Annotated in this window: 46 protein-coding genes (1 of these 46 cut by a window edge); 24 read left to right on the forward strand and 22 right to left on the reverse strand. The window is 67.3% G+C overall.

Annotation, left to right across the window (positions count from 1 at the left end):
• Both AC5P8J_RS09865 and AC5P8J_RS09870 read left to right on the forward strand, forming a co-directional pair.
• Window positions 1-1749 carry the 3' portion of a GH92 family glycosyl hydrolase gene (locus tag AC5P8J_RS09865; RefSeq protein WP_206621381.1) on the forward strand. 1596 nt of this gene lie to the left of the window's left edge, so 1749 of the gene's 3345 nt are visible here — the last part of the coding sequence; its start codon lies off the left edge, out of view; its stop codon occupies window positions 1747-1749.
• Entirely contained in the window at window positions 1746-2489 is a 744-nt protein-coding gene (locus AC5P8J_RS09870) for a basic secretory protein-like protein (RefSeq protein ID WP_111098063.1), read from the forward strand. Before AC5P8J_RS09865 ends, AC5P8J_RS09870 begins: the two co-directional genes overlap by 4 nt.
• Before the next feature lie 452 nt (window positions 2490-2941).
• Here AC5P8J_RS09870 and AC5P8J_RS09875 read toward each other — a convergent pair whose 3' ends face one another.
• Both AC5P8J_RS09875 and AC5P8J_RS09880 read right to left on the reverse strand, forming a co-directional pair.
• Window positions 2942-5233 carry an NADP-dependent malic enzyme gene (locus AC5P8J_RS09875; RefSeq protein ID WP_021204353.1) on the reverse strand — a complete coding sequence of 764 codons (2292 nt, stop codon included), beginning with the start codon at window positions 5231-5233 and terminating at the stop codon, window positions 2942-2944.
• Between the two features lie 229 nt (window positions 5234-5462).
• On the reverse strand, window positions 5463-6806 hold the full coding sequence (locus AC5P8J_RS09880; RefSeq protein WP_021204354.1) for a dicarboxylate/amino acid:cation symporter: 1344 nt from the start codon (window positions 6804-6806) through the stop codon (window positions 5463-5465).
• A gap of 328 nt (window positions 6807-7134) precedes the next feature.
• Here AC5P8J_RS09880 and AC5P8J_RS09885 point away from each other — a divergent pair, with 328 nt between their 5' ends.
• Entirely contained in the window at window positions 7135-8304 is a 1170-nt protein-coding gene (locus AC5P8J_RS09885) for an OprO/OprP family phosphate-selective porin (RefSeq protein ID WP_111098062.1), read from the forward strand.
• A 66-nt stretch (window positions 8305-8370) separates the two neighbouring features.
• Entirely contained in the window at window positions 8371-11013 is a 2643-nt protein-coding gene (locus tag AC5P8J_RS09890; RefSeq protein WP_227852077.1) for a hybrid sensor histidine kinase/response regulator, read from the forward strand.
• A 418-nt stretch (window positions 11014-11431) separates the two neighbouring features.
• Here AC5P8J_RS09890 and AC5P8J_RS09895 read toward each other — a convergent pair whose 3' ends face one another.
• The 4 genes from AC5P8J_RS09895 to AC5P8J_RS09910 are packed head-to-tail and all read right to left on the reverse strand — an operon-like array spanning window position 11432 to window position 15236.
• Window positions 11432-12082: a response regulator gene (locus AC5P8J_RS09895; protein WP_005414428.1), complete on the reverse strand. Its 651-nt coding sequence runs from the start codon at window positions 12080-12082 to the stop codon at window positions 11432-11434.
• A 28-nt stretch (window positions 12083-12110) separates the two neighbouring features.
• Window positions 12111-13166 carry an ABC transporter substrate-binding protein gene (locus AC5P8J_RS09900; RefSeq protein WP_111098060.1) on the reverse strand — a complete coding sequence of 352 codons (1056 nt, stop codon included), beginning with the start codon at window positions 13164-13166 and terminating at the stop codon, window positions 12111-12113.
• Window positions 13163-14554 carry a sensor histidine kinase gene (locus AC5P8J_RS09905; protein WP_031270791.1) on the reverse strand — a complete coding sequence of 464 codons (1392 nt, stop codon included), beginning with the start codon at window positions 14552-14554 and terminating at the stop codon, window positions 13163-13165. The genes AC5P8J_RS09900 and AC5P8J_RS09905 overlap by 4 nt, the downstream gene beginning before the upstream one ends.
• A complete protein-coding gene (locus AC5P8J_RS09910) occupies window positions 14547-15236 on the reverse strand; it encodes a response regulator transcription factor (protein ID WP_227854055.1) in 690 nt (229 codons plus the stop codon). Before AC5P8J_RS09910 ends, AC5P8J_RS09905 begins: the two co-directional genes overlap by 8 nt.
• A gap of 232 nt (window positions 15237-15468) precedes the next feature.
• Between AC5P8J_RS09910 and AC5P8J_RS09915 the strand changes: the two genes are divergently transcribed.
• From AC5P8J_RS09915 to AC5P8J_RS09930, 4 genes are all read left to right on the forward strand, one after another.
• Window positions 15469-16608, forward strand: a complete 1140-nt coding sequence (locus AC5P8J_RS09915; protein WP_227854058.1) for an OprO/OprP family phosphate-selective porin — start codon at window positions 15469-15471, stop codon at window positions 16606-16608.
• Between the two features lie 74 nt (window positions 16609-16682).
• On the forward strand, window positions 16683-18011 hold the full coding sequence (locus AC5P8J_RS09920; RefSeq protein ID WP_227854059.1) for a CitMHS family transporter: 1329 nt from the start codon (window positions 16683-16685) through the stop codon (window positions 18009-18011).
• Window positions 18012-18035: 24 nt separating this feature from the next.
• Window positions 18036-18776, forward strand: a complete 741-nt coding sequence (gene phbB, locus AC5P8J_RS09925; RefSeq protein ID WP_005419193.1) for an acetoacetyl-CoA reductase — start codon at window positions 18036-18038, stop codon at window positions 18774-18776.
• A gap of 200 nt (window positions 18777-18976) precedes the next feature.
• On the forward strand, window positions 18977-21274 hold the full coding sequence (locus tag AC5P8J_RS09930) for a TonB-dependent receptor (RefSeq protein ID WP_495216776.1): 2298 nt from the start codon (window positions 18977-18979) through the stop codon (window positions 21272-21274).
• A gap of 438 nt (window positions 21275-21712) precedes the next feature.
• Here AC5P8J_RS09930 and AC5P8J_RS09935 read toward each other — a convergent pair whose 3' ends face one another.
• On the reverse strand, window positions 21713-22966 hold the full coding sequence (locus tag AC5P8J_RS09935) for a flavohemoglobin expression-modulating QEGLA motif protein (RefSeq protein WP_346483727.1): 1254 nt from the start codon (window positions 22964-22966) through the stop codon (window positions 21713-21715).
• 126 nt (window positions 22967-23092) lie between these two features.
• The gene (gene rsgA, locus AC5P8J_RS09940; RefSeq protein ID WP_021203922.1) at window positions 23093-24202 is read right to left on the reverse strand and encodes a ribosome small subunit-dependent GTPase A; all 1110 of its coding nucleotides are present in this window, start codon (window positions 24200-24202) and stop codon (window positions 23093-23095) included.
• 114 nt (window positions 24203-24316) lie between these two features.
• Here rsgA and AC5P8J_RS09945 point away from each other — a divergent pair, with 114 nt between their 5' ends.
• From AC5P8J_RS09945 to AC5P8J_RS09955, 3 genes are read left to right on the forward strand one after another with little or no spacing between them, the layout of a single operon-like run.
• Window positions 24317-25591, forward strand: a complete 1275-nt coding sequence (locus AC5P8J_RS09945) for a pyridoxal phosphate-dependent aminotransferase (RefSeq protein WP_111098056.1) — start codon at window positions 24317-24319, stop codon at window positions 25589-25591.
• Window positions 25592-25594: 3 nt separating this feature from the next.
• A complete protein-coding gene (locus AC5P8J_RS09950) occupies window positions 25595-26212 on the forward strand; it encodes an SGNH/GDSL hydrolase family protein (RefSeq protein WP_019662073.1) in 618 nt (205 codons plus the stop codon).
• Window positions 26213-26216: 4 nt separating this feature from the next.
• The gene (locus tag AC5P8J_RS09955) at window positions 26217-26936 is read left to right on the forward strand and encodes a class I SAM-dependent methyltransferase (protein ID WP_188250325.1); all 720 of its coding nucleotides are present in this window, start codon (window positions 26217-26219) and stop codon (window positions 26934-26936) included.
• 100 nt (window positions 26937-27036) lie between these two features.
• Here AC5P8J_RS09955 and AC5P8J_RS09960 read toward each other — a convergent pair whose 3' ends face one another.
• Window positions 27037-27816 (reverse strand): polysaccharide deacetylase family protein, encoded by a 780-nt coding sequence (locus tag AC5P8J_RS09960; RefSeq protein WP_019662075.1) that lies wholly within the window; start codon window positions 27814-27816, stop codon window positions 27037-27039.
• Window positions 27817-27875: 59 nt separating this feature from the next.
• Here AC5P8J_RS09960 and grxD point away from each other — a divergent pair, with 59 nt between their 5' ends.
• Window positions 27876-28802 (forward strand): Grx4 family monothiol glutaredoxin, encoded by a 927-nt coding sequence (gene grxD / locus AC5P8J_RS09965; protein WP_026347276.1) that lies wholly within the window; start codon window positions 27876-27878, stop codon window positions 28800-28802.
• Between the two features lie 120 nt (window positions 28803-28922).
• Here grxD and AC5P8J_RS09970 read toward each other — a convergent pair whose 3' ends face one another.
• From AC5P8J_RS09970 to AC5P8J_RS09980, 3 genes are all read right to left on the reverse strand, one after another.
• Complete coding sequence (locus AC5P8J_RS09970; RefSeq protein ID WP_019662077.1) at window positions 28923-29462, reverse strand: DUF924 family protein; 540 nt, start codon at window positions 29460-29462, stop codon at window positions 28923-28925.
• Window positions 29463-29505: 43 nt separating this feature from the next.
• On the reverse strand, window positions 29506-30282 hold the full coding sequence (locus AC5P8J_RS09975; protein WP_005414446.1) for an AMP nucleosidase: 777 nt from the start codon (window positions 30280-30282) through the stop codon (window positions 29506-29508).
• Between the two features lie 125 nt (window positions 30283-30407).
• Window positions 30408-34001, reverse strand: a complete 3594-nt coding sequence (locus AC5P8J_RS09980) for an autotransporter domain-containing protein (RefSeq protein WP_227854275.1) — start codon at window positions 33999-34001, stop codon at window positions 30408-30410.
• A 245-nt stretch (window positions 34002-34246) separates the two neighbouring features.
• Between AC5P8J_RS09980 and AC5P8J_RS09985 the strand changes: the two genes are divergently transcribed.
• The 5 genes from AC5P8J_RS09985 to AC5P8J_RS10005 all read left to right on the forward strand — a co-directional run bounded on the left by AC5P8J_RS09985 (window position 34247) and on the right by AC5P8J_RS10005 (window position 39028).
• Window positions 34247-35656 (forward strand): amidohydrolase, encoded by a 1410-nt coding sequence (locus tag AC5P8J_RS09985; protein ID WP_227854276.1) that lies wholly within the window; start codon window positions 34247-34249, stop codon window positions 35654-35656.
• A complete protein-coding gene (locus AC5P8J_RS09990; RefSeq protein ID WP_227854277.1) occupies window positions 35656-36918 on the forward strand; it encodes an amidohydrolase family protein in 1263 nt (420 codons plus the stop codon). Before AC5P8J_RS09985 ends, AC5P8J_RS09990 begins: the two co-directional genes overlap by 1 nt.
• A 25-nt stretch (window positions 36919-36943) precedes the next feature.
• Complete coding sequence (locus AC5P8J_RS09995; RefSeq protein WP_021203929.1) at window positions 36944-37576, forward strand: 2-hydroxychromene-2-carboxylate isomerase; 633 nt, start codon at window positions 36944-36946, stop codon at window positions 37574-37576.
• Between the two features lie 94 nt (window positions 37577-37670).
• Complete coding sequence (locus tag AC5P8J_RS10000) at window positions 37671-38612, forward strand: DegV family protein (protein WP_021203930.1); 942 nt, start codon at window positions 37671-37673, stop codon at window positions 38610-38612.
• A gap of 77 nt (window positions 38613-38689) precedes the next feature.
• Window positions 38690-39028 carry a hypothetical protein gene (locus AC5P8J_RS10005; RefSeq protein WP_111104260.1) on the forward strand — a complete coding sequence of 113 codons (339 nt, stop codon included), beginning with the start codon at window positions 38690-38692 and terminating at the stop codon, window positions 39026-39028.
• 114 nt (window positions 39029-39142) lie between these two features.
• Here the strand turns inward: AC5P8J_RS10005 and AC5P8J_RS10010 are convergent, their stop codons facing one another.
• The 5 genes from AC5P8J_RS10010 to frmR form a co-directional block, all read right to left on the reverse strand.
• Complete coding sequence (locus AC5P8J_RS10010) at window positions 39143-40588, reverse strand: GGDEF domain-containing protein (RefSeq protein WP_227854278.1); 1446 nt, start codon at window positions 40586-40588, stop codon at window positions 39143-39145.
• Between the two features lie 191 nt (window positions 40589-40779).
• On the reverse strand, window positions 40780-41610 hold the full coding sequence (fghA, locus tag AC5P8J_RS10015) for an S-formylglutathione hydrolase (RefSeq protein WP_019662084.1): 831 nt from the start codon (window positions 41608-41610) through the stop codon (window positions 40780-40782).
• Between the two features lie 63 nt (window positions 41611-41673).
• The gene (locus tag AC5P8J_RS10020) at window positions 41674-42033 is read right to left on the reverse strand and encodes a YqcC family protein (protein ID WP_021203933.1); all 360 of its coding nucleotides are present in this window, start codon (window positions 42031-42033) and stop codon (window positions 41674-41676) included.
• A gap of 8 nt (window positions 42034-42041) precedes the next feature.
• Window positions 42042-43151, reverse strand: a complete 1110-nt coding sequence (locus AC5P8J_RS10025; RefSeq protein WP_019662086.1) for an S-(hydroxymethyl)glutathione dehydrogenase/class III alcohol dehydrogenase — start codon at window positions 43149-43151, stop codon at window positions 42042-42044.
• Between the two features lie 59 nt (window positions 43152-43210).
• Complete coding sequence (gene frmR, locus AC5P8J_RS10030; RefSeq protein ID WP_021203934.1) at window positions 43211-43486, reverse strand: formaldehyde-responsive transcriptional repressor FrmR; 276 nt, start codon at window positions 43484-43486, stop codon at window positions 43211-43213.
• Window positions 43487-43673: 187 nt separating this feature from the next.
• Here frmR and AC5P8J_RS10035 point away from each other — a divergent pair, with 187 nt between their 5' ends.
• Window positions 43674-44093 (forward strand): Imm70 family immunity protein, encoded by a 420-nt coding sequence (locus AC5P8J_RS10035; RefSeq protein ID WP_021203935.1) that lies wholly within the window; start codon window positions 43674-43676, stop codon window positions 44091-44093.
• Between the two features lie 10 nt (window positions 44094-44103).
• Here the strand turns inward: AC5P8J_RS10035 and AC5P8J_RS10040 are convergent, their stop codons facing one another.
• The gene (locus AC5P8J_RS10040; protein WP_061479599.1) at window positions 44104-45009 is read right to left on the reverse strand and encodes a LysR family transcriptional regulator; all 906 of its coding nucleotides are present in this window, start codon (window positions 45007-45009) and stop codon (window positions 44104-44106) included.
• 130 nt (window positions 45010-45139) lie between these two features.
• Between AC5P8J_RS10040 and AC5P8J_RS10045 the strand changes: the two genes are divergently transcribed.
• A complete protein-coding gene (locus tag AC5P8J_RS10045; RefSeq protein ID WP_031270535.1) occupies window positions 45140-46243 on the forward strand; it encodes an alkene reductase in 1104 nt (367 codons plus the stop codon).
• Between the two features lie 50 nt (window positions 46244-46293).
• Here the strand turns inward: AC5P8J_RS10045 and AC5P8J_RS10050 are convergent, their stop codons facing one another.
• Window positions 46294-46971 (reverse strand): SMI1/KNR4 family protein, encoded by a 678-nt coding sequence (locus AC5P8J_RS10050; RefSeq protein ID WP_021203938.1) that lies wholly within the window; start codon window positions 46969-46971, stop codon window positions 46294-46296.
• A gap of 114 nt (window positions 46972-47085) precedes the next feature.
• On the opposite strand from AC5P8J_RS10050, the gene AC5P8J_RS10055 reads away from it, so the two are divergent.
• Window positions 47086-47502 (forward strand): VOC family protein, encoded by a 417-nt coding sequence (locus tag AC5P8J_RS10055; protein ID WP_026347277.1) that lies wholly within the window; start codon window positions 47086-47088, stop codon window positions 47500-47502.
• 12 nt (window positions 47503-47514) lie between these two features.
• Here AC5P8J_RS10055 and AC5P8J_RS10060 read toward each other — a convergent pair whose 3' ends face one another.
• Entirely contained in the window at window positions 47515-48210 is a 696-nt protein-coding gene (locus AC5P8J_RS10060) for a DAPG hydrolase family protein (protein WP_227854279.1), read from the reverse strand.
• Window positions 48211-48286: 76 nt separating this feature from the next.
• Here AC5P8J_RS10060 and AC5P8J_RS10065 point away from each other — a divergent pair, with 76 nt between their 5' ends.
• Window positions 48287-48949, forward strand: coding sequence for a TetR/AcrR family transcriptional regulator (locus AC5P8J_RS10065; protein ID WP_227854280.1), 663 nt, complete (start codon window positions 48287-48289; stop codon window positions 48947-48949).
• A gap of 77 nt (window positions 48950-49026) precedes the next feature.
• On the opposite strand, the gene AC5P8J_RS10070 is transcribed toward AC5P8J_RS10065, so the two are convergent.
• Window positions 49027-49911, reverse strand: a complete 885-nt coding sequence (locus AC5P8J_RS10070; RefSeq protein WP_021203941.1) for a LysR family transcriptional regulator — start codon at window positions 49909-49911, stop codon at window positions 49027-49029.
• Between the two features lie 107 nt (window positions 49912-50018).
• On the opposite strand from AC5P8J_RS10070, the gene AC5P8J_RS10075 reads away from it, so the two are divergent.
• Window positions 50019-51077, forward strand: coding sequence for an NAD(P)-dependent alcohol dehydrogenase (locus tag AC5P8J_RS10075; protein WP_227852070.1), 1059 nt, complete (start codon window positions 50019-50021; stop codon window positions 51075-51077).
• A 103-nt stretch (window positions 51078-51180) separates the two neighbouring features.
• On the opposite strand, the gene AC5P8J_RS10080 is transcribed toward AC5P8J_RS10075, so the two are convergent.
• Complete coding sequence (locus AC5P8J_RS10080) at window positions 51181-52545, reverse strand: glutamate--cysteine ligase (protein ID WP_019662096.1); 1365 nt, start codon at window positions 52543-52545, stop codon at window positions 51181-51183.
• Window positions 52546-52697: 152 nt separating this feature from the next.
• Here AC5P8J_RS10080 and AC5P8J_RS10085 point away from each other — a divergent pair, with 152 nt between their 5' ends.
• Complete coding sequence (locus AC5P8J_RS10085) at window positions 52698-53402, forward strand: VIT1/CCC1 transporter family protein (RefSeq protein ID WP_021203944.1); 705 nt, start codon at window positions 52698-52700, stop codon at window positions 53400-53402.
• Window positions 53399-54223, forward strand: coding sequence for a helix-turn-helix transcriptional regulator (locus AC5P8J_RS10090; protein WP_134735873.1), 825 nt, complete (start codon window positions 53399-53401; stop codon window positions 54221-54223). Before AC5P8J_RS10085 ends, AC5P8J_RS10090 begins: the two co-directional genes overlap by 4 nt.
• Window positions 54224-54887 lie beyond the last annotated feature (664 nt).

The raw sequence follows: 54887 nt of genomic DNA on the forward strand, positions 1-54887 counted from the left end.
GGCAGCGCGACCCGCAGCTATGCGGCCGTGCGCGACGGCAAGGTCTTCGTCAACAACGGCTTCTGGGATACCTTCCGCACCACCTGGCCGGCCTATGCGCTGTTTACGCCCGACGATGCCGGCCAGCTGGTGCAAGGCTTCATCGAGCAGTACCGCGCCGGCGGCTGGATCGCGCGCTGGTCGTCGCCGGGCTACGCCGACCTGATGGTCGGCACCAGCTCGGACGTGGCCTTCGCCGATGCCTGGCTGAAGGGCATCGGCGGCTTCGATCCGGCCGAGGCCTACGCCGCCGCGCTGAAGAACGCGACCGTGGTCCCGCCCGACCGTCATGTCGGCCGCAAGGGCATGGACCGTTCGACCTTCCGTGGCTACGCCAGCGCGGACGTGCACGAAGGCATGTCATGGACGATGGAAGGCGCGCTCAATGACTTCGGCATCGCCAACATGGCCGATGCACTGGCCAAGCGCGCCACCACGCCGGCTGCACGCGAGCGCTACAGCACCGAGGCCGAGTACTTCCGCTATCGCGCCGCCAGCTACGCGACCATGTTCGACCCGGCCGCCGGCTTCTTCCAGGGCCGCAAGGCCGATGGCCGCTGGCGCGTGGACGCCAAGGATTACGACCCGCGCGTATGGGGCCACGACTACACCGAATCCAATGGCTGGACCTTCGCCTTCACCGCCGCCCACGATGGCGAAGGCCTGGCCGCGCTGTACGGTGGCCGCGACAAGCTGGCGGCGAAGCTGGATGCCTTCTTCGCCACGCCGGAAACCGCCGACCCGGCACTGGCCGGCTCCTATGGCGGCACCATCCACGAGATGACCGAAGCGCGCGACGTGCGCATGGGCATGTACGCGCACAGCAACCAGCCGGCGCACCACATCCCGTGGATGTACCTGTACGCCGGGCAGCCGTGGAAGACCCAGCAGCATGTGCGCGAGATCCTGTCGCGGCTGTATGTGGGCAGTGAGATCGGCCAGGGCTATCCCGGTGACGAGGACAACGGCGAGACCTCGGCGTGGTACGTGCTGGCATCGCTGGGCCTGTACCCGCTGCGCATGGGCGCACCGGAGTACGTGATCGGCTCGCCGGCCTTCGAACATGCGCGCGTGGAACTGCAGGGTGGTGCCGTGCTGACCGTGAACGCGGCCAACAACTCGCGTGAGAACGTCTACGTGCAGTCGCTGACGATCAACGGCAAACCGTGGACGAAGACCTGGGTGCCGCACGAGCTGATCGCCAAGGGCGCGACCCTCGACTTCGTGATGGGCCCCCGTCCCTCGCGCTGGGGCAGTGGCGTGGATGATGTGCCGCGCTCGTTGACCGCACGCGGCCAGCGCCCGCAGCTGCTGCACGACCTGCTCGGCAGCGGCGCGAAGGCGACGTTGGCCGATGGCCGCGCCCTGCCCGCGCTGGTCGATGACGATGCCGGCACGACGGTGGGCCTGGGCGGCGGTGCAACCATCGCGCTGGCCGGCCTGGCTGAGGGCACCCCGACGATGTACACGCTGACCAGCGGTGACAGCCGTATCCAGGGCGGTGAGTGGACACTGGAGGCGCGCAACGGCAGCGGCAGCTGGGCCGTGCTCGACCAGCGCAGCGGCGAAGACTTCGAATCCGCCCGCCAGACCCGTCCATTCCGCATTGCAAAACCCGGTCGCTACAGCGAATACCGCCTGCGCCTGGCGGCACCGGCACGGCTGCCGCTGGCGGAGATCGAACTGCTGGCGGCCGGCACCGTACAATGAGCGGCATGCGCTTCCGTTTTCTGCCCTTGGCCCTTGTTGCCCTGTCCTTCTCCAGTTTCGGCCAGACCCAGGCGTTCGATACGCAGCTGACCCGCGACGGCGTGACGCTGAACTACCAGGACGCCCGTGGCGCCCTGGCCGCGCCGCAGCGCAAGCGGGTGATCGATACGTTCTTCTTCGCCTACCTGCGCGAACGTGCGGACTTCCACCCGGCCGCGCCGGCGATGGTGCGCATCGTGATCGACCCGGCCTACACCGGCATCGCCTTCGTCGGTGACAAGGACCAGGCCGCAACGATCACCATCAACCCGGGTTGGCTTGCGCAGCACCCCAACGACATCGACCTGGTCACCCATGAGGCCATGCACATCGTGCAGGGCTATCCGGGCTATGGCGACGCACGGGTGCCGGGTTGGCTGGTGGAGGGCATCGCCGACTACGCACGCGACCGCTACGGCATGGACAATGCCGCTGCGGGCTGGGCACTGCCGGGCAAGGTCGAGACGGGGCAGAACTTCGACAGCGGCTACCGGGTCACCGGTGCGTTCCTGAAATGGGCCGACGCCGAACATCCGGGCCTGGTGCTGGCACTGGACAAGGCCCTGCGCGACGGCCGCTATGCACCGGTGCTGTGGCAGAAGCACACCGGCAAGGCACTGCCTGCGCTGTGGACGCAGTATGCCAAGCCGCGTTCGGATGCACCGCCGCCGGCACCAGCGCGCCGCGGCAAGCGGCGCTGAGCCCCAACGCACTTTACGTTCGCCGGGCATTGCCCGGCGCTACCGCATCGCGGCCTCAGCGCGACTGCACGAAGCCGGCGTACAGCGCGAACAACTGCTGGAAGTACCGCCGCGTCACTCGATTGCGCATGACACCCTCGTCCATGGAAAGTTGGTCGGGCCCAGGGTGGGGAGGCCGGTCCGGTCCCTTCCCACGGCCAGGCCGCGTGGGCGTATTGGGCCGCAGCGGCGTTGCAGGGAAATGACCGGGGTGCGTAGCGCGTGTGGCAGCGGTGGGACCGGCATCGGGACCGGTAGAGTCGACTGTTAGTCGACTATCGCGCGATCGCGCGGGATTTTCGGTGGTTGTAGGAAAGGCAGTCGACTAACAGTCGACTCTACCCGTTTCCGCTGGGCGGAAACGAAACGCGCCCCGAAGGGCGCGTTTCTGCAGATCGCAGCGGAACGAAGGCTTACGCCTTCTTTTCCGCTTCGATCTGCTTGCGGATCTGCGCATCGACCGCCGCAATCGCGGTCATGTTCAGGATCCGGCGCGAGGTCGCGCTGGTGGTCAGGATGTGCACCGGCTTGTTCACGCCCATCAGGATCGGACCGATCGCCACGCCGTCGGTGAACACGCGCACCAGGTTGTAGGCGATGTTGGCCGCTTCCAGGTTCGGCAGCACGAACAGGTTGGCTCGGCCCTGCAGGGTCGAGCCCGGCAGCAGCTTCTGGCGCAGCGCTTCATCCCATGCGGTGTCGCCCTGCATTTCGCCATCCACGTTCAGGCGCGGGTTGCGCTTGAGCAGCAGCTCGCGCACCTGGCGCATCTTCAGTGCATCCTTCGAATCGTGGCTGCCGAAGTTGGAGTGCGAAAGCAGCGCCACCTTCGGCTCGATGCCGAACAGCTTCATGCGGTAGGCCGCCTGCAGGGTTGCTTCGCACAGCTGCTCGGCGGTCGGGTCTTCCTGCACGTGGGTATCGACGAAGAAGAACACGCCCTGCTGGTTGATCACGCCGGTCATCGCCGAGGTCGAGGTGACCTTCGGCTCCAGCGGCAGCACGCTGCGCACGTAGCCCAGCTTCTTGTGGAAGCGGCCGACGATGCCGGTCAGCATCGCATCGGCTTCGCCACGGGCCACCATCACCGCTGCGATCAGGGTCGGGCGCGAACGCATCAGGTTCTTCGCCGCGGCCACGGTCACGCCACGGCGGCCGGTCAGGCCGTGGTAGTACTGCCAGTATTCGTTGAAGCGCGGGTCGTCGTTGATGTTGGTGACTTCAACGTTCTCGCCGATCTTCAGGCGCAGGCCGAGGCGCTCGATGCGCGACTCGATCACTTCCGGGCGGCCGATCAGGATCGGATGCGCCAGGCCGTCATCGACCACGTTCTGCACCGCCTGCAGCACCACTTCCTCTTCGCCCTCGGCGTACACCACGCGCTGCTTGTCGCTGCGCGCGCGGTCGTACACCGGCTTCATCATCAGGCTGGTGCGGTAGACGAACTGGGCCAGCTTGTCGCGGTAGGCGCCCATGTCCTCGATCGGGCGCGAAGCCACGCCCGAGTCCATCGCGGCCTGGGCCACGGCCGCCGACAGCTCCACCAGCAGGCGGCGGTCAAACGGACGCGGGATCAGGTATTCACGGCCGAAGCTCGGGGTCTCGCCGCCATAGGCCGAGCCCATGTCGGTGGCCGCGCGGCGCGCCAGCGCGGCGATGGCACGCACGCAGGCGATCTTCATTTCCTCGTTGATCGCAGTCGCGCCCACGTCCAACGCACCACGGAACAGGTACGGGAAGCACAGCACGTTGTTGACCTGGTTCGGGTAGTCCGAGCGGCCGGTGCCGATGATCGCGTCCGGACGGGCGGCGCGCGCCACCTCCGGCATGATTTCCGGAGTCGGGTTGGCCAGCGCGAAGATCACCGGATCCGGGGCCATGGTCTTGACCATCTCGGCGGTCAGGATGCCCGGTGCCGACAGCCCCAGGAAGATGTCCGCGCCGTCGACGATCTCGGCCAGGGTGCGCTTGTCGGTATCGCGCGCATAGCGCTGCTTTTCCGGGTCCAGGTCGGTACGGCCGGTGTGGATCACACCCTCGCGGTCGAAGGCCAGGATGTTTTCCGGCTTCAGGCCCAGCTGCACCAGCATGTTCACGCAGGAAATGCCGGCGGCGCCCATGCCCGTGGTCGCCAGCTTCACGTCCTCGATCTTCTTGCCGGTGATCGCCATGGCGTTGAGCACCGCTGCGCCGACGATGATCGCCGTACCGTGCTGGTCGTCATGGAACACCGGGATCTTCATGCGCTCGCGCAGCTTGCGCTCGACCACGAAGCACTCCGGCGCCTTGATGTCTTCCAGGTTGATGCCGCCGAAGGTCGGCTCCAGCGAGGCGATGATGTCGACCAGCTTGTCCGGGTCGGTTTCATCCACTTCGATGTCGAACACATCGATGCCGGCGAACTTCTGGAACAGCACGCCCTTGCCTTCCATCACCGGCTTGCCGGCCAGCGCGCCGATGTTGCCCAGGCCCAGCACCGCGGTGCCGTTGGAGATCACCGCCACCAGGTTGCCGCGGGCGGTCAGCTCGCTGGCCTGCTGCGGGTCGGCCTTGATCGCTTCACAGGCATACGCCACGCCCGGCGAATACGCCAGCGACAGGTCGCGCTGCGTCAGCATGGGCTTGGTAGCGGAAACCTTGATCTTTCCCGGGGGGGACATCCGGTGGTAATCGAGGGCGGCCTGTTTGAAATCTTCGTTGGACATCGATGTGGGTTACATGAATGGGCAGAAGGGACAGGGGATCATACCCCCGTTGGAGCGTCTGGACCTGTCGCTATCCTGTCGCAGCCATGCTGCGACCGCACAATTCCGTGCCGTATGCGGCGGGGCCCCAGACCAGCATCGGCGTTGCCCATGACAGTCATGGGACGCCTTGAAACGCCGCGGGGCCGTACCACTGTCGTGGCCGGCCCCGCGGTACCACACACCTGGATCAGCCCTTGGCCGGCAGCGCCTCGGGCAGCGCATCGACCGGCGGCGGCAGTTCGCTCTCGCGGCCGTCCAGCGCCAGCTGCAGGCGGTTGCGGTCCAGCGCACCTTCCCAGCGCGAGACCACCACGGTGGCCACCGCATTGCCGATGAAATTGGTCAGCGAGCGGCATTCGCTCATGAAGCGGTCCACGCCCAGGATCAGCGCCATGCCGGCCACCGGCACCTCCGGCACCACGGCCAGGGTGGCGGCCAGGGTGATGAAACCGGCGCCGGTGACACCGGCCGCGCCCTTGGAGCTGAGCATCGCGACCAGCAGCAGGGCGATCTGGTGTCCCAGGGTCAGTTCGGTGTTGGTGGCCTGGGCGATGAACAGTGCCGCCAGGGTCATGTAGATGTTGGTGCCGTCCAGGTTGAACGAGTAGCCGGTCGGGACCACCAGGCCCACCACCGACTTGCTGCAGCCGGCGCGTTCCATCTTCTCCATCAGCGACGGCAGCGCCGACTCCGACGAAGAGGTGCCCAGCACCAGCAGCAGCTCGGCCTTCAGGTAGCGCGCCAGCTTGAACACCGAGAAGCCACACAGTCGGCAGACCAGGCCCAGGATCACCGCCACGAACAGGAAGGCGGTGAGGTAGAACGAGCCCACCAGCCAGGCCAGGTTGATCAGTGAGCCGACGCCATACTTGCCGATGGTGAAGGCGATCGCGCCGAAGGCACCGATCGGGGCGGCCTTCATCAGGATGTGCACCAGCTTGAACACCGGGGCGACCAGCGCCTCCAGGAAGTTCACGATCGGCCTGCCTTTCTCGCCCACCGAGGCCAGCGCGATGCCGAACAGCACCGCGATGAACAACACCTGCAGGATGTTGCCATCGACGAAGGCGCTCACCAGCGTCTTCGGGATGATGTCCATCAGGAAGCCGACCAGGGTCAGGTCATGCGACTTTTCGACGTAGCTGTGCACCGCGGTCTGGTCCAGCTCGGCCGGGTTGATGTTCATGCCGGCGCCGGGCTGCACCACGTGCGCCACGATCATGCCGACGATCAGCGCCAGCGTGGAGAAGAACAGGAAGTACGCCATCGCCTTGGCAAACACCCGGCCCACCGTGCGCAGGTGGGTCATGCCGGCGATGCCGGTGACGATGGTCAGGAAGATCACCGGTGCGATGATCATCTTCACCAGGTTGATGAAGGCATCGCCCAGCGGCTTCATCTTTTCGCCCACCAACGGTTCGTAGTGGCCGAGGATGGCGCCGAGGACGATCGCCACGATCACCTGGAAGTACAGCTGGCGATAGATCGGCAACGGCTTTGCAGGCGCCGGGGCTGCGGTCGGGATGTGCATGGCGGACTCCGGAAGGGGCGTTTTCAGGCACGTACGGCCCCGGGACTGCACGGGAACCGCTACCGTGGAAACTGATCGCCCTGTGCTGCACGCGCAGGAGGTGCGACCAATGGACGCCTTTGTACGCGCTGGGCACGTCGGCGCAGATAACCTATTGGTACTAGCCCCCCGGTTCAGGTGGCGCAGGTGCCTACACTGGCGCCACACCGCCCAGACACGGGAAGGCCGGTGGCCCGGGCTGAACGGCCGGGCGCGTCCTTGCGAAAGTTTCGGCCCCTGCGGCCGTTGTTGTCCTGTCCACACGCAATCCGAGAGAGCCGCACCCAACATGCGCCCGAATCCCACCTTGCTGGCCCTGTCGCTGGCCGCCCTTCCCGCCTTCGCCTCGGCCGCCGATTTCGACAACTGGCCGACCAAGTACGCCTTCGGCGACGGCACCGAACTGGCCGCTACCGCCAACATCGCCTACGACTACAACGATTTCTCCTCGGGCAGTGGCCTGGAGGATGACGACGCGGTGCGTCGCAAGGAGTTCGGTGCGACGCTGAAGAAGAAGGGCGTTTACGACGCGATGGTCTACTACGACTTCCAGTCCGATACCTGGCTGGACGTGTTCGTGCGCTTTGAAAGCAAGGCCTTCTTCGGCCGCGACATCGGCCGCTTCCGCTTCGGCTACATGAAGACCCCGGTCGGCCTGGACGCGAACACCTCTTCGCGCGCCGGCAGCTTCCTGGAAACCGCGCTGCCCGTGCAGGCCTTCTACGCCGGCCGCCGCACCGGCGTGGAATGGGTGCTGGAGCGCCCGCAGTACCTGCTGCAGGCCGGCGCCTATGGCGGCAAGGACCTGCAGGGTGACAACCCCGGCACCACCCAGGCCGTGCGTGCGGTGTGGACCCCGGTGAAGGCGCCGGGTGACGTGATTCACCTGGGCCTGGCCTATTCGCAGGAGAATCCGCGCGGCTACAGCGATGGCCGTGACGTGCACCACGAGGCCAGCGCGCGCTTGCGTGCACGCCCGGAAGCCGGCCTGACCGACATCCGCTATGTCGATTCCGGCGCGCTGGTCACCGCCGACCAGATCCGCCGCACCGGCCTGGAAGGCATCTGGATCCGCGGTCCGTTCTCGCTGCAGGCCGAAGCCCTGCGTGCCACGGTCACCCGCCATGACGGCAAGCCCGACTACACCGGCAGCGGCCAGTACGCGATGGCCAGCTGGGTGCTGACCGGCGAGTCGCGCCCGTACAACGCAGGTGCCGTGGCCAACATCAAGCCGGCGCACGACTACGGCGCGGTGGAACTGGTGGCCCGTTACAGCCGCTTGGACCTCGACGATGGCAGCATCCTTGGTGGCCGCCAGCACGACCTGACCCTGGGCGCGAACTGGTACCTGACCAGCCACTTCAAGTTCCAGGCCAACTATGTGAAGGTCGACGCCAGCCGTCGCGGTGTGCACAGCACGCCGGAGATCTTCGAACTGCGCGCGCAGATGCACTTCTGACCCCTTCCACGTCAGACCCCGGCGGGCGTGCACGTCACGCCCGCCGGCCCTGCGTAGACTGCCGCCATGTACCGGCTCAGCCGCCACCGGATGCTGTTGCTGACCCTCCTGGTGATGGTCGGTGGCACCGTGCTGTGTGCGGTCGCCGCCGGCCACTACGCCTGGCGGCGCGCCCTCGGCGAGGAAAGCAGCCAGGTGCAACGCCAGCTGCAGCTGTACGGCCAGGGCCTGCAGCAGCGCATCGACCGCTTCGGCACGTTGCCGCAGGTACTGGCGCTGGATCCGGATCTGCTGCACGCCCTGCGTGTGCCGCCCTCGCCCACCGAACAGCAGCGGCTGAACCTCAAGCTGCAACGCGCCAATGAAGTCACCCGTGCCTCGACCCTGACCCTGGTCGGCCACGACGGCGTGGCAGTGGCGGCCAGCAACTGGGACCAGCCGACCAGCAACGTCGGCGAGAACTACAGCTACCGCCCCTACTACCGGCAGGCACTGGCGCAGGGCCGCGGCCGCTTCTACGGCATCGGCATGACCACCGGCGTACCCGGCTACTACCTGTCGCAGGCCATCGAGGAAGGTGGCAAGCGGCTCGGCGTGGTGGTGATCAAGGTCGAGCTGTCGGCGCTGGAACAGGAATGGTTGAGCAGCCCGGACGTGGTGCTGGCCAGCGACGACCATGACGTGGTGTTCCTGGCCAACCGTGACAGCTGGCGCTACCGCCTGCTGCGCCCGCTGGGCGCCGATGAGCGCCGCGAAATGCTGGACGCCCGCCAATACGCCGACCGCGCGTTGCAGCCATTGCGCGCGCGTACTGAAGACGTGCTTGCCGATGGTGGCCGCATGGTGCGCCTGCTCGATCCCGTACTGCCGCAGCCGATGCTGTGGCAAAGCCTGCCGCTGCCCGCCGAAGGCTGGAACCTGCATCTGCTGCACGACGCCGGCGCCGCCACCGCCGCCGGCCGCGCGGCCGCACTCACCGGCGGTGCCGCGTGGCTGGCGCTGGGCTTCCTGGTGCTGTTCGTGCAGCAGCGCCGACGCCTGGCCAAGCATCGCCTGCGCAGCCGCCGCGAACTGGAAACCCTGCTCAAGCAGCATGCACAGGAACTGCGCACCGCACAGGATGGCCTGCTGCAGGCGGCCACCGACGCCGACAGCGGACTCAGCCGCAGCCTCGAACACCTGCCGCAGGGCGTGGTGGTGATCGACCGCGAACTGCGCCTGGTCGCGTGGAATTCGCGCTATCTGGAACTGTTCCGGTTCCCGGCAGACCTGGTCCGCGTGGGCCGGCCGATCGAGGAGTTGTTCCGCTTCAACGCACGCCGTGGCCTGCTCGGTCCGGGCCCCGTCGATGAAGCAATCGAGCGTCGCCTGAACCACCTGCGCAGCGGCCGCCCGCACATGCGCGAGAGCGAGAAGGACGACGGCACGGTGCTGGAGATCCGTGGCAATCCGCTGCCTGACGGCGGCTTCGTCACCAGCTATGCCGACATCACCAGCTACAAGAACGCCGCGCGCGAACTGCGCTCCCTGGCCGATGCGCTGGAACACCGCATCGCCGAACGCACCCGCGACCTGGACGAAGCACGCCGCGAAGCCGAGCAGGCCAACCGCTACAAGACCCGTTTCGTTGCCTCGGCCGTGCACGACCTGCTGCAGCCCCTCAACGCGGCGCGCATGTTCGTCTCGGTGCTGCGCGGCAAGCTGAGTGACCCGGCGCAGCAACAGACCAGCGACCACATCGATGCTGCATTGGCCGCGCAGGATGCGATCCTCAACAGCCTGCTGGATATCGCGCGCCTGGAATCGGGCAGCCTGCCCACGCGCGTACAGGCGTTCCGGCTCGGGCCTTTGCTGCAGACGCTGGCACGCGAGTTCGGCATCGCCGCGCAGTCACGTGGGCTGGTGGTCGACTGGGTCGATACCGCTGCGGTGGTGGTCAGCGATGAAGCGCTGCTGCGCCGCATCCTGCAGAACTTCCTGTCCAACGCACTGCGCTACAGCGAACGTGGCCGCGTGCTGCTCGGCTGCCGTCGCCGCGAAGGCCTGCTGTGGATCGAAGTTCACGACCAGGGCCCCGGCATTCCCGATGCGCTGCAGGGCGAGATCTTCGAGGAGTTCCGCCGCCTGCACGACGGCCAGCAGCGCGGCGCCGGCCTTGGCCTGGCGATCGTCGACCGCATCGGTCGGCTGCTCGGCCACCCGATCCGCCTGCGCTCGCAGCTGGGCCGGGGCAGCGTGTTCGCGGTGGGCGTGCCGTTCGGCGAAGCCAGCGCGATTCCCGCTACTGCTCCTGTGCCGGTGCTGATGCAGGAACCGGCCGCGGACAACCCGCTTCGCGGTCGCCGGGTGTGGGTGATCGACGACGATCCGCACGTCTGCGCCGCCAGCCGCGCGCTGCTGGAGCGCTGGGGCTGCGAGGTGGCGCTGGCCGACGGCCCGCAGGCGGCGCTGCAGCTGGCGGCAACAGGCGCGGTGCCAGAGCTGGTGCTGCTGGATGTGCGCATGGGTGACCACCATGGCCCGGTGCTGTACGAGACATTGGCAAAGCTGTGGCAGGCCCGTCCGCCGGTGGTGCTGGTCACCGCCGAGCGCGATGCGGGATTGCGTGAGATGGCTGCCGAACGCGGTTGGGGAATGATGGCCAAGCCGGTGAAGCCGCCGGCGCTGCGGGCGCTGATGAGTCAGTTGCTGATCCGGCATCGCGGATAGTTTCCAGCCAACAGCGCAGCCCCTCGTGGGTGGTCGCGCAAAGCAGTTCATCGGTGGGGCCGGGTAGATGGGCTGCACAGGGGGCGCTGCAAGTACGTCCCTGTGCAGCCCATCTACCCGGCCACTGACACGTTCCGTGCGCGTCCACCCTCGGAGAAGAAAAAAGATCAAAAGCGGGTCGCGCGCTGCGCTTGCTCGTGTAGAGCCGAGCCCATGCTCGGCTGCTTTCCGGCCGGTCCGCGAAGCCGAGCGTGGGCTCGGCTCTACAAAAGGCGGCCTGACAGCCTGCTTTTGCTTTTGATCTTTTTTCTTCTCCGTGGGTGGCAGGCCACCGAAATCTGTCAGAGGCCGGTCGCAGCTTCTGCTTTCAGCGACCAACCCAAACCCACCCACGAGGGGCTGCGCCGTTGGCCGGAAACTACAACCCGATGCCGGCGTCGCCCTCAGGCTCCAGCGCCTTCACCAGTACCGCTGCCTGTGTGCGGCTGTGGCATTCGAGCTTCTTCAGGATCGCAGTGACATGTACCTTCACCGTGTTCTCGGCCAACCCCAGCGTGTAGGCGATCTGCTTGTTGAGCAGGCCATCGGCCAGGCACAGCAGCACACGGAACTGCTGCGGGGTCAGCTGGGCCAGGCGGCTGGCCAGCAGTGCGTCGGCCTCGGAGCGTTCGGCGGCCATCGCCGGGAACCACAGGCCACCATCGAGCACCGCCTGCACCGCCTCGCCGATGGTCTCGGCCGGAGCAGACTTTGGAATGAAACCCGCCGCGCCGAACTGCTGGGCACGACGGATCACCCGCGGATGGTCGTTGGAGGAGAGGATCACCACCGGAATGTCCGGATGCGAGCCGCGCACGTGCAGCAGCGCGGAGAAACCGTGCGCGCCGGGCATGGTCAGGTCCAGCAGCACCAGGTCCACATCCGGGTGGGCATCCAGCGCTTCGGCCAATGCCTCGGCGCTGGCGACTTCGCGCACCTGCGCCAGCGGCAGGCTCTGCCGCAACGACTGCACCACCGCCGAACGCAGCAGCGGGTGGTCATCGGCGATCAGGATGGTGTATTCGCTCATGCCGCCATTGTACGGGCAGGTCGCCGCCTCAGCGCCCGGCCGGCTCGACGCTGCTGCGCCAGGCATCGAGGAACTGGCGACGCTTGAGCGCGTCCAGGTACACCAGCAGGCCCGGGCCGAGCTGGATCGGGCGGCGGCTGCGGCCCGGCGCATCATCGCCGCGCGCGTTGCCGGTCACGATCGGCATCAGCCGTGCCTCGCGCGACAGCACCTGCTGGCCGCGTGGCGACAGCAGGTAGTCGAGGAAGCGCCGGGCTTCTTCCGGGTGTGGGCCGGTACGCGGGATCACTGCGGTACGCAGCACCACCAGCGTGTAGTCCTCGGGCTCCACAATGCCGAGCGGGGCACCCGCATCGACGCGCGCCTGCGCGTAGGAGCCGAGCACGTTGTAGACCAGCGACAGCTGTCCGCTGGCCACCTTGTCCAGCAGCACGCCGGTGCGCTCCTCGCGCACCACGTCGTTGTCACCCAGCGCGCCCAGCAACGCACCGGCGATGCTGCCACGCTGCGCATCTTGGGTAGACAGCAGGTAGCCGACGCTGCTGCGCTCGATGTCATAGGTGCCGACCCTGCCGCGCAGCGGTGCTCCCTCGGCGCGCAGCCGGTCCAGCAGCTGCCGACGCGTGTGCGGCACCTTCGCGGCCGGCAGCATGCGGGTGTTGTAGACCATCACCACCGGCTCGTAGCTGATACCGAACGCCTCGTTGCGCCACTGTGCCCAGGCCGGCAGTGCGGCGGTCTGCGCCGAACGGTGTGGCAGCGCGTGGCCATCGTTGACCAGCTTGGTCTGCAGATCCATGCCGCTGGAGATCAGCAGGTCCGGCGATGCCGGTCCGGCGCGGTCGTGCAGGTAACGCGCGTACAGGTCCTGGGTGATGATGTCCTCGTACACCACCTCGGTGCCGGGATGCAGGCGCTGGTAATCGGCGATCACCACCGCGAACACTTCGATGTCGGTGGTGCCGTGAATGCGCAGCTGCGCAGTGGCCTTTGCCTGGGCCGGGAAACGGCGTACGTCGCCGGGCGCGGCCAGTACCGGCAGGGCCAGCAGCAAGGCAACGGCAGCAGCGAACAGGCGGATCATGGACTGCTCCGTGGCAGGCGGATGGTGGCGACCAGCCCGCCCTGCGGGCGGTTGCTCAGGTCAATGCGGCCGCCATGGCTGTCGACCACGCGCTTGACGATGGCCAGGCCCAGCCCGGCACCACCTGAGGGCGCGCCTTCGCCACGTGCGAAACGCTCGAATACGCGCTCGGCATCGGCCGGGGCGATGCCTGCGCCGTGGTCGGCGATGGTCAGCACGGCCTGCTCGCCTTCCACGGTAAGGGCAATCTGCAGGTCGCCGTCACCGCCGTACTTCAGTGCGTTGTCGACCAGGTTCTTGATCGCCTCGCGCAGCAGCAGCGCATCGCCGTGCACCAGTGCCGGTTCGGCGGTCATCGCCAACTGCACGCGCGGCGCCGGACCGGCCTGCGGCAGCGCTTCATGCAGGGCCTGGTGCACGGTCTCGGCCAGGTCCACCGCTGCAAAGCGCTGCAGATGCGAACGATGGATCACGCTGGCATCGCTGAGCAGCTGGTTCAGCAACCGGCTCATGTGGGTGGCATTGCGCTCGATCGCCTGCAGGCTGCGCCGCATGTCTTCGGGGTCGTCGTCGTCCAGCGCAAGCTGTGCCTGCGCGCGCAGGGCAGCCAACGGCGTGCGCATCTGGTGCGCGGCCTCGGCCATGAATGCGCGCAGTGTCTCGTTGCTGCTGGACAGGCGTTCCATGAAGCGGTTCAACGCCGCCACCATCTGGTCCATCTCGCGCGGCACGCGCGCGTCGAGGGGCTTCAGGTCGGACGGTTCGCGGCGCGACAGCTCGCGTTCCACCCGCACCAGTGGGCGGAACGCGCGGTGCACGCCAAACGCCACCAGCGCCAGCAGCAGGCCGGACAGCACGCCGATCGCCAGCAGTGCGCGATTGACCATGTCCTGCGCGACGGCTTCGCGCGCACGCCGGGTCTGGCCCACCTGCACCTGCACCTCGCCCTGCGCCGAGGCCGCGGCGAAACTGCGGCCGACCACCACGAAGCGCACGGTCTCGCCGCTGTACGCCGCATCAAACAGTTGCGGCTGCGTGCCCGGACGGCGCGGCGGCGACGGCAGATCGCCATAACCTGTGATCAGGTTGCCGCGGCTGTCGGCCACCCGATAGAACACGCGGTCTTCCGGGGCCATCGCCAGCAGGTCCAGCGCCGCATAGGGAAGATCGACCTGCCACTGGCCGTCGACCAGCGCCACCGAATCGGCGATGGACAGCGCCGAAGACACCAGCAGGTGATCGTAGGAACGGTTTGCCGCACGCTGGCCATAGTCGCGCGCGGCGAACAGCAGCGCCACCGCGAATACCGCCAGCAGCGCGCCGAGGTAGAGCAGCAGCGTGCGCCGCAGCGAACCCGGTGCGGCGTTCGCAGCGCGTGCGTCAGCCATCGGCGTCGGCGCTGCCATCGCTGGCTTCCAGCAGGTAGCCGACACCGCGCACCGTGGTGATGCGCAGCGGTGCGCCGGCCAGCTTTTTCCGCAGGCGGCCAACATACAACTCGATGGCGTTCGGGCCCGCTTCGTCATCGAAACCAAACAGGCCGTTGCCGATCTCGTCCTTGCCGACCACCTGGCCAAGACGGCCGACCAGGATCTCCAGCAGGCGGTACTCGCGATTGGGCAGTTCGATCGGTTCGCCGTCGAGGCTGACCCGGTGCGCAGCGTTGTCGAACTGGAAGCCGCCAATCTGCACCACTTCGCTGGCCTGGCCACGCGCACGCCGCAGCAGCACACGGCAGCGCGCTTCGAACTCGCGGAAATCGAACGGCTTGCCCAGGTAGTCGTCGGCGCCCACATCCAGCGCCTGCACGCGATCCTCGATGCCATCACGCGCGGTCAGCATCAGTACCGGCGTGCTGTCACCGCGCTCGCGCATGCCGGCCAGCACGCTCAGGCCATCGAGCTTGGGCAGGCCGATGTCCAGCACCACCAGGTCGAAGCTCTGGTAGCGCAGCACGCTGGCGGCGGCCAGGCCATCGGCCTGCCAGTCCACGGCGTGCCCACTGCGGCGCATGCGGCGGATGATCGCATCGGCCAGATCCGGGTTGTCTTCGACCAGCAGCAGGCGCATGGGCACGATGGTGGGAGGGGAAGCGAATGCTACCGCATGACGCCGGGGCCGCCCGCCGGGCCATGCCTGGCGACCATTTACGCTGCACCGCACAAACCGCTGACAGGACGATGACAGCTACGGCGACCCAGACTGCGGCCGCGCACCGTCCGGTGCCCACGATTGCCGCGCGCCTGGCGCGCACCTGGGAGGGTTTGTGGAATTCACGTTTGCCTGGCGGCGTCCTGCCGCCATGATGGCGCTGGCTGTCCTGTCGGCGCCGGCCTTCGCTGCCGAAGACGACCGTCCGGTCACCGCCACCCTGGGTGGCCGCCTGCACCTGGACTTCGCCACCTTCGATAATGACAACCGGGGCACCCCGAACAAGGACGACACCGAAATCCGCCGTGCGTGGGTTGACGTGTCCGGCAAGTTCTTCGTGGTCGACTACAAGCTGGAAGCCGATTTCTCCGGCGACCGCGTCGAGGCCAAGGACGTGTACCTGGCGCGCAGCTTCGGCAAGGCCGGCAAGCTCACCGTCGGCCAGTTCAAGCAGTACTTCTCGCTGGATGACCGTACCAGCTCCAACTACGGCAGCTTCCTGGAGCGCGGCAACGCCGGCACCACGCTGGCGCCGCTGTACCGCCTGGGTGCGTCCTGGCAGGCCAACCCCGGTGACTTCACCTGGGCGGCCAGCCTCTACAGCCTGGAGAGCATCGACGCCTGGCAGGTGAAGGGCCGTGCGGCGGGTGGCCGCGTCACCTGGGCACCCTCGCCCAGCGACGGCGACGTGCTGCACCTGGGCCTGTCGCTGGCCCGCGAGGCCTACGACAATCCCGGCGCCAACGGCGTGCCCGGCCTGCGTATCCGCCCGCGCCCGGCCGGCCATCTGTCCGACAACAGCCGCCTGACCTTGGTCGACTTCTCCGCCGGCCGCGATACCGACGTCAACAAGTGGTCGCTGGAATACGCGCAGGTGCGCGGCCCGCTGTCGTGGCAGGGCGAGTTCAGTGGCGCCACCTTCGACGACGGCGCCCAGCGTGGCGATGTAATGGCGGCCTACGGCATGCTCAGCTGGTTCGTCACCGGCGAAAGCCGTGCCTACGATCGCAAGACCGGCCGCTTCGCGCGGGTGAAGGACATCCGCCACAAGGCCGGGGCCTTCGAAGTGGCGCTGCGCTACGACCAGATGTGGGGCGCGCAGCATCTCGACGGTGCGCCGGACCTGCGTCGCGGCAGCACCGAAGCCTGGACGCTGGGTGGCAACTGGTACCTGCGCGACAACCTGCGCTTCATGCTCAACGTGATCGAAAGCCGCAACCGCGACCGCTTGGCCGGGGTGACGGTGGACCGCACGCGCGCGGTCACCGGCCGCCTGCAGTACGACTTCTAGGCCCGACATTCCGGGCATTCCGCCCGGGCCCCTTCCACTCCCCACGTCCTGTTTTCGCAAGGAGTCCGCAGATGATGCTGAGCATCCTCGGCTTTGGCATGGTCATTACGTTCATGTACTTGATCATGAGCAAGCGCCTGTCGCCGCTCGTCGCCCTGATCACCATCCCCATCCTGTTCGCGCTGATCGGTGGCTTCGGTGCCGGCATCGACGAGATGATGCTGGAGGGCATCAAGAAGATCGCACCCACCGGCGTGATGCTGATGTTCGCCATCCTCTACTTCGGGGTGATGATCGACGCCGGCCTGTTCGATCCGCTGGTGCGGGTGATCCTGCGCTTCGTCAAGGGCGACCCGATGAAGATCGTGCTTGGCACCGCGGTGCTGGCGATGCTGATCTCGCTCGATGGCGATGGCTCGACCACCTACATGATCACCGTCTCGGCGATGCTGCCGCTGTACCAGCGGTTGGGCATGAACGCGCTGAACATGACCTGCGTGACCATCCTTGCCGGCGGCGTGATGAACCTGACCCCGTGGGGCGGCCCGACCGCACGCGCGGCCACCGCGCTGCACGTGGACCCGGCCGACGTGTTCGTGCCGCTGATCCCGTCGATGGTGATCGCCTGTGCCGGCGTGCTGCTGCTGGCCTGGTACCTGGGCCTGAAGGAACGCCGTCGCCTGGGTGTTGTGACCCTGCCCAAGGGCGGCAGCTGGATGGACAACAGCGTGTCCGACGACAGCAACGCGCTGCCGACCGTGGAAGATGCCGAAGACATCAAGCGGCCGAAGCTGCTGTGGGTGAACCTGGCACTGACCGTGGCGCTGATGACCGCGCTGATCATTGGCGTGCTGCCGATGCCGGTGCTGTTCATGGTCGGCTTCGCCATCGCCCTGGTGATCAACTATCCGAACCTGGCCGAGCAGCGCCGCCGCGTGGTCAACCACGCCGGCAACGTGCTGTCGGTGGTGTCACTGATCTTCGCCGCAGGCATTTTCACCGGCATCCTCAACAACACCGGCATGGTGGAGGCGATGTCGCACAGCTTCCTGGCCGTGATTCCGGAATCGTGGGGCCCGCACCTGGCGGTGATCACGGCGGTGGCGTCGATGCCGTTCACCTTCTTCATGTCCAACGACGCGTTCTACTTCGGCGTGCTGCCAATCCTGTCCGAGGCCGCCGGCAATTACGGCATCACCCCGGTGGAAATGGCGCGCGCCTCGCTGGCCGGCCAGCCGGTGCACCTGCTCAGCCCGCTGGTGCCGTCCACCTACCTGCTGGTGGGCCTGGCCAAGGTCGAATTCGCCGACCACCAGAAGTTCACCCTGAAGTGGGCCATCGCCATCTCGATGCTGCTGATGATCGGCAGCCTGCTGTTCGGCCTGTATCCCCTTGCCGCCTGACCCTTTGCCAAGGAGCCTTCTGCAATGACGCTTCGAATCGCTTACGTCACCAGTGGAATGGGCAGTGTCGGCACTGCCATCTGCCAGAGCCTGGCCCGCAGCGGCCACACCGTGGTTGCCGGCTGCGCGCCGAACTCGCCGCGCAAGGCCAACTGGCTGCGCGAGCAGCGCGAACAGGGCTTCGACTTCATCGCCTCCGAAGGCAACGCGACCGACTGGGCCTCGACCAGCGCGGCGTTCGCCAAGGTCCGCGCCGAAGTCGGTGAGGTCGATGTACTGGTCAACAACTCCGGCGGCAGCCGCGACCTGCTGTTCCGCCAGATGACGGTGGAGGACTGGAACGCGGTGATCGCCTCCAACCTCAACGCGCTGTTCAACCTCACCAAGCAGGTGGTCGACGGCATGGCCACGCGCGGCTGGGGCCGCATCATCAACATCGGCTCGGTCAGCGCCCACAAGGGCCAGATCGGCCAGGTCAACTACGCCACCGCCAAGGCCGCGATGCATGGCTTCAGCCGTGCGCTGGCCGCCGAAGTGGCTTCGCGCGGCGTCACCGTCAACACGCTGTCGCCGGGCTACATCGCCAGCCAGGCGATCAGCAGCTTCCCGCCGGATGTACTGGACCGGCTGGCAGCCTCGGTGCCGGTACGCCGCCTGGGTCGCCCCGAAGAAGTGGCCGGCCTGTGCGCGTGGCTGGCCTCGGATGAAGCCTCGTACGTGACCGGCGCCGACTATCCGGTCAACGGTGGCCTGTACATGGGGTGAGCCCTCCCCACGGAGTGCGCGGGGCCGGTGAACCTTCGTTCGCGAGTGGGATCCGGCCCCTTTTCTATCGGGTAGCAGGACACGCACGGGGGCCTGCGTCGTTCGTTGGTTTTTCGTAAAGAAGGTTTCATGTTCCGTTCGCATAGTGGCCATGCACCGCGCACGCGTGCCGGTGACCCCCCCCCATGCAACGGACCACCATGCAGACCCGACACCTGACGATCGCCGTGGCGATCGCGCTCTCCGCCGCCGCCAGCGCCCATGCCGCCACCGCTGCCGACACCGGCGCCAGCACCGACGCCGCACTGAGCGCGCAGACGCTGGATACCGTCTCCGTGATCGGCCAGGGCGAGACCCGCCAGGTGCAGCGCATCACCGCGGTCGACAAGCAGGTGCTGCCTCCAGGCACCAGTGGCCAGAAGATCCTCGACCGCCTGCCGGGCGTGTCGGTGCAGTCCAACGATGCCTTCGGCGCGAACGAAGAATCGCAGACCATCAGCCTGCGCGGCTTCGACAAGAGCCGCCTCGGCTATACGCTGGACGGCATCCCGCTGGGCGACAACAGCTACGGCAACTACAACGGCCTGAGCATCGCCCGCGCGATCATCGCCGAGAATCTGGCCGGTGCCGAGTTGTCGCAGGGCATCGGTTCGCTGGGCGTGGCCTCGACCAGCAACCTGGGCGGCACCATCCAGTACTTCTCGATGGACCCGTCCACCGAGTTCGGTGGCCGCGCCAGCGTCACCGTCGGCGACAACAGCCAGCGCCGTGGCTACCTGCGCGTGGATACCGGTGACATCAACGGCTTCTCGGCCTATGTGTCCGGCGTGCACCAGGACCAGGACATGTGGGCCGCGCCCTACCAGAACCAGACCACCCGCCAGTTCAACGCCAAGGCAGTGTGGAATGTCGGCGACCACCGCTTCGGTGCGTTCGTGGCCACCTCGCGCGCCAGCCAGGCCAACTACGCCTACCTGTCCAAGGACATGCTGGCGCGTGGCCTGGGCTGGGATTGGAACATCTACGCGCCGGACTGGGATCGCGCCGTGGCCGCTGCGTACTGCGCGCCGGGCACCTACAACAAGGCACGCTGCAAGTTCAGCGGCGGCGTCAACAGCATCGACGATGCCTACTACCAGAGCCGCGCATTGCGCGACGACAACCTCTATTCGGTCGATGCCGACCTTCGCCTGGGCGAGCAGGGCCGCCTGAAGCTGCTGGCCTACCACCACGACAACCGTGGCCAGGGCCACTGGTGGGCACCGGGCCAGCCATCCTACCCGGGCACCGACAGGATGCTGCCGATCTCGATCCGCAGCACCAACTACACGATCAACCGCGATGGCCTGACCGCCGCATTGTCGTGGACGGTGGGCATCCACGAACTGGAAGCCGGCCTGTGGTACGAGCAGAACGACCATAACGTGTCGCGCAACTTCTACTACATCAGTGGCCCGTTCCTGGACGACCTGTACCTGAAGAACCCCGACCGCCTGCTGTTCAACCAGGACTTCGACATCCGCACGCGCCAGTTCTACGTGCAGGACCGCATGCGCTTCCTGGACCAACGGCTGACCGTAGACGTGGGCATCAAGAGCCCCAACACCCGCATGCGCGCCACCGCCCAGCCGGGCGTGGAAACCCGCATCGCCTCGGGCACGCTGACCACCAAGGAATCGGTGCTGCCGCAGGTGGGCCTGGGCTTCAAGCTCAACGCCAACAACGAGCTGTTCGCCTCCTACGCCGAGAACATCGCCGCCTTCGTCGGCGGTGGCAGCGGCGGCCCGCTGCAGGTGTCGCCGGAATCGTTCGCGGCCAGCGCCGGGCTGGAGCCGGAGAAGTCCAAGAGCCTGGAAGCCGGCTTCCGTACCTTCGGCGAGAAGTACCAGGCCTCGATCGCGGCCTACAACGTGAAGTTCGACAACCGCCTGCTGTCGCTGAACCCGTGTTCCAGCATCGAAGTCGGCACGCGTCCGGAGTGCGTAACGCGCTTCATCAATGTCGGTTCGGTGAAGAGCCACGGCGCGGAACTGACCTTCATCCTCAAGCCGATCGACGGCCTGCAGTGGTACAACGCGCTGTCCTGGAACAAGACCACCTACGAGGATGACTACACCTCGGGCGGTGCGATCGTACCGGTGGCCGGCAAGATCACGGTGGATACGCCGCAGCGCATGGCCTCCAGCGAGATCAGCTGGAACCGCGACGGCTTCTTCGCCAGCCTGCGTGCGAAGTACACCGGCAAGCGCTACTACACCTACACCAACGACCAGTCGGTGCCGGGCGTGACCACCTTCGACGCTGGTGCAGGCTACGACTTCGGCCCGGGCCTGGGCCTGCGCAACGTGCGGGTGTCGTTGAACGCGACCAACCTGACCAACAAGCGCTATGCCGGCCAGCTGAGTTCGTTCGCGCCGACCGATCCGAAGGGCACGCGGTATGCGATCCATGCGAGCGCGCCGCGGCAGCTGTTCATGACGGTGGCGGCGGAGTTCTAAGTCGAAAGCGTTGCTCCGCGGCGTCTTGATTATCATCGCGGGGCAGGGCCGGATGGGCCGGCGCAGGACACGCCGTAAACCCATCCATGGGGGCTCGATGGCGCCATCCATGGCGTCAACGGTCCTGCGCCGGCCCATCCGACCCTGCTCGACGGTTTCCCGCGCCACGGTGCGGAAGGCAAAGAAGAGCAAAAGCAAAGAGCCGGGCATTGCCCGGCTCTTTGCTTTTCAAGCGCAATCCCTTCGGCGCGGTGATGTGCTGCCGCCCGCGCGGGAAACTGTCTGGCGGCGGTGGCGCACCCTGGCCAGGACCGTGAGGCGCATGGATGCGCCGATCGAGCCCCCATGGATGGGTTTACGGCGTGTCCTGGCCAGGGTGCCCCACCGCCGCCCAGCGATATCCATCGAGGCGCCAGCGCATCATCCCGCCAACGCATTTCATTCCGGCGCCAGCTGGTCCATCCGTATCCGGTTGGCGAACAGCGAGAACGCCAGCATGCCAGCCAGGCCGTTCGCCCGGCTCACCCAGTGCGGCAGCCAGCGCGGCGGCTTCAGCACACCCGCTTCGAACAGTGGCGCGAACGCAATCGCATCGGTCAGGCTCATCTTGCCGGCAAACAACCAGCGGCAGACCTGCAGGCGGTCCTCGGCCAGCATGTGCCGGAAGAAGGTATGCACCGACACCAGCCCGCGCAGGTACACCGTGTCCTTGGTGAACGCCAGGCCACCATTGGGCGGCACGCCACGGAACACGCGCTGTGCCGAGGCGAAACTCTCCTCCGGGTTCTGCCCGGCATCGCAGAAATAGCGGAACACTTCGATGAAGTCGGCGCCTTCGCGTGCCATCGCGATCGCTTCGGTGCGCAGGCTGATCCGCTTCAGGCGCTCGATGTCGATGCTGCCGGTGATCTGTTCGGCGAAGGTAGCCAGCCCTTCCTGGGTGGCCGTCACCCGCGGCGAGGACAACGCCAGGCTGGGCAATACCGGCTGGCCGCGACCGTTCAATGCGGTGAGCGAATGCACCAGCGCTTCATGGTGGAACAGCTGCGCGCGGTCGTAAGCGCTGAAGCGCGCGCTGGTACGCAGGCGGATGCGGGTCGGTCCGGCAGCGGCCTTGGACACCAGCTCCGGATCCAGCTGAACCTGGATGATGCGCGATTCGAAGAACGCATCCAGATCGTTCTGCAGCTGCAGCTGCAGGGCAATGGCCGAGACCGGTACCTGCTCTTCCGGCGCCAGCAGTTCGTGATCGAGTTCGGTAGCGATCTGGATGAAGTGGCGCGCTGCGTCGCGCGTGCTCGGACCATTGCCCGGCAGCGGCTGCTCGGGTGCGCCGAACAGCTGCACCGAACAGGTATCGACTGCCGCAGTGCCCAGCCCCTCCAACAGCTGCGCGGCCAGATCCCAGCTCTGCGCCGACTGCTGCACATAGTGGCCCAGCGGGTGGCTGTCATCGCAGTCGCCGGCGATCGCGGCCAGCGCACGGCGCTCCTCGCTGAAGTCGAGCCGGGGGTAATCCACTTTCGGCAGCACCGGCTGGCCGCGCGCCACGCTTTCCAGGAACGGGGCCTGCACCGTGGCCGGCCAGCTGGTCAGGCCCAGCAGGCGGATGCCCCCCACGGCCTCGACCAGGCGCGCATCGAGCGCTGCATGGTGGGCCACGTCACGGTCCAGCGTCGCAGTCGGTTCCATGCGCGGACTATAACGCCCTGCCGTGTCCGGCGCCGTGCGCCGCCGCCCGAGCATCGGCCCGGGCGCTACAGGGAATGATTCCACCGCGAACCAAGTGTAGAGCCGAGCCCATGCTCGGCTGCCTTGTTACCGCCTACGCGGCTTGCCCGCCGGGCGGAACTGCTGGCCCTTGCCCTTCCTGCCGCCGCGTTCCTGCGCGGTCTCGGCCTGGCGTACGGCCAGCTTCGCTGCGGCCACGGCCACTTCTTCCTTCAGCTTGAAGTAGTTCAGCAGCCGGCTCTCTTCGATCTCGCCCGCGTCGATCGCTGCGCGAACAGCACAGCCCGGTTCCTGCTGGTGCTTGCAGTCGTTGAAGCGGCACTGTGCGGCCAGCGCTTCGATATCGGCGAAGCCGCCTTCGGACAGCGTCTCTTCACCGGTCGGCTTCAGCTCGCGCATGCCGGGGGTGTCGATCAGGCAGGCACCGGTCGGTAGCGGCATCAGCGCGCGGTGCGTGGTGGTGTGGCGCCCGCGCGAATCGTTGGCACGCACCGCGTTGGTCCTCATCCGCTGCTCGCCGAGCAACGTGTTGGTCAACGTGGACTTGCCGGCACCGGAGGAGCCGACCAGCACCACCGTGCGGCCGGGACCCAGCCACGGTTGCAGCACCGCCACGCTGTCGGCGTCCAGGCCGTTGATCGCATGCAAGGCAATGCCCTGCATCTCCAGTTCTTCCAGCACCGCCAGCGCGTCCTCGCTGTATTCGGTCTGGTCGGCCTTGGTCAGCACCACCACCGGTTCGGCACCGCCACCGCCGACCAGCAGCAGGTAGCGCTCGATGCGGCGCGGATTGAAGTCAGCGTCCAGGCCACAGACGATGAATACCGTATCGATGTTGGCCGCGATCACCTGCTGGTGGTAGTGCTCACCCGCGGCACCACGCTTGATCGCGGTGCGCCGTGGCAGCAGGGCGACGATGCGGATGCCATCGAGCAGCACCCAGTCGCCCACCGCCGGCCGTTCATGGCTGGGGAAGCGCGGGCGCTGCCATTCCGGCAGCGACTCGGCCTTGATCGACGCATCCGGGCCATCGGCCACCACGTAGTGGGTGCGGTGCTGCTCGATCACCCGCGCCGGGCGGGCCTGCGGATGCGTGGCCATCGCGGCCTGCCAGTCGGCCTGCTGCGCCGGGCCCGGCCAGGGCCAGCCAATGGTCTGCAGGGCGATGAAATCGGGGGTCTGGGTCATCGCGGCCATTCTACCTGTGCCGACGCCCTGCCAGCCCAGCAATGGCGGGCCCGGAGCCCTTGCCATGCATTGCAGCAATTCCGGTAGGATGGAAGCCCCATGCCTTTTGACGGCCCATTCCCCATGTCCACCCCTTCGCCCAAGCCCCTGGCCATCCGCGAGCGCCTTTCCGAAGTGCGCTACGAAATCCGCGGAGAACTGGCGCGGCGAGCCCGGGAACTGGAGGCGCAGGGCCGCAAGCTGATCAAGCTCAACATCGGCAACCCGGGCAACTTCGGTTTCCGTGCGCCCGAGCACCTGCAGCGCGCGATTGCCGATGACATGGGCCGTACCGACCCTTACACCCACCAGCAGGGCCTGCCGGTCGCACGCGAAGCCATTGCCGCCGCCTATGCGCGCCGCGGTGCGCCCGATGCGCATCCGGACCGGGTGTTCGTCGGCAACGGCGTGAGCGAACTGATCGATCTGTCGCTGCGGGCGCTGTTGAACCCGGGCGATGAAGTGCTGGTGCCCTCGCCGGACTACCCGCTGTGGTCGGCCGCGGCCATCCTCAACGACGGCCGCCCGGTGTACTACCGCTGCGCGCCGGAAAACGGCTTCCAGCCCGACCCGACCGAGATCGAGACGCTGGTGTCCACGCGCACCCGCGCCATCGTGCTGATCAACCCGAACAACCCCAGCGGCGCCAGCTACCCGCGCGAACTGCTGGAGCGCGTGGTCGAGATCGCGCGCCGCCACAACCTGTTGCTGCTGGTCGACGAGATCTACGACCAGATCCTGTACGACGACGCGGTGTTCCAGCCGGTCGCGCCGCTGGCCGGCGACCATCCGTGCCTGACCTTCAGCGGCCTGAGCAAGGTGCACCGCGCCTGCGGCTGGCGCGTGGGCTGGGCGCACCTCAGTGGCGATGACGCACGCCTGGGCGATTTCCGCGCCGCGCTGGACCTGCTGAGCGCGCTGCGCCTGTGTGCCAACGTGCCGGGCCAGTACGCCATCGACGCGGCAGTGAACGGCCCGGACACCATTTCCGAGCTGTGCGCCCCCGGCGGCCGTCTGTATGAAACCCGGCGCGCGGTGATCGAGGCCTGCGAGGCCAGCGAACACCTTTCGCTGGTTGCCCCGGCCGGCGCGCTGTACGCGTTCCCGGCCGTGGTCGGTGCCGCCGCCAAGGGCTTCGACGACCACACCTTCGCCCTGGACCTGATGAACAACGAAGGCGTGCTGGTCGTACCCGGCTCCAGCTTCAACGTGCCTTACCGCCATCACTTCCGCGTGACCCTGCTGCCGGAAGCCTCGGTCATGCGCGATGTGTTCGCACGCATCGACCGCGTGCTGGCCCGCCGTGCCGAGGACGCCACCAAGGTCGTGCCGCTGAAGCCGCGCCGTTCGGTGGCCTGAGCCGTGGCGTTGTCCTACCTGGCGCTGGGCGACTCGTACACCATCGGAGAAGCGGTTGCCGTCGAAGGCCGCTGGCCGCACCAGCTTGCCGCCGCCCTGCGTGCGCAGGGCATTGAGCTGTCCGATCCGCAGACCATTGCAACCACCGGCTGGACCACCGACGAACTCGATGCCGGCATCGATGCGGCCGCGCCGCAGGGGCCGTTCGATTTCGTCAGCCTGCTGATCGGCGTCAACAACCAGTACCGCGGGCGTCCTCTGGACGAGTACCGCAGCCAGTTCCGGGCCCTGTTGGAGCGGGCGATCGGCTTCGCCGGCGGTGATGCCGGGCGCGTGCTGGTGCTGTCCTTCCCCGACTGGGGTGCAACCCCGTTTGGTATCGGCAGCGGCCGTGACCTGGCCGCGATCGAGATCGAGACCGACGAGTTCAATGCCGCTGCCGAAGTGATCAGCACCCAGCAGGGCGTGGCCTTCGTCGACATCACCGATATCAGCCGTGACCAGGGCGACAACCCGGCGATGATCGCCGACGACGGCCTGCACCCTTCAGCACGGATGTACGCGCTGTGGAGCGCGCGCGCGCTGCCGGTCGCCGCCCACCTGCTCGGCGGAACGGACTGAGGCGATGGACGGCACGCCACGGAACGGCCCGCCCCTGCCCTGCACTCCCCTGGCCGCACCGCAGGCCCGTGCGATCGCCGAGGCATTCCGCCCCGCGCACGCCTGGGCCAGCCGCCGCGACTACTACTACACCCGCAGCAAGCTGGGCAGCGACCCGCTGTATGACGGCGTGCTGCAGCACCTGCCTGGCGACGGGCAACCCGTGCTGGACCTGGGCTGCGGGCTGGGCCTGTTCGCCCACGTGCTGCGCCAGCGCGGTGGCTCCCAGCCCTACCTGGGCGTGGACGTGGATGCCGGCAAGATCGCCCGCGCCCAGCGTGCCGCCACCGGCCTGCCCGCTGTGCGCTTCGACTGCCTGGACGTGCAGGCGCCGCTGCCGGCGCAGGCCGGGCATGTGCTGCTGCTGGATGTGCTGCAGTACCTGGACGCGGGCCCACAGCAGGCACTGCTGCGTGAGGCCAGTGCACGGGTAGCCCGCGGTGGCCGCCTGCTGCTGCGCACGCCGCTCGCTACCGGCGATGGCCGCGACCGCACTACCCGGGTGGCGGACCGGCTGGCCTGGCTGATCGGCTGGATGGGCACCCGCCCCCGTCATTACCCGGATCCGCAGGCGCTGCAGGCAACGCTGGTCGAAGCCGGATTACAGGTGCCCCCCCCGCGTCCCCTGCATGGGCGCACGCCGTTCAACAGCTGGTTGCTGGTGGCCGAACGCCCCGCGTTGTAGCGCCGAGTGCAGTATGTGCCGGCGCTGCGCTACAGGATGATCGCCACCCCTTGTAGCGCCGAGCCCATGCTCGGCTGCTCTACACCACCAGGGCCCGGCGTTACGGAACCGGCAGCCGCGCCTTCAGCCCCCGCTCGTCCAGCGCCTGCAGCACGCGTTCGATGATCGCCAGGTTGTGGCCGTGGGCGGCCCCCTCATGCAGCAGCACGATGGCGCCCGGGCGCAGGTCCGGCAGCAGCCGCGACAGCACGCCCTCCGGCGTGCAGCCGACACCGTCGTAGCCACGGGCGCTCCAGCCCACGCGCACCAGTCCCAGCGCCTTCAACACCGGCGCCACGAACGGATTGGTCATGCCCACCACCGAGCGGTACCAGCGCACCGGGCGACCGCCCACCGCCTGCAGCGCATGCTGGCAGCCCTCGATCTCGGCACGCATCGCTGCCGGGCCCAGCCGCCAGAAGCGCGCCTGTGGATGACTGTGGCTGTGGTTGCCCAGGTCGTGGCCCCGGCGCAGGATCTCCTGCACCAGCTCCGGCTGCGCCAGCGCCCGCTCGCCGACCAGGAAGAACGTGGCACGTGCCTGGTGGCGATCCAGCAGATCGAGCACGGCCCGGGTCTCCGGGCCGGGACCGTCATCGATGGTCAACCAGACGCTGTTGCCGGCCTCCGGTACCCGGCTCAGCACCGGTGCGTAGAAGTGGCAGTTGGGCAGGAACACCGGCACCAGAAAGAGCGCGTGGCTGGTCACCATCAGCGGCAGGCCCCACCGCCAGCCCGCCAGCGACCAGACCAGGATCACGGCCAGCTGCGACGCCACCAGCCAGGGCAGCCAGCGCCAGGGCCGGGTCGGGATGCGATGCAATGTTCCTGCGTTGCTCATCCCCCATGATGCCATGAGGGGTAGAATTGATGATTCGAATTCCCGGAACCCCGACGTCCATGTCCCTCGATCCCGCCCTGCGTTCGCGCATCGAATCCATCCTCAACGCCAACCGCGTCGTGCTGTTCATGAAGGGCCAGCCGTCGATGCCGCAGTGTGGTTTCTCGGCCAAGGCCGTCGGCGCCCTGCAGGACCTGGGCGTTGAGTTCGCCCACGTCAACGTGCTGGCCGACCAGGAAATCCGTGAAGGCATCAAGGCCTATGGCGACTGGCCGACCATTCCGCAGCTGTACATCGACGGCGAACTGGTCGGCGGCAGCGACATCGTGCTGCAGATGGCCGCCAGCGGCGAGCTGAGCAGCGTGCTGGGGCTGCCGGCACCGGACCGTACCCCGCCGAGCATCACCGTCACGCCGGCGGCCGTGGAAATGCTCAAGGGCGCGCTGGCCGATGCCCCGGGCGCGGCCCTGCAGCTGACCATCGACGCCCGCTTCCAGCCCAACTTCCAGCTGGCCCCCCACGACGAAAGCGCCATCGCCGCCGAGTCCAACGGCCTGCGCGTGCAGTTCGACCTGGCCAGCGCGCGTCGCGCCAACGGCATCACCATCGACTGGGTGGACGACATCCGCGGCAAGGGCCTGGCCATCGACAACCCGAATGCGCCCAAGCCGGTGCAGGAAATCAGCGTGCGCGATGCCGACGACCTGGTGCGTGCCGGCAACATCACCCTGGTGGACGTGCGCCCGGCCGACGAGCGCGAGATCGCTGCGGTGGGCGTGCCGTTCAAGACCTTCGACGGCAACGGCCGTGCCGAGCTGGAAGCCCTGCCCAAGGACACCGCACTGGCCTTCATGTGCCACCACGGTGGCCGCAGCGCGCAGGCCGCAGAACAGTTCCGTGCGCTGGGCTTCACCAAGGTGTTCAACGTCACCGGCGGCATCAATGCCTGGTCGGAAGATGTCGACAACGGCGTGCCGAAGTACTGATTGACGGCGCGGGGTCAGCGCCCTTTCCTGAGGAAAGCGGATCTGGCCCCCAAAAAAAGGGGACGGAGGGGATTAAGTCGTTTATGCCACAAACGACTTAATCCCCTCCGTCCCCTTTTTTCAGCCGGCGAAACCGCCTTCGGCCAGGTAATCCAGTTCTTCCGGGGTGGGGATGCGGCCCAGCACGGCATTGCGGTGCGGAAAGCGCCCGAAGCGACGGATGATGTCGCGGTGCAGCTCGGCGTACTGCAGGTATTCCTTGTCGCCCAGCACATCGAACATCGCCACCGAACGGTCCTGGTCCAACGGGTCCTCGGAGTGCTCGAACGGCAGGTAGATGAAGGCGCGCAGCTTCGGCACCAGCTGCAGGTCCAGGCCTTCCTCGATGGCGCGCATGGCGTAGTGCCGGGCCAGGCCATCGGTGGCATAGGAATGGGCAGTACCGCGGAAGCAGTTGCGCGGGAACTGGTCCAGCAGCAGCATCAGCGCCAGTGCGCCCTCGGCACTGCCCAGCCAGTGTTCACGCCCACGCGAAGCGGCGGCGAAATGCTCATCCAGGAACAACTGGCGGAACTGCGCGTCGAACGCATCGTCGCGGGCGAACCACTTCGCAGGGCCCGCTTCTTTCCAGAAATCCACCACTTGCGCGGCAACGTCCATCACCTACTCCCCAGGGCCGGCGCGCCGCGCCAGGCCATCATCATCATTCATCGAAGCGCAGGTGGCGGACCGACTTGCCGTTGCGCCGGATAAGCTTAAGCGCCTCGATACCGATCTGGATATGATTTTCCACGAACTGGGAGCTGACCTTGGCATCGGAAGCCTCGGTCTTGACCCCGTCGGGGATCATCGGCTGGTCCGAGACCAGCAGCAGCGCGCCACTGGGAATGTGGTTGGCGAAACCGGCCGCGAACACCGTGGCGGTTTCCATGTCGATGGCCATGCAGCGCATCGCCCGCAGCCGCTCCTTGAAGGCCTCGTCGTGCTCCCAGACCCGGCGGTTGGTGGTGTAGACGGTGCCGGTCCAGTAGTCGTGGCCGAGGTCGCGGATCATGGTCGAGACTGCACGCTGCAGCGCGAACGCCGGCAACGCCGGGACTTCCGGCGGCAGGTAATCGCCCGAGGTACCCTCGCCACGGATCGCTGCGATCGGCAGCACCAGGTCACCCAGCTGGTTCTTGCGCTTGAGGCCACCGCACTTGCCCAGGAACAGTACCGCCTTGGGCATCACTGCCGACAGCAGGTCCATGATGATCGCGGCATTGGGGCTACCCATGCCGAAGTTGATCATGGTGATGCCATCGATGGTGGCGCTGGCCATCGGCCGGTCCAGGCCGATGACGGGCGCACCGGTCAGCTCGGAAAAGGTGTGCAGGTAGCCGCCGAAGTTGGTCAGCAGGATGTGCTGGCCGAACTGGTCCAGCGGCACGCCGGTGTAGCGCGGCAGCCAGTTGTCGACGATTTCCTGCTTGCTCTTCATGGGCGGTCCGGTACGGCGTGGGGGCCGCCATTGTAGGCGTGCACGGGCCAACCCACACCTGGGCCGGCAACGAAGAAGGGCGGCCCTGCGGCCGCCCTCCTGGTTTCCCTGCGGGAACCGGTGGCTTAGAAGCGCACCGACCAGCGCAGGTTGGCACTGTGGTCACGGCTTTCGTCGCCAAACTGGCCGCTATAGCCCAGCTCCAGCTGCTGGCGTGTGGTCAACCATGCCGACAGCCCCAGTTCGGCCACCACCGTCCTGTCAGCCAACGGGGCACCGCTGACCACGAAGCTGTCGCTGCCGGTGGCAAAGGCGAAGCGGGCCGCCGGGTCGCGGTCACCGCTGGCATGGCGGTACCCGACGCCACCGCGCAGGTGCAGCCAGCTGTCCTGCTGGAACGAAGCCTTCAGGCCCTTGTCAAAACGCAGGCCGGCCGTGGCCACGGTGGTACGCAGATCGTCCACCTCACCCTGCAGTGCAGCCGCACCGCCGCGTTCGTTGACGCGCTTCATGTCCACTTCCACACGTGCGAGCTGCAGGTAAGGTTCCAACCCCGCCTCGCGGCCGCCGAAGCGGTAGCTCGCCTCGACGAACGCCTGGCGGGTGCGGCCGTCATAGCGTGCCGCCAGCGTATCGCTGTAACCGGAGAAGGCCAGCTCGCGGGTGCTCTTCACCTCATGCTCGCTCCAGGCCAGGCCACCCCGCAGGCCGAAGGCGCCCCAATCGTGACTGGCATAGGCCCCCAGGTGCGTATTGTCGACCTTGGCACGCGCACGGCGTCCTTCCTGCTGCTTGGCATCGGTACGGCCGGTACCGGCCAGCATGCCCACCTGCCAGCCGTTGATCTCGCGGTCCACGCCTACCAGCAGGCCGCTGCTGTTGGCTTCGGTGCGTGCGGTGTTGCCATTGCCGTCCAGCGTGGTGCTGCCACCGAGGGCCTGTACCCAGACCCCCGTGGCGGCGTCGCTGTCTGCTCCCGGCGCGCGCACACCGACGCGGCGCGACAGTGCGGCATCACGCACGTAGCGGCTGCCCTCGACCAGGGCCATCGCGGTGGCCGCATGCAGCTCGCCGCTGAGGCCGTCCAGTGCAGCGCCTACCTGTTGAGGGAACAGCAGGGTCAGTGGGCGCGGCAGGCCCTGGTTGACCGCCAGCCGGTCGGCCACAGTGGCCACCGCGCGCTGGTTGTCGGTACTGGCGGCACTGGCGAGCGGATTGCCACGGGTGACTTCAATGCGCGCGCCACCGGTGCCATAGGACAGCCCGAATTTCAGGAACGGCGAGAACGCACTGAAGTCGGTGGTGGCGAACTGGCCGCGGATTCCGCCCTCGGCACGGATGAAGTTGAACTGCTCACCCAGGTAATAGGTGCCCGCTTCCGGCAGGGCGATCAGGGTGCCGCCCAGGGTGGCGGTACCGGTGACGCGCAACTGGTCACTGTGCCCGCCCGGGGCCAGCTCGGCCTGGTACACACCGGTGGCGGTCTGCACGTAGTCGCCGTTGATGGTCAGCGTGCCGATCGAGTTGCCCGGTGCAACGATACCGGCCACGGTGGTATCGCCCAGCTGGCCGATGCCCTTCAGTGTGCCGTTGCGGCCAACGAGGGTGTGACCACCGCTCTGCGTACCGTTGAACGACAGCACGCCACCGTTGACGGTCAGGTCGGAGCCTGCGAGTAACCCGCCTGCATTCACACGGCTGTTGCCCAGGCTGGTCAACGCGCTGTTTTCCAGCCTTCCGTTCAATTCGAACGTCCCCTGCGCGGCCACCGAGGTGTGGGCGCCGCGCTGCACGCCGTCGAAGATGACCACGCCACCGTTGACGTTCAGGTCGGAGCCATCCAGCACACCGCGTGCGTTGATGTGGCTGGCGCCCCCCTGGCTGTTCAGCGCGGTGTTCTTCAACGTGCCATTGAGCAGGAAGCTGCCGCCGGCCACGTCCACCGCTCCGGTGAGCGTATTGACGCCATCCAGTTCGAGCACGCCCTCGCGCACCAGCGCACCGTTGAAGCTGTTGTCGCCGCTCAAGCGCAGCCAGCCGATGCCGCTCTTGGTCAGCTTGCCGGGGCCGCCGATGTCGTTGGTCCAGTTGTCCCAGGCATCGCCTTCCCACACTTTCAGGCCACCGGCACGCTGGTTCATCACCACGTCGGTGTCCACGCGCAGCGAACCGTAACCCTCGATGGCCTTGGCCAGGTTCAACAGGCCCCAACCGTAGATGTCGTCGATGCCGGGCGCGCCCAGATCGGTGGTCGTGGTCAGCAGCACATCGCGCACCTGAGCGCTGTCCAGATAGGGGAAGCGTTCAAACAGCAGGCCCAGCGCGCCGGTGACGTGGGGCGCGGCCATGGAGGTTCCACTCAGCAGCGCATAGCCATAGGTAGGCACGCGCTGCTGGATGTCCAGGCTGACGTTGCCGTTGGCGTCGATGCCGACGCTGCCGGCCAGGCTGGAATCATCACCATAGGCGGTCGATACGATGTCCGAACCCGGTGCGGCAAGGCACCAGTTGGCACTCAGGCCGCACTTGTTGGAACGATTGCTCAGGGTCAGATTGGTACCGACGTTGACCACGCTCAACCAGTACGGCTCGATGTCGGCGAATGCGCGCGGCAGCGTGGCGTAGAGGCCGGCGATGGGACTCTGCGCAGGCGTCGGAATGACCGAACTGGTATTGCCGGCCGCCCACACCTGGATCATCCCGCGCGCACGCGATCCGTCGGCAAAGGTGTTCAGGTACTGGCGGTCGTCCGGGTCGTTGTAGATCGCGTCCATGTCCGTCGCTGTTGTCGGTTCCGTGACCAGGCCCCAGCTATGGTTGATGGCACGCACGCCCTGCGCGTTCATCTGGGCATACAGGTCCTGGAAGGCGCTGACTTTCGGGCCGATCGCGCCCAGTGTCACGACCGAGTAGCCAGTCGCCGTGCGCTGCCACTCGCGGATGCTGTCGGAGAACAGCCGGCCAACGGTCAGGTCCGAACCGAAGGACACACCGTGCATGCCGCTTCCGTCCCGGTTCGCCGCGATGGTGCCAGCAACGTGCGTGCCATGGATCTCGAACTGCATCCCCGGCTGCACATAGGGGCCCGACTCGATGATCCTGCGGATGTTGTCGGGCACGTTGGCGTTGTACCCGACATAGCTGATCTGGACGTCATCGCCATCACTGGCGAAGCAGGCCGCCGGCCCACGCACTGCGGTGGTGTTGGTGCAGCGCGTGCCGTCAGCCATCAGATCGGCGATGCGGATGCTGCGGTTGTCCTTGCCGGCGAATTCCGGATGGTCCAGACCCGTGCCACTGTCGAATACGCCCAGGCGGATGCCCGCACCGGTCAACCCGCGCGCATAGGCCACGTCGGCATTGATCGCAGCCAGGCCCCAGTCGAGTTCGAATTCACTGGTACGCCAGCTCGCAGCGTCGCCGGGCTTGCCCATGACCGGCTCCGCGGAAGCACCGGCGCTGGGAGCCAGCGCCGCCACCGGAATCGCTACCGAGGGAGCGATCATCGCGGGAGCGGAGGCGCTCACCCCGCTTTGCGCGGCGAACGCCGACTGCAGGCTGCGCTGCAGCTGGTAACGGGCCAGGGCGTCGTCACTGTCCTGGGCCAGTACCGGCAGTGCGGTGGCCACCAGCAACGAACCGACAATGGCCGACGCCAGCGGCGAGGGGAGGAAGGAACGGCGCGAAACGGTCGAACGGCGGAGCTTTGCAGCAGTCATCGGTTGCGTCCTTGATTCCATGAGAGGTACGGGCCCGGCTCCCTCGTTGGAGCAGGTGCGTAAGCTGGTGACACAGGTCAGCGCAAGACGTAATCAGCCCATTGCTTCATCCAACGTTAATATTTCCTTCACAAATCCTCCATCAGAAAATTCCTACCCCCCACGCCCCTGTCCAAGGTCACTTGGCAAGCCACACCGGCCCCGGCTAGCGTCGGTGGATTCATGTTTCTGGCGAGGGGAACTGCATGGCATCGACGTTGTTGCGCACCGGGGTGGCACTGGCGCTGGTTTCATTGAGCACGGCACCGGCGGTGGGCGCCTCGCGCTTCGTCGCCGATCCCTACCCCAGCACCTACCAGGCACACCCCGATGCACCGGTGCTGATCCAGAACGCCACCGTGCTGACCGGCACCGGCCAGCGCTTGGACAACGCCGACGTGCTGCTGCGCGAGGGCCGCATCGTTGCCGTCGGCCGCCAGCTGCAGGCCGATGCCGGTGTCACCCGCATCGATGCGCAGGGCAAGTGGGTCACACCCGGCCTGATCGACGTGCACTCGCACCTGGGCGTGTACCCCAGCCCGGGCGTCGGCGCGCACAGCGACGGCAACGAGATGACCGCGCCGGTCACCGCCAACGTCTGGGCCGAGCACTCGGTGTGGCCGCAGGACCCGGGTTTCGCCACCGCACTGGCCGGCGGCGTGACCAGCATGCAGGTGCTGCCGGGCTCGGCCAACCTGGTCGGTGGTCGTGGTGTGACCCTGAAGAACGTCCCCGCCATCACCTACCAGGCGATGAAGTTTCCCGGCGCACCGTGGGGACTGAAGATGGCCTGCGGCGAGAACCCGAAGCGGGTGTACGGCGGAGGCAAGGGCGTCGCTCCGGCCACGCGGATGGGCAACGTTGCCGGTTACCGCGCCGCCTTCATCGATGCCGCCGACTACATCGCCAAGAACAAACCGAAGCCGGCCAAGCGCAGGAGCTGGTTCGGCAGCGACAAGGGCGACAGCGCCGGTGATGCTGGCGGCAAGCGCGATCTCAAGCTGGACACGCTGGCCGGTGCGATCGAGGGCGACATCCGCGTGCATATCCATTGCTACCGCGCCGACGAGATGGCCACCATGCTCGACCTGGCCAAGGAATTCGGCTTCAAGGTGGCCGCTTTCCACCACGGCGTGGAGGCCTACAAGCTGGCCGACCGGCTGGCCGCCGACGGCGTCTGCGGTGCACTCTGGGCCGATTGGTGGGGCTTCAAAATGGAAGCCTTCGACGGCATTCCCGAGAACATCGCGCTGGTCGACCGGCCGAAGAACAGCTGCGCCATCGTCCATTCCGATTCACCCGAAGGCATCCAGCGCCTGAACCAGGAAGCGGCCAAGGTGATCGCCGCCGCGCGCCGCGCCCACATGCCGGAGATCACCCCCGAGCACGCCATCACCTGGATGACTGCCAACGCCGCCAAGGCGCTGGGCATCGAAGGCCAGACCGGCACTCTGGAGGCGGGCAAGATGGCCGACGTGGTGGTGTGGAACGGCAACCCCTTCAGCTCGTACGCGCTGGCCGAGCAGGTCTTCATCGACGGCCGCCGCCTGTACGACCGCAGCGCACCTGCGGCCACGCCACGTTCCGACTTCCAGCTTGGCCAGGAGGTGCACTGATGGGCGCGTTGAACAAGCGTCGCCGGGCATGGCTCGGCGCTACGGTCATGGTGCTGGCCTGCCTCTCCGCATCCGCGCAGGCGCAGGACCTGCTGGTGCGCAACGCGACCGTGCATACGGCCAGCACGCGCGGCAGCCTGAAGCACGCCGATGTGCTGGTGCAGGGCGGGATCATCCGCGCAGTCGGCAGCGGGCTGTCCGCCCCGGCCGGGGCCAGCGTGGTCGAGGCCGATGGCCGCCCGCTGACACCGGCGCTGTTCGGGGGCATCACCGAGATCGGCATCGAAGAGGTCTCCGGTGAAGCGAGCACGGTCGACAGCACGTTGAAGATCGGCGAACAACCGTTGCGCCCCGAGTTCGATGTCACCCTGGCGTACAACCCGGCCTCGGTGCTGATCCCGGTGGCACGCCTGGACGGCATCGGCTTCACCGCCCTGGGGGCGGCCACCGGCGGCGGCTTCGTTGCAGGCCAGGGTGGCGTGATGCGGCTGGACGGCAGCGCCGATCCCCTCGGGCCGCGCGCGCTGTTCCTGCGCCTGGGGTCGGCCGCAGTGGAGCTGACCGGGCAGTCGCGTGCAGCGCAATGGATGCTGCTGCAGCAGATGGTGGACGAGGCGCGTGGCCAGGTTGCCGCGGACTCACCGCACGCGCTGCTGACGCCGGCCGGGCGCCGCACGCTCAGCCGCTACCTGGCCGGGCACGGCCGCATCGTGGTGGAGGTGGACCGCGCGGCGGACATTCGCCAGCTGCTGCGCTGGGCCGCCCGCGAAAAGGTGAAGATCGCCATCGCCGGTGGCAGCGAAGCCTGGCAGCTGGCGCCGGAGCTGGCCGCCGCACAGGTACCGGTGTTCGTCGATGTGTTGTCCAACCTGCCGGCCAGCTTCGACCAGATCGGCGCCACGCTGGAAAATGCGGCACGCCTGCAACGTTCCGGCGTGGCGGTCTCGTTCCTGCAGCGTGGCGACGCCTCGCACAACGCCCGCAAGATGCGCCAGCTGGCCGGCAATGCCGTGGCCAACGGTTTGCCCTGGGCCGACGGCCTGGCCGGCCTGACCCGGGTGCCGGCGCAGGCGTTCGGCGTGGCCGACCAGATCGGCAGCATCGAGCCGGGCAAGCGTGCCGACCTGGTGCTGTGGGAGGGCGACCCGCTGGACGTGGCGCACTATGCCGAACAGGTCTGGCTGGGCGGCCGGGCGATGCCGATGCGCTCGCGCCAGACCGAACTGCGCGACCGCTACCTGCAGCGCAACGCGCAGCCCTGACCTCCAGTTATTCAAGGAAACCTGCATGGCCACCCTGCGCTGGTACTTCGACTTCGTCTCGCCCTATTCCTACCTGCATTGGCAGAAGCTGAAGCAGCTACCCCAGTTCGCACAGATCCAGACCGTGCCGATCGCCTTCGGTGCCGTGCTGCATCACCTGGGCAACCTCGGGCCGGCCGAGATTCCGGCCAAGCGCCGCTTCATGTACCGTCAGCTGCTGTGGACTGCGCAGGCCGAAGGAACACCGCTGCGGTTCCCGCCGGGCCACCCGTTCAACCCGTTGTCTGCCCTGCGGCTGTGCCTGGCCGCCGGTGGCGCCGTGCAGGCGGTGGACGTGCTGTTCGACTGGATCTGGCGCGACGGCAATGCCGCCGATAGCGCCGAGGCCCTGCGCGAACCGGCTGCGCGGCTGGGGATCGAGGATGTCGCCAGCGCCATCGCGGCCCCCGCGGCCAAGGAGCAGCTGCGGAGGAACACCGAGTCCGCCATTGCTGCCGGCGTGTTCGGCGTACCAACCCTGGCCATCGATGACGAACTGTTCTGGGGCAACGACGCCCATCCGTTGATGGCCGCCGTGCTGGCCGATCCCGCCCTGCTGCAGCAGCCCGAGTGGCAGCGCCTGGCCGAACTTCCGGTGGCCGTGCAGCGCAGTCGCTGAACAGGGCCTGGCGCATTTCCCTCGCGCGCCACGCCAGAATTTGAGATAGATTTCACGTTTCCGAACCTACAACCGCCCTGGAGGGGAGCCGCGGATGCGCATCGGAATCGTCGTCGACTCGGCCTGCGACCTGCCGCAGGACTTCATTGCCGAGCACAACATCGTGCTGCTGCCGATCACCGTCCGCATCGGCGAAGCCGTGCTGGCCGATCACCGCGATGAGCAGGCCACGCTGAGCTTCCTGCACGCGCACGTGGCCGAACACGGCGCCGAGGCGGAAACCATTCCCTTCAGCGTCAACCAGATCCGCGACCTGTTCCTGCAGCAGCTGGTGATCGATTACGACCACGTGTTCTGCATGACCATCACCAAGACCCGCAGCCCGATCCATGACAACGCGCTGCAGGCCAGCTTCGCCATCCTCAACGACTACAAGCCGGTGCGCCAGGCGGCAGGCTACAACTCACCGTTCGCGCTGCGCGTGCTCGATACCCAGAACCTGTTCGCCGCGCAGGCGGTTACGGCGGTGGAAGCCGTGCGCCTGCGCGAGAGCAACGCCAGCGTGCAGCAGATCCGCGAGCGGCTGGAGGAACTGTCCGGCAACGTGCACGGCTATATGGTCACCCGTGATCTGTACTACATGCGTGCGCGCGCACGGCACAAGGGCGACCGCAGTGTCGGCCTGCTCAGTGCGGCGCTGGGCAGCGCGCTGGACATCAAGCCGGTGCTGCACGGCTACCGCGGCGAGACCGGGCCGGTGGCCAAGATCAAGGGCTTCGACAATGCCGTGCAGAAGCTGTTCGCGGTGGTCGGCCAGCGCGTGCGTGCCGGGCTGATGACACCGACGGTGTGCGTCAGCTACGGCGGAGAACTGGACGAGCTGCGCACGCTGCCCGGCTACGCACAGCTGAAAGAGGTCTGCGCCACCCATGGCGTGACCGTGTACGAATCGGTGATGAGCCTGACCGGCATGGTCAACGTCGGCAAGGGCGCGGTCACCGTAGGCTTCGCCGATGGGCCGCATCGGTTCGAATGAGCGCTGGCCACGGCCGGAATCTGCACATCGATTCCACTGCGGTTGTGCCAGTCTTGCCGCACTTCAAGGAGAACGCCATGCCTGCGCAGTACCACATCAGCCTGCCCGATCCCTCCAAGGCCCGCGGCAACGACCCTGACCTGTCCTTCCATTCGCAGGGCGCCGCCGGCTTCGCCGAGGAACTGCAGGACGCGCTGCGCAGCGGCGCGCTGTTCGAGCGCTGGAAGGCCAAGCAACCCGACCCGGATGCGGTGGAACCGCAATGGGGCGTGACCGATCCGGAGGCCACCGTGACCGGCGAACAGAAGGATCTGCGCATCAACCTGGTCGCCACCACCCGCATCGACAGCGATGTGTTCAAGCAGCGCCTGCGCCTGCTGGCCGGCAGCCACTGGGAACTGCGCGACGTGCGTTGAGGCCACGCCGTGGTAGTGCCGGCCGCTGGCCGGCAACCGAGGAGATGCCGGCCACCGGCCGGCACTACCCAGTGCGATGTCCCTGGACGGGCGGCACGCCATGGGCTGGTCCGCTCAGCAGTCCATCGTTCCGTGCGCGTTGCCCTCGTCATCCAGCACGTGTGCGTGCAGGAACACCTGGTTGCGGCCAGCCCGCTTGGCGGCATACAGGCCGGCATCGGCGTCTGCCAGCAACTGATCGGCACTGGCCAGCGCCGGCGGATGCAGGTAACCCACGCCGACGCTGATGCTGACCGGGCCTTCCGGCAATGGCAGCGCTTCGACCGCTTCGCGCAGGCGCTCGGCCAGCGCCAGCACGCCCGACAGTGGGCTTCCAGGCACGATGACAGCGAATTCTTCACCGCCATAACGCGCAACGCTGTCACCGCCGCGAACTGCGACGCCCTTCAGCACCCCGGCCACCGCCTGCAGGCAACGATCACCGGCCGGATGGCCGTGCCGGTCGTTGAAGGCCTTGAAGTGGTCGATATCCACCAGCAGCAGGCCCAGCTCGGTGCCGCTGCGCCGCGCGCGATTCCACTCGGAGGTCAGCCGCGCATCGAACTCGCGGCGATTGGCCACGCCGGTGAGGCCATCCTGCCGCGCCAGTTGATCCAGCGCCGCCTGACGCTCCAGCAGATCGGTCTGCAGCAGGACGCTGCGCAGGCCGAAACCAAGGGTGGCTACGACGAAGCCCGCGACGGCCAACGGCCGCGCATGATCGACCACCAGCGTGCCGACCACCAGCAGCAGCAACGGCAGGATGATCGGACCGGCGGCCTGCACCGTCCTCGCCAGCCGCGGGTGTGCCGTGGTGCCTGTGTCCGGCGCCGTGTCCAGCGCCAGGCAGGCGATCAGCAGAAAAGGGACGTCGATCAGCAGGTCGTTGAACGCACCGAACGCATCATCGGAGGTGTAGTGGTTGATGTAGTAGGCCACCAGCAGATAGGCCAGTGCGTACAACGCCAGTGCACGGAAGAACCTGCGCCGTTCGGGCACGTCGCCGGCCAGCCATCGCACCACGGCGAACGCGGCGATACACAGGTTCTGGATATCGAACATGCGTTGCATGTTGGCCAGCGCGTGGTCGTCGATGTCAACGCGGGCGGCAAACGACTGCGCGTGCACGAAGAACAGCACGCCCAACAGCGCCGCCATCGCCGCATCGATCAGGCTGATGCTGACCCGTTCCCGGCGCGCCCGGGCCAGGATGAACACCAGGGGCACACCGTAAAGCACGTAAAGGAACAGGCTTGCGCGCGGGGTGAAATCGGCACGCCCGGCGCCCAGGGCATCAATCATGTTGAACGCCATGCCGCCGGCCCACAGCAGCAGGGCCAGCGCCGTGGCGCGCCACCCCAGTGCCGCGCGGTCGCGGCGGGCCCGCCACAGGCAGGCGACCGCAGCCAGCAGCGGGGCGCCGGTCAGGAAAACGAAGGAACCCGCCCCGGCGGGACCGGGCCACAGGGCCAGCACCAGCCCATGGCACAGCACATACAGCAGCGCCAGCACTACCGGCATGCATCCCCCCGATCCGCAAGGCCGTCTGAGCGCACGATAGCGCTCCGGCACGCCACAGCGGCGTGATCCACTGCGGCAAAACGACACTCCGCGTGCGTCACCATGGTAGTGCCGGCCGCTGGCCGGCAATCCCGGGGAATCCCTGGGCGTTCCGGTGGTGCCGGCCAGCGGCCGGCACCACCGGAACGCGCTCAGCCCTGCAGGGCGCGGGCGTGGTGGGCGATGTGCTCGCCGATGAAGCTGGCGATGAAGTAGTAGCTGTGGTCGTAGCCCGGCTGCAGACGCAGGGTCAGCGGATGGCCGGCGGCCGCGCAGGCCTGCTGCAGGCGCTGCGGCTGCAGCTGGGTCTGCAGGAACTCGTCCGCCTCGCCCTGGTCGACCAGCAGCGGCAGGCGCTCGTCAGCCATAGCGATCAGCTCGCAGGCATCCCATTGCGCCCAGTCGGCCGGGTTGTCGCCCAGATAGGCATGGAAGGCCTTCTGCCCCCACGGCACGTGGCTGGGCGCGACGATCGGCGAAAACGCCGACACGCTGCGATAGCGCCCGGGGTTGCGCAGCGCGATCAGCAGCGCGCCATGGCCGCCCATCGAATGGCCACTGATCGCGCGCGCATCGGTGACCGCGAAGTTCGCCTCGATCAGCGCCGGCAGCTCCTGCGCCACGTAATCATGCATGCGGTAGTGCTCCGCCCAGGGCGCACGGGTGGCGTTGAGGTAGAACCCCGCTCCCTTGCCGAGGTCGTAGCCTTCGGCATCGGCCACATCATCGCCGCGCGGGCTGGTATCCGGCGCAACGATGATTACTCCGTGCTCGGCTGCATAGCGCTGCGCACCGGCCTTGGTGATGAAATTCTGCTCGGTGCAGGTCAGGCCGCTCAGCCAGTACAGCACCGGCAGCTTCTGTGTTTCCACTTGCGGTGGCAGGTACACGGCGAACTGCATGTCGCAGCCCAGCGTGGTCGAATGATGGCGGTACACGTCCTGCCAGCCGCCGAAACAGGCGCGGTGTTCAATGCGTTCCATGGTGCTCTCCTGCGCGGCGCGTCAGCGCACGCGTGCTTCTGGTAGATGCCGACCTTGGTCGGCTTATCCACGCCCGGCGTGGATGCCTTGGTTGATCAGTTCATCCAGCTGTGCCAGCAGGCGCAGCAACGATTCGACGCCAGGCTGGCCGTCCAGGTTGCGATACGCCGCCACCGCCACGTCGCTGCGCGGTGGCCACTGACCGTCGGCGCGGGCCTCGTAGAGGCGCGGCAGGAATACCTGCGCAAGCCACTGCTCGAACGGCATGCCATCGTCGCTGCCGAAGGCCGAAGTCACCGCACGCGGTGGCCCCACCTCGCCGTCGACCCAGCCCAGCGCGCGCAACGCCTGCTCGATCGGCGCCACCAAGGCCGCGCGCGGGTCTTCCGCACGCGGCCGGCGCAGGGCATCGAACCAGCCCATGACGCGGCTCAGTAATGGACCACCGAACGGATCGACTTGCCTTCATGCATGAGGTCGAAGGCGTCGTTGATCCTGTCCAGGTCCATGGTGTGGGTGACGAACGGCGCCAGTTCGATATCGCCCTTCATCGCGTCCTCGACCATGCCCGGCAGCTGGCTGCGGCCCTTCACGCCACCGAAGGCGGTACCCATCCACTTGCGCCCGGTCACCAGCTGGAACGGGCGGGTGGAGATCTCCTGCCCGGCACCGGCCACGCCGATCACCACGCTCTGGCCCCAGCCACGATGCGCGCATTCCAGCGCCGCGCGCATCACGTTGACGTTGCCGATGCACTCGAAGCTGTGGTCCACACCCCAGGTGGTCATTTCCACGATGACCTGCTGGATCGGCTTGTCGAAGTCCTTCGGGTTGATGCAGTCGGTGGCGCCGAATTCGCGCGCCAGTTCGAACTTGGACGGATTGGTGTCCACCGCGATGATGCGGCCGGCCTTGGCCTGGCGCGCACCCTGGATCACCGCCAGGCCGATGCCACCCAGGCCGAACACCGCCACGCTGTCGCCTTCCTGCACCTTGGCGGTGTTGTGCACCGCGCCGATGCCAGTGGTGACGCCACAGCCGAGCAGGCAGACGTGTTCCGGGTTGGCGTCCGGATTGATCTTCGCCAGCGAGACTTCGGCCACAACGGTGTACTCGCTGAAGGTCGAGCAGCCCATGTAGTGGTACAGCGGCTCGCCGTTGTAGCTGAAGCGGCTGGTGCCGTCGGGCATCACGCCCTTGCCCTGGGTGGCGCGCACGGCCACGCACAGGTTGGTCTTGCCGCTCTTGCAGAACAGGCATTCGCCACACTCGGCGGTATACAGCGGAATCACATGGTCGCCCGGCTTGACGCTGGTCACGCCCTCGCCCACTTCCACCACGATGCCGGCGCCTTCATGGCCCAGCACCACCGGGAACAGGCCTTCCGGGTCATCACCGGACAGGGTGAACGCATCGGTGTGGCAGACACCGGTGTGGGTAATCTTCACCAGCACTTCGCCCTTCTTCGGCGGGGCGACGTCGATCTCGACGATCTGCAGCGGCTGGCCGGGACCAAAGGCGACGGCGGCACGGGATTTCATGGGTGGACTCTCCAGAGACAGGCAATGACAGGATGGGCGGCGCCATGTTGCGCCGTCGTTTACTTCAGGTACGAGCGGATCAACGCGCTCATGTCGCGCACGCGTTCGGCGCGTTGTTCTTCGGAGGCGGCGGGCTGGCCGAATTCCTCGCGCAGATGGGCCTCCATCACCTCGGACATCAGGCCGTTGACCGCGCCACGGATGGCGGCGATCTGCTGCAGCACCGGCCCGCAGTCGGCGCCGGCTTCCAGCGCGCGGTCAAGCGCATCGCACTGGCCGCGGATGCGGCGCACGCGGGCCAGGACCTTCTTCTTCTCTTCGGGGGAATGCGGCATGGCGGGCCAGTTCGGAACTATACTGGGGGATAGTATACATGTGTATTGGCAAAGTGACGGAAATGGCATCTCCCGCCTCCGCAATAGTGCCGTTGAATCCTTTCATATCAATCAATTACAGAAATTGCGCTTCTACCGTTAATGCATCGGGGCATGCTGTAGGATCGGCAGAATCAGCAACCAGACAATGGGTGTTGGCATCCAACTCGGGCGCATCACCGATGAGATCGGCAGTGGCGCGTTTCTCTATGCCTTCTTCTCGACCATATCCGGCAACCTGGAGCCGAATGGCTGGGGAAGTCGATTCCCAATCCTCTTGAATCAGCTATACGCCGGCAGACTGCAGCAATCAGATGCTGCCGCCGCGCTGGCCGAACTACATAGGGTCCGCCGAGAGCTGGCCGAGCTTGCGCCAGCCCGTGTCATATGGTCGTTCGAGGATAGAACCCAGCGTCCACCGTGGGGAGACGATATCGCTGGCGACATCGACAGCCTGGCGACCTACTTCGTCACCTCACATGGGCACGATCTGATCGCGCTTCTGGCCGAGGTGTTTGAAGCACTTCAGGAAGGCGAAGACACGTCCGCCCGGACCATCAACTACTGATGCCCTACGCTCAATCAAACACGCCCTGAGCCGCCAACCGCGCCAGCTCATCCACCACGTAGCGCACCTTGGGCCGCAGGTGGCGGGTCGGTGGCCACAGCGCATGGATGTCGATATGCCGCTGCATGTGCGCATCCAGCACCGATTGCAGCGCCCCGGATTCCAGATGACGGCGTACCAGTGAAACGGGCATCTGGCAGATGCCCAGCCCAGCGATGGCCGCATCGATCACCGCGTCACCATCGTTGAGCTGGTAGGTCGCATTCGGGATGAACGTTCCCTCGGCATCGTCCCTGCCGATCCGCCACGCCACCGGCTGGCCGTGGCGGAAACCAACGACGCTGCGGTGCTGCGCCAGATCCTCCACGGAGGCCGGCACGCCATGCGCCTGCAGGTACTCTGGCGATGCGCAGGTGACCAGTCGTTGGCGACCCAGCCGGCGCGCGACCAGATGCTCGGCCTGGTGCAATCCGCCGAAGCGGATCAGCAGGTCGATGCCCTCTTCGACCGGATCGACGAAGTGATCGGTGAAGGTCATCGTCAGTTGCAGGTCCGGGTATTGCCGGCACAGGCGCAGCAGCACCGGCAGCACCACCAGGCGCCCGAACGAGGATGGCATGTCGATGCGCAGCCGTCCGCTGGGCAGGCCGGCCGACCCCAGGCAGGCCTCGGCGGCGGAGATTTCTTCCAGCGCCGCCGCACACGATGCGTAGTACGCTTCGCCGTCGGTGGTCAGCGCGATGCGCCGCGTGGTGCGGTGGAACAGGCGCACGCCCAGCCGCGCTTCCAGCCGGGCGATGGCCTTGCCCACCGCCGAGCGTGAGATGCCCAGCGCGTCGGCAGCCTCGGTGAAGCTGCCTGAGCGGGCCGTGGTAACGAACGTGACCAGGCCATTCAATGATTCCAGCGGCAGCATCTATCGCGCTCCATTGGGGACAAATAGTCCCGCACCTGGGGAGATCGAAGCTCTTTATGCGTCTGCATGTCAACTCCATTCTGTGTGCATCGCGCCGCTGGCGCCTCCTCCCCGCACCAAGATGACCGACATGACCGCCGCCCTGTTCCGCCCCTTCGATCTGGCAGGCATCGCCCTGCGCAACCGCATCGTGATGGCCCCGATGACCCGCGCCCGCAACCCCGGCGCGGTGGCCAATGAACTCACCGCGCAGTACTACCGGCAGCGCGCCAGCGCCGGCCTGATCATCAGTGAAGGCACCCCGGTCTCGCCGCAGGGCCAGGGTTACATCGACGTGCCGGGTATCTGGTCGGCCGAGCAGGTTGCCGGGTGGAAGCTCGTCACCGAGGCGGTGCATGCCGCACAGGGCACGATCTTCGCCCAGCTCTGGCACGTCGGCCGCATGTCGCATTACTCGCTGCAGCCCGACGGTGGTCAACCGGTAAGCGCCGGTACCCGGCCGGTCGCCAGCGCACCGAAGAACACCTCGTTCGTCTATCTGGACGACGGCAGCCGCGGCCACGCCGATCCCACCCCGGCACGTGCGCTGGCCACCGAAGAGATCCCCGGCATCGTCGACGACTTCGCGCGCGGCGCCGACAACGCCATCGCCGCCGGTTTCGATGGCATCGAACTGCATGCCGCCAACGGCTACCTGTTCGAACAGTTCCTCAACCCGCTCATCAACCAGCGCGAGGACCGCTATGGCGGCTCGCTGCCAAATCGTGCGCGCTTGATCCTGGAGACCGTCGATGCGATGGCCCAGCGCATCGGTGCGCAGCGCATCGGCGTGCGTCTGGCGCCGAACAACCTCACCTTCGACATGCCGTTCTACCCCGACAACGAGGCCACCTACCTGTACCTGGCCGAGGAACTGGGCACGCGCGGCCTGGCCTATGTGCATCTCAACGACAACCTGCAGGCGGGCCAGTCGGTACTAGGCGAGGTGTTCCTGCGGCAGTTCAAGCAGGCCTACGGCGGCACCGTCATCCTGGCAGGTGGCATGACCCGCGAACGCGCCCTGCAGCTGGTCGAAGCGGGCACCATCGACCTGGCCGCGTTCGGCCAGCCGTTCATCGCCAACCCGGATCTGGTCGAGCGCCTGCAGCGCAACGTCGCGCTGGCCACGCCGGACCGCAGCACCTATTACGGAGGCGGCGAGGCAGGCTACCTCGATTACCCGGCCGCAGGCTGATCACGCACGGGGTCGGATCCCCGCCGCCGGCGGGGCTCCGACCCATGCCCTCAGGCATCCTCACGCACGTAAGCGAACGACTCGTCCAAACGCTCGAAACCGATCACTTCAGCGACGATGGCCTGTACGTCGTCGTCGCTGATGTTTCCTTCCTCAATATCGTCAACGCGGGCGAACAGCCGCTGCAACGCCGCGTACTGGTCGCCGCGCAGGAAGGACTGGTGGGACTGCAGCCAGCGCCGCAGGTTGCCGGCCAGCTCGCCGTGCGACAGCAGCGTGTACGGCGCCTGGTAGTCAGCAACGGCTTCGACCATCTTGCGGAACAGGAAATCCTGATAGCTGGCGGCCAGCACATCGGCACGATCATCGTCATGCCACACCAGCACGACAGGGGGCTCGGCAAAGCCGGGCGCGTTGCTCCAGAAGCAGTAGCTGTCGCCGCCGCCGGTCCGCGCAAACGGCAGGAGCTGCAGGTCGGGACGCAGGGGATTGTAATGATCCTCGGCGGTCAGCTCCTGCCACGCCTCCAGCAGCTCGTCGTGTTCCAACGGCTCGTAGTCCTGGGCGTACAGCAGCACCGGCGGATCCGCCTGCAGCGTCGGGAATACCACCTCGGACCATTCCGGATGGGGAGCACCCCAACTCAACCGACCCGCTGCATGCAGCTGCTTGAACAGGGGCGGGAAGGACTGGCCGGTGGCCTGTTCGATGCCGGATAGCGCGCTCATGGATGTCCTTGTCGATAGAGACCGCCCAGCTTGCCCGAATCCGCGCAGGAGATGAACCGGCCACAGCACGCGGCAGGACTAGACTGCGACCACCGGATGCCGCCCATCGCTGCCATGAACGCCACTGCCCACAGCTTCATCGTCAACCTCGACGTCCCCGACCTGGCCGCCGCCGAAGACTTCTACATCCGGGCCTTCGGCCTGCGCATCGGCCGCCGTCTAGGCCCGGGTGCCGTGGAGCTGCTCGGTGGGCCAACGCCGCTCTACCTGCTGCACAACGACGCCGGCAGCGCCGCCACCGAAGACGGCGACGTGCGCGACTACGAGCGCCATTGGACGCCGCTGCACCTGGATTGGGTAGTGGATGACATCGACGCCGCGCTGGTACGTGCAGTCGCAGCCGGAGCGACGCTCGAGCAGTCCTTGCGCGAGCGTCGCTGGGGACGCATCGCCGTGCTGGCCGATCCGTTCGGCCACGGCTTCTGCCTGATCCAGTTCAGTGCTGAAGGCTACGACGCGCTGGTCGAATGACCGTTGCACCACTCACCACGGCAAAGGCACTGCCTCGCCATTGGCACGCTCGCCGTAGTACAGCGACGGCAGCAAGCGCGAGAGGAAACTGAACTCCGTATAGCAGTGCTTGAGCAGGCCCAGGCCGACCGCATCGCCGGCCTCGCGGTGCGGATCGGCGCTGTCCAGGCCGAGCACGAAGCGGCTGCGCAGCACACAGCCAAACGGCGTATCACGCGCCACGTGCAGCATCTGCCCGTCGCAGGGATCACCGTTTGCATCCAGGCGGACGTGGTCGCCGAAGCCGATGCGCGCGGCAATCACCGCCGATACATCGCCTGCATCCTGTGCCGCCTGCAGGCGCTGGGGCACCAGCAGCGTGCGCGGGTCATGGAACTTCAGGCGTGCCGCCACCGGCGGAATGTCGGCCAGCGATTCCACCGCATGGATGCTGGCACCGTGGTAGCTGCGCCCGCGCTGCCACGCCGCGTCCCAGCCGCGATGCTCGACATGATCGACCGGATGCCACCAGCGGATGTGCTGGGTGGTCTCGAAGAAGGTGAACCACCAGTCCAGCATGCGGCCCCTGCAGCCGTGCAGATCGCTACGCACCGCCACCAGCAGGGTGCCGTCTTCGCGGCGCTGGATGCCGGTCTCCAGGTGCATCGGCGCCGGGTCGAGCAGATCGTGGTGGTCCAGCCAGGCGCGTGCGTTCACAGCGGTATCCATCGGGGTCTCCTGCGGTGTTGGGAGACCCGACAATACGGAAACGTTATTCGTTTCTCAATTAGCCGGATGCGGTAAGATGGGCACAATGAACAGCACGACCCTGTCCGAGTCCACAACGCCGACCCGCCGCCGCGGCCGCCCTGCGCGCCCGGAGGCGGAAGTCCGCCACGCGGTACTGCAGGCCACCCTGGAGCTGCTGCTGGCACAGGGTTACGAGGCCACCACCATCGAAGCGGTGGCGGCGCACGCCGGGGTGGCGAAGAAGACGGTGTATCGCCACGCCAGCAATCGCGAGGAACTGGTTGGGTTTGCGGTGCGCGAATGGACCGACGGCTTCGCGCCACAGTTGCAGCGCGATGCGCGCAATGCCGAAGAGGTCGTGCCGCTGTTGCAGGACATCCTGCAGGCGGTCTGCGCGCAGGCGCTGTCGGCGCAGGCGGTGCAGGTGTTCCGCCTGCTGGCCACCGATTTCCCCGGCAAGGACGCGCTGCTGCAGGCCTATCTGGACAATGGCATCGAACGCGGCCGAGCGCTGCTGGCTGACTGGCTGGAACGGCAGCAGCAGCGTGGGCTGCTGCGTGAGGGGGATTCCGCACGCATGGCGCGACTGATCCTGGCAATGGCCGTGGCCGAGCCGCTGCGCGAACGCGTGATCGGCGTGGTGGCCGAGGATGCGCCGGTGGAGGTGCACCTGCGTGAGTGCATGGCGTTGTTGGCGCCGGTGTTGCGGGTGCCGTAGGGTTGCCCCATCCGCGCATGGACGACAGTGGGTGGTGGGTGCCGTCCGTTGGTCGGCACCACATCATCCATCGCAACTCATTCGCGCAGCATATCCACGAACGCGCGCAGCGCACCGGGCATCTGCCGCTGCTTCGGGTAGTACAGAGCGAAGCCGGCGAACGGCTCGCTCCAGTCTTCCAGCACCGCCACCATCTGCCCCGAATCAATGTAGGGCCTTGCCGTGTCTTCCAGCACGTAGGCCAGGCCGATGCCATCTAGCACTGCACCGACCACGGTGCCCTGCTCGCTCAATGTGAGCCGGCCCGGCACGTCGATCTCCAGCGCTTGCCCGCTACGCTCGAACTGCCATTTGTATAGATGCCCGCTGGCAAAGCGGAAGCGGATGCACTCATGCGCGGCCAGGTCGCGCGGATGCTGCGGCGCCGGACGCCGCCGCAGGTAATCCGGCGAGCCGACAATCAGCCCGCGCAACGGCGGCCCCATCGGCACCGCCACCATGTCCTCGGGCACGAACTCGTGCAGGCGCACGCCGGCGTCGTAGCCCTCGGCGACGATGTCGACCAGGCCATCGTTTTCGGTCAGCTCCACCCGCACGTCGGGGTGAGCGTGCAGGAAGCGCGCCAGTCGCGGCCCCAACTGGGTCGGTACCGCCGCGCGGGTGGCGTTGATGCGCAGCAGGCCGGCCGGCGCGGCACGGAACTGGTTCATCTCTTCCAGCGCGTCATGCACCTGGCCCAGCGCCGGCTGCAGGCGCTCCAGCAGGCGCTGCCCGGCCTCAGTCAGGGCCACGCTGCGGGTGGTGCGATGGAACAGGCCCACCCCCAACCGTTCTTCCAGCGCGCGGATCGCATAGCTCACTGCCGAGGTCGACAGCGCCAGCTCGGCACCGGCGCGGCGGAAGCTGCGGTGGCGGGCGACCGCGGCAAACGCGGCCAGGTGGGTGAGGTTGTCAGTGGCCATGATTGTGCAGTTCCACTTGATGAATCATGCCGATATCCGCGATTCCTGCCGCTGGGAACGGGGCGTATTGTAAAACGCCTTTCGATAAACCCTGCCAAGGATTCCCCATGTCCCTCGCCCGTGGTTACGCCGCCCATTCCCATACCGCCCCGCTGGTCCCCTATGAGTTCGAACGCCGTGCGGTCGGTCCCAACGACGTGCGCATCGAGATCCTCTACAGCGGCATCTGCCACTCCGACCTGCATCAGGCCCGCGATGATTGGGGTGGCTCGATCTACCCGATGGTGCCGGGTCACGAGATCATCGGCCGCGTCACCGAGGTCGGCAGCAACGTCACCCGCTTCAAGGTCGGCGACCACGCCGGCGTGGGTTGCATGGTCGACTCCTGCCGCCACTGCGACGCCTGCCAGCACGACCTGGAGCAGTACTGCGCCGAGGGCGCGACCTGGACCTACAACGGCCGTGAACGCGAAAGCGGCGCACCGACCTACGGCGGCTATTCCGACCACGTGGTGGTCGAGCAACGCTTCGTGGTGAAGGTGTCCGACACCCTCGACCTGAAGGCGGCCGCACCGCTGCTGTGCGCCGGCATCACCACGTGGTCGCCGCTGCGCCATTGGAAGGTCGGCCCGGGCCAGAAGGTCGGCGTGATCGGCCTCGGCGGCCTCGGCCACATGGGCGTGAAGTTCGCCAAGGCGCTCGGTGCGCACGTGGTGATGATCACCACCACCCCGGAAAAGGGCACCGATGCCAAGCGCCTGGGCGCCGATGAGGTGCTGGTCTCGCGCGATGCGGCGCAGATGAAGGCGCACGCCGGCAGCTTCGACTTCCTGCTCAATACCATCCCGGTCAGCCATGACACCAATCCGTACATGGGCCTGCTCAAGCGCGAAGCCACCATGTGCCTGGTCGGCGTGCTGACCGAACTGGACCCGCCGTTGACCGGTGGCAGCGTGATCTTCGGCCGCAAGCACCTGACCGGCTCGGCGATAGGCGGCATGGCCGAAACCCAGGAAATGATGGACTTCTGTGCCGAGCACGGCATCGTCAGCGATGTGGAGATGATCGACATCAGGAACGTCAACGAAGCCTGGGAACGCATGGCGAAGAACGATGTGCGCTACCGCTTCGTGATCGACATGGCGACGATGAAGAACGCGGCCTGATCCAGGGCAGATGCGAAAAAGAAAAACCCCGGCAATGCCGGGGTTTTTTTCTGGTAGTGCCGGCCGCTGGCCGGCGCCCCCGCCTGGCACTACCGCAATCCACTCAGTACGCGAATTCGCGGAACACCGGATCGACGTCGCCGTGCCAGCGGCCATGGAACAGCGCCAGCTTGCGCTCGGCCGGGGTCAGGCCGGATTCGACGATCTCCTGCAGCACGTCCAGGAACTTGCTCTCGTCCTGGCCATCGGCATTGCGTGCGGCGCGACGCTTGAGGCCTTCCACCGAGATCTTGACCGCCTCGCCGGCGAGGTCACGCACGGTGCCATTGCGGAACGGCAGGTTCATCGCATGCTTCGGCACGCCGTCACGCAGCGCATGGCGCTCGGCCAGGGTGAAGTCACGCACCAGGTCCCAGGCGGCATCCAGTGCGGTGTCGTCATACAACAGGCCCACCCAGAATGCCGGCAGCGCACACAGGCGGCTCCACGGGCCACCATCGGCACCACGCATTTCCAGGTACTTCTTCAGGCGCACTTCCGGGAACGCGGTGGTCATGTGGTCCGACCAGTCGCGCAGCGTCGGCAGCGCACCCGGCAGCACCGGCAGCCTGGCCTGCATGAAATCGCGGAAGCTCTGCCCGCTGGCGTCGTGGTAGATGCCATCGCGGTAGGAGAAATACATCGGCACGTCGAGCAGGTAGTCGACATAGCGCTCGTAACCAAAACCATCCTCGAACACGAAGTCGAGCATGCCGGTGCGGTCGGCGTCGGTGTCGGTCCAGATGTGCGAGCGGTAGCTCAGGTAGCCGTTCGGCTTGCCTTCGGTGAACGGCGAATCGGCGAACAGCGCGGTGGCGATCGGCTGCAGCGCCAGCGACACGCGGAACTTCTTCACCATGTCCGCTTCGGTGGCGTAGTCCAGGTTCACCTGCACCGTGCAGGTGCGGGTCATCATGTCCAGGCCCAGCGAACCGACCTTGGGCATGTACGAGCGCATGATCTTGTAGCGCCCCTTGGGCATCCACGGCATTTCATCGCGCTTCCACTTCGGCTGGAAGCCCATGCCGAGGAAACCCAGCTGCAGTTCGCCGGCCACCTGCGCCACTTCATTGAGGTGGGTGCCGGTTTCCACGCAGGTCTGGTGGATGGTTTCCAGCGCCGCACCGGACAGTTCCAGCTGGCCGGCCGGTTCCAGCGTCACCGAGGCGCCATCGCGCAGCAGGGCGATCGTGCTGCCGTTCTCCTGCACGGGCTCCCAGCCGAAGCGGACCAGGCCGTTGAGCAGCGCTTCGATGCCGCGCTCGCCCTCGAAGGTCGGCGGGCGCAGGTCATCCAGGCGGAACCCGAACTTCTCGTGCTCGGTGCCGATGCGCCACTGCGCGCGGGGCTTCTCGCCGGAGGCGATCACCTCCACCAGCTGCGAGCGGTCGGTAATGGGGGTATCGGCGACGTGGCTGGGGCTCGACAAGGGAGAGGCTCGCTGGACGGTGGCGGGGGATGTGGGGCTCGCGGCCTTCCATCGCAAGGGCGCACTATAGCGTGGCACCCCGTCGCGTCATGCGACGGTGACGGGTTTCAGCATCCTACCGACGCCCTCTTGACCCTCGTACACTCAACGTCATGAGCCGCCATTCACGACACCCCGAACTGCACCGCTCCGAGCGCGTCGGCTGGCTGCGTGCCGCCGTGCTGGGCGCCAACGATGGCATCGTCTCGGTGGCCGGCCTGGTGGTCGGCGTGGCCGCCAGCGGCGCCTCCGCTGCGACCATCCTGGCCACCGGCGTGGCCGGCACCGTGGCCGGCGCGATGTCGATGGCCGCCGGCGAGTATGTCTCGGTGCAGACCCAGGCCGACACCGAAGACGCCGACCTGGCAATGGAAAAGCGCGAACTGCACGAAGATCCGCACAGCGAGCTGGAAGAGCTGGCCGCGATCTACCGCCACCGTGGCCTGGAGCCGGCGCTGGCACGGCAGGTGGCCGAACAGCTCACCGCCCACGACGCACTGGGCGCCCACGCGCGCGACGAGCTGGGCATCACCGATACCCTGCGCGCGCGCCCGCTGCAGGCAGCGCTGGCCTCTGCCGGCGCCTTCACCTGCGGTGCGGCACTGCCGGTGCTGACCGCGTTGCTCGCGCCGGTCGACAAGGTCGCGATGATGACCACGGCCAGTACCCTGCTCGGCCTGTGCCTGACCGGCGCGGTGGCAGCCCAGGCCGGCGGCGCCCCGCCGGTACGCGGCGCGTTGCGTGTGATGTTCTGGGGTGCACTGGCAATGGCCGCCGCTGCAGGCGTCGGTCGCCTGTTCGGCGCCCAGGTGACATGACCGGCATGCTGCCGCCAGTTACCGCACTGCTGGCCGAGATGGCCAGTCTGGCCGGCTGCGCACGCGCCGAAGGTTATGCGTGCATCACCGCTCGGCGCGAACATGGCGCCAGCTCGGTGGAGATTCCGCAACCCCAGTTCGCGATCCTGCTGGAAGGCCGCAAGCAGGTGCGTACCGCCCACCAGTCGCTGGAGTTCATCCCCGGCGACATCCTGCTGCTGACCCAGCGATGCCGCATCGATGTAGTCAACACCCCCGACCCACGCAGTGGCCGCTACCTCAGCGCCATCGTGCCGCTGTGTGCCGAAGTGCTGGCGGCCGCACGCACGCTGTGGAGCGGGGAGCTTCCCGCCGCTGGTCATGCGATGGCGCGACTGCCGTTGATCGATCATGGCGCGGTGCTGCGCCAGTGGCGGCAATCGCTGCAGGACGGCCGTTACAGCGAAGCGCGGCTGGCCCTGGCCTCGTTGGTACTGACCCTGTGCCGGCAGGGCCACGGCAACCTGCTGCTGCCGCAGGCGCCGAGCCTGGGCGAACAGATCCGCGACCGCATCGCCGCCGAACCGGCCCGCGACTGGCAATCGCGTGATGTGGAAGCGCTGTTCGCGCTGAGCGGCGCGACCCTGCGCCGTCGCCTGGCGGCCGAGGACACCAGCCTGCGCCAGCTGCTCACCGAGGCCCGGCTGGCGCATGGCATGCAGCTGCTCTACACCACGGACCTGCCGTTGAAGACCGTGGCCGCACGCGCGGGCTATCGGTCTGTGGCGAGTTTCAGCAAGCGCTTCGCCGAGCAGTACGGGCTGGCTCCCACAGACATTTGAGGGGGTTCGGCAGGGCTGCGCCCTGCACCCGCCGAAGCGAGTGCAAGAGCCGGAGCAACAGCAACAGCAACAGCGTGCATTCCGTGGGATGGCGGGGCGGTGTGGGTGGGCAGGACACGCCGTAAACCCGTCCCTGGGGGCTCGATGGCGCCATCCATGGCGCCAACGGTCCTGCCCACCCACACCGCCCCACCTTCGACAGGTTCACTCGGCTGTTGGCAACTGCGGCTTTGTTCCGCGCGGCTGTTGGTAGGTGTCGACCTTGGTCGACACATCTGTCAGATATCGAATGAGTCATCCACGCATGGCGTGGATCTACTGTATCGACCAAGGTCGACACCCACCGAGGCAATACGTCGTTCCAACAGATCGCGGAAAACTGTCGAAGGCGGGGTGGGTCCGGGTGCGGGGGCGTGAGCCGCATGGATGGGGCGACCCACGTTACAGGGACGTACTTGCAGCTGCCCCCGCAAACCGCCGCCCCCTCATCCGGACCAACCCCGCCATCCCACAGGAAACCAGGTTTTGCTTCGGCCGTTGCCGTTGCCGTTGCCTCTGCGGGTGCAGGGCGCAGCCCTGCAGCCCCCCTTCCCTGAGCATTCCACGCAGTGGTTTGAGCGCCGCGCACACGCCAGCCACGGCACGCTAGGCCAACGGAACCGCC

It is taken from the genome of Stenotrophomonas sp. YJH_SMC_37 (genome assembly GCF_059370035.1).

Excerpts from the sequence above, each read along its gene's own strand:
- AC5P8J_RS10085 (WP_021203944.1), top strand. The coding sequence starts at position 52,698 with ATGAGCCGCCATTCACGACACCCCGAACTGCACCGCTCCGAGCGCGTC.
- AC5P8J_RS09975 (WP_005414446.1), bottom strand. The coding sequence starts at position 30,282 with ATGAAGAGCAAGCAGGAAATCGTCGACAACTGGCTGCCGCGCTACACC.
- phbB (WP_005419193.1), top strand. The coding sequence starts at position 18,036 with ATGACGCTTCGAATCGCTTACGTCACCAGTGGAATGGGCAGTGTCGGC.
- AC5P8J_RS10000 (WP_021203930.1), top strand. The coding sequence starts at position 37,671 with ATGCGCATCGGAATCGTCGTCGACTCGGCCTGCGACCTGCCGCAGGAC.
- AC5P8J_RS10090 (WP_134735873.1), top strand. The coding sequence starts at position 53,399 with ATGACCGGCATGCTGCCGCCAGTTACCGCACTGCTGGCCGAGATGGCC.
- AC5P8J_RS10075 (WP_227852070.1), top strand. The coding sequence starts at position 50,019 with ATGTCCCTCGCCCGTGGTTACGCCGCCCATTCCCATACCGCCCCGCTG.
- AC5P8J_RS09905 (WP_031270791.1), bottom strand. The coding sequence starts at position 14,554 with ATGGCTGACGCACGCGCTGCGAACGCCGCACCGGGTTCGCTGCGGCGC.
- AC5P8J_RS10040 (WP_061479599.1), bottom strand. The coding sequence starts at position 45,009 with ATGCTGCCGCTGGAATCATTGAATGGCCTGGTCACGTTCGTTACCACG.
- AC5P8J_RS09985 (WP_227854276.1), top strand. The coding sequence starts at position 34,247 with ATGGCATCGACGTTGTTGCGCACCGGGGTGGCACTGGCGCTGGTTTCA.
- AC5P8J_RS09885 (WP_111098062.1), top strand. The coding sequence starts at position 7,135 with ATGCGCCCGAATCCCACCTTGCTGGCCCTGTCGCTGGCCGCCCTTCCC.
- AC5P8J_RS09960 (WP_019662075.1), bottom strand. The coding sequence starts at position 27,816 with ATGAGCAACGCAGGAACATTGCATCGCATCCCGACCCGGCCCTGGCGC.
- AC5P8J_RS09915 (WP_227854058.1), top strand. The coding sequence starts at position 15,469 with ATGATGGCGCTGGCTGTCCTGTCGGCGCCGGCCTTCGCTGCCGAAGAC.
- AC5P8J_RS09995 (WP_021203929.1), top strand. The coding sequence starts at position 36,944 with ATGGCCACCCTGCGCTGGTACTTCGACTTCGTCTCGCCCTATTCCTAC.
- AC5P8J_RS10005 (WP_111104260.1), top strand. The coding sequence starts at position 38,690 with ATGCCTGCGCAGTACCACATCAGCCTGCCCGATCCCTCCAAGGCCCGC.
- AC5P8J_RS09930 (WP_495216776.1), top strand. The coding sequence starts at position 18,977 with ATGCAGACCCGACACCTGACGATCGCCGTGGCGATCGCGCTCTCCGCC.
- frmR (WP_021203934.1), bottom strand. The coding sequence starts at position 43,486 with ATGCCGCATTCCCCCGAAGAGAAGAAGAAGGTCCTGGCCCGCGTGCGC.
- AC5P8J_RS09870 (WP_111098063.1), top strand. The coding sequence starts at position 1,746 with ATGAGCGGCATGCGCTTCCGTTTTCTGCCCTTGGCCCTTGTTGCCCTG.
- AC5P8J_RS10060 (WP_227854279.1), bottom strand. The coding sequence starts at position 48,210 with ATGGATACCGCTGTGAACGCACGCGCCTGGCTGGACCACCACGATCTG.
- AC5P8J_RS10055 (WP_026347277.1), top strand. The coding sequence starts at position 47,086 with ATGAACGCCACTGCCCACAGCTTCATCGTCAACCTCGACGTCCCCGAC.
- rsgA (WP_021203922.1), bottom strand. The coding sequence starts at position 24,202 with ATGGCCGCGATGACCCAGACCCCCGATTTCATCGCCCTGCAGACCATT.
- AC5P8J_RS09970 (WP_019662077.1), bottom strand. The coding sequence starts at position 29,462 with ATGGACGTTGCCGCGCAAGTGGTGGATTTCTGGAAAGAAGCGGGCCCT.
- AC5P8J_RS10045 (WP_031270535.1), top strand. The coding sequence starts at position 45,140 with ATGACCGCCGCCCTGTTCCGCCCCTTCGATCTGGCAGGCATCGCCCTG.
- fghA (WP_019662084.1), bottom strand. The coding sequence starts at position 41,610 with ATGGAACGCATTGAACACCGCGCCTGTTTCGGCGGCTGGCAGGACGTG.
- grxD (WP_026347276.1), top strand. The coding sequence starts at position 27,876 with ATGTCCCTCGATCCCGCCCTGCGTTCGCGCATCGAATCCATCCTCAAC.
- AC5P8J_RS10065 (WP_227854280.1), top strand. The coding sequence starts at position 48,287 with ATGGGCACAATGAACAGCACGACCCTGTCCGAGTCCACAACGCCGACC.
- AC5P8J_RS09980 (WP_227854275.1), bottom strand. The coding sequence starts at position 34,001 with ATGACTGCTGCAAAGCTCCGCCGTTCGACCGTTTCGCGCCGTTCCTTC.
- AC5P8J_RS09910 (WP_227854055.1), bottom strand. The coding sequence starts at position 15,236 with ATGCGCCTGCTGCTGGTCGAAGACAACCCGGATCTGGCCGATGCGATC.
- AC5P8J_RS10035 (WP_021203935.1), top strand. The coding sequence starts at position 43,674 with ATGGGTGTTGGCATCCAACTCGGGCGCATCACCGATGAGATCGGCAGT.
- AC5P8J_RS09935 (WP_346483727.1), bottom strand. The coding sequence starts at position 22,966 with ATGGAACCGACTGCGACGCTGGACCGTGACGTGGCCCACCATGCAGCG.
- AC5P8J_RS09900 (WP_111098060.1), bottom strand. The coding sequence starts at position 13,166 with ATGATCCGCCTGTTCGCTGCTGCCGTTGCCTTGCTGCTGGCCCTGCCG.
- AC5P8J_RS09890 (WP_227852077.1), top strand. The coding sequence starts at position 8,371 with ATGTACCGGCTCAGCCGCCACCGGATGCTGTTGCTGACCCTCCTGGTG.
- AC5P8J_RS09920 (WP_227854059.1), top strand. The coding sequence starts at position 16,683 with ATGCTGAGCATCCTCGGCTTTGGCATGGTCATTACGTTCATGTACTTG.
- AC5P8J_RS10010 (WP_227854278.1), bottom strand. The coding sequence starts at position 40,588 with ATGCCGGTAGTGCTGGCGCTGCTGTATGTGCTGTGCCATGGGCTGGTG.
- AC5P8J_RS09955 (WP_188250325.1), top strand. The coding sequence starts at position 26,217 with ATGGACGGCACGCCACGGAACGGCCCGCCCCTGCCCTGCACTCCCCTG.
- AC5P8J_RS09875 (WP_021204353.1), bottom strand. The coding sequence starts at position 5,233 with ATGTCCAACGAAGATTTCAAACAGGCCGCCCTCGATTACCACCGGATG.
- AC5P8J_RS09895 (WP_005414428.1), bottom strand. The coding sequence starts at position 12,082 with ATGAGCGAATACACCATCCTGATCGCCGATGACCACCCGCTGCTGCGT.
- AC5P8J_RS09880 (WP_021204354.1), bottom strand. The coding sequence starts at position 6,806 with ATGCACATCCCGACCGCAGCCCCGGCGCCTGCAAAGCCGTTGCCGATC.
- AC5P8J_RS10050 (WP_021203938.1), bottom strand. The coding sequence starts at position 46,971 with ATGAGCGCGCTATCCGGCATCGAACAGGCCACCGGCCAGTCCTTCCCG.
- AC5P8J_RS09945 (WP_111098056.1), top strand. The coding sequence starts at position 24,317 with ATGTCCACCCCTTCGCCCAAGCCCCTGGCCATCCGCGAGCGCCTTTCC.
- AC5P8J_RS10020 (WP_021203933.1), bottom strand. The coding sequence starts at position 42,033 with ATGGGCTGGTTCGATGCCCTGCGCCGGCCGCGTGCGGAAGACCCGCGC.
- AC5P8J_RS10025 (WP_019662086.1), bottom strand. The coding sequence starts at position 43,151 with ATGAAATCCCGTGCCGCCGTCGCCTTTGGTCCCGGCCAGCCGCTGCAG.
- AC5P8J_RS09990 (WP_227854277.1), top strand. The coding sequence starts at position 35,656 with ATGGGCGCGTTGAACAAGCGTCGCCGGGCATGGCTCGGCGCTACGGTC.
- AC5P8J_RS10070 (WP_021203941.1), bottom strand. The coding sequence starts at position 49,911 with ATGGCCACTGACAACCTCACCCACCTGGCCGCGTTTGCCGCGGTCGCC.